This window comes from Cytobacillus sp. MT66 (genome assembly GCF_058792595.1).
On sequence record NZ_JBXAFB010000005.1, the window covers coordinates 229,670 to 287,340 of the forward strand.

Genomic DNA, 57,671 nt, shown 5'->3' on the forward strand with positions numbered 1-57,671 from the left:
AGAATCGGCAAAAGGGTGGGGAAAATCGCGGACGCTTTTGACATGAATGTCATTGCTTATGACCCGTATATCGATCCGAAAGATGTGGCGCACATGAATATGCGTCTAGTAAGCTTTGAAAAATTATTAACAGAGGCTGATATCATTTCGATTCACTGTCCAATCACAGAGGAAACTCACCATCTTATTTCAGAAGAAGAATTCCAGCTGATGAAGGATGGCGCCATTCTACTTAACATGGGACGCGGCGGCATTGTTTCTGAAAAAGCTGCCATAGAAGCTCTTAAATCGAAAAAACTAAAAGCCTACGCAATGGATGTTGTGGAAAATGAACCATATACAGGAGGCACCTATCAATCGGAGCTATTAAACTTCGATAATGTGGTTATCACTCCGCATATTGGAGCGGGAACCGAAGAGGCTCAGGAATACATCGCAAAAACCGTAACAAAAAAAGTTGCGAGTTATTTACTTGGAGAAGGCGTATTTAACTAAACAAAATAGCATTTACATTGAACGTTACCTCAATGACTCAAAAGGAATCAGTCATTGGGGTATGTTTTTATTTTTGAATGCTACAAAGTCACCTGCTCATGTATTACCCAAATTCTAAAAAGGAGATGAGCTCATGAATGTTTTGATCGTCTATGCCCATCCAGAACCAAAATCCTTCAATGGGGCTTTAAAGGATCTAGCTGTTTCAGAATTGACTGCGCTTGGACATCTGGTTAAGGTTTCAGATTTATATGCAATGAATTTTAAAGTCGTTGCTGATCGCGGCGATTTCGAAACCGTTCTTGACGAGAATTTTTTAAAATACCAGATGGAACAAAGAAATGCAGCAAAAGAAAATGGCTTCTCCGAGGATATTAGGGCGGAACAAGAGAAATTGCTATGGGCTGATTTTGTCATTTTCCAATTTCCTTTGTGGTGGTATTCGGTTCCAGCTATTTTAAAAGGCTGGTTTGACCGGGTGTTTGCTTCTGGTTTTGTCTATGGCAGAGGCATTGGGAGATATGATTCGGGAGGTTTAAAAGGCAGAAAAGCCATGCTTTCTACGACAACGGGTTCACCAAAGCATGCCTATACTCCATATGGCATGGATGGCGATATTCATGAGAAAATTCTTTATCACATTAATCATGGTATGCTTTATTTTGCCGGTTTGGAGCCGGTCGAGCCGTTCATTGCCTGGACTCCGGCACATGATGCCAACGACCGAGAGCAATATTTAGAGGAATTCAAGCATCGGCTGCATAATTTGTCAGATATCCCCTCCATCCCTTATCATCCATCTTCACACTATGACGAAAACCACCAATTAAAGGAAGAATATCGACAGAATCATCAATAGCATTTTGCAGAAATCCCATTCTATGTCAATGGGATTTTTTTCGTTGAGTGAAAATAACTATAAAGAATATTAGAAATATTCATATTTTTGTACAAATTAACCATACCTTATCAAAAAGCGAAAAGCTATACTAATAACCACAACAACTCCTTGTCTATTCCTGCAAACGTTTACAAACACTGCCACACGTCGCTTCTATGTTTATACTTTCCATTTTTAAACCAAAAGATTAAAGGAGGAATGAGTTTGAATTCAGGTGTACTTGTTTCAATTGGGATTTACGTTGTTGGTATGCTGGTCCTAGGTTATATTGCCTACAGAAGGACGTCCAATCTTTCTGACTACATTTTAGGGGGCAGAACGATTGGCCCGGCTGTAACGGCACTCAGTGCTGGGGCATCGGACATGAGCGGCTGGCTGCTGATGGGGCTGCCTGGTGCGCTGTATGTTTCGGGGCTGAATGCCTCCTGGATTGCTGTAAGTTTAGTTATTGGTGCTTATTTGAATTGGCTATATGTAGCCCCGCGGCTAAGGGTCTATACAGAAGTGGCCGACAATTCGATGACAATCCCGGCTTTCCTGGAAAACCGATTTGGCGACAAAACAAATATTCTCCGCCTTACCTCAGGAATAGTTATTATCGTATTTTTTACCTTTTATGTTTCCGCTGGAATGGTATCAGGCGGGGTCCTTTTTGAGACTACCTTTAATATGAGTTACCATACAGGCTTATGGCTTGTTGCAGCTGTTGTGGTTGCTTATACGTTATTTGGCGGATTTTTAGCCGTAAGCTGGACCGATTTTGTTCAAGGACTGATCATGTTCATTGCTCTTATTCTTGTTCCAGTTGTCACCATTATGACGGTAGGCGGCATTGGGCCATCGATTGATCAAGTGAAAAGCACAGGTCCTGGCATGTTTGATATGATCACCGGAAATACCTTTTTAGGGATGGTTTCTTTAATGGCATGGGGATTAGGCTATTTTGGCCAGCCGCATATCATTGTCCGTTTTATGGCGATTTCATCAGTGAAAGAAATTAAGAAGGCCCGCCGAATTGGAATGGGCTGGATGATATTTTCTTTGCTGGGTGCGATCATGACCGGATTATTCGGCTTAGCTTATTACACAAAAAATGGCATGGAAATTTCCGACCCTGAAACGATTTTTATTAAATTGAGCGAAATTCTTTTCCATCCGATTATTACCGGATTTCTGCTAGCGGCGTTATTAGCGGCCATTATGAGTACGATTTCTTCCCAGCTTCTTGTCACCGCCAGCTCTTTAACTGACGATATGTATAAAACGTTCTTCCGCCGCTCGGCCACAAATAAAGAGCTTTTGATTGTCGGAAGACTTGCGGTTCTTATCGTATCAATTGTTGCCCTTGCGCTTTCTTATACGAAAAATGGAACGATTCTTTCGTTAGTTGGCTATGCATGGGCAGGTTTTGGCTCCGCCTTTGGTCCTGTGATTATCCTTGGACTATTCTGGAAACGGATGAACCGCTGGGGGGCTCTCGCTGGTATTCTAGCCGGGGCGATTACGATTATTGTTTGGGTCAAAATGGGGCTTTCAAGCGATATGTATGAGATGGTTCCAGGCTTCATTGCCGGTCTCATTGGTGTATGGGCGGTCAGTCTGTTAACGTCACCGCCAAATAAAGAGGTAACAGACGTGTTTGAGCAATTTAAACAGCATCATCGCAATAGCGATTCTATTGAAATGGAGGATACTGGAGAGAAAATTACGTAAATGCAAAAGCAAATCGAAAGGGGCTGATTACTTGAAAAAATACGATATTATCATTGTTGGCGGCGGGATCATGGCTTCCAGCCTGGCTTACCATCTGCGAAATGATGGATTTACTGGGAGCATCGCCATTTTTGAAAAGGATCCTATATATGAATATTCCTCAACCCCGCGAAGTGAAGGCGGAATTCGCCTCTCCTTTACAACAGAAGTAAATATTCAATTATCCCGTTACAGTCTAGAATTCTACAAATCTTTTGAAAGGGATATGGAGGTTAATGGTGAAAAGCCGCAAATTCATTTTAATCAGCATGGATACTTGTATCTTGGAACAAGTGAAAACATGCAGAAATATAGAGAAAATGCCGAGTTTCAAAATCAATTAGGCGCAAATATGGAACTGCTTTCGGTTGAGGATGTAAAAAGGCTTGTACCGGAATTAAATGTTGGGGACTTAACCGGTGCCGTCATGGACACCGATGCAGGGACCATGGATCCTTATACTGTCCTGCAATTCTTTGTGAAAAAAGCCAAAAGCCTGGGAGTCGAATATATTTACGAACCGGTTCAATCTATCCTTGAAGAAAATAGGAAAATTACCGGCATAAGAACAGAATCAGGCGAGGTCTATCAGTCACCTATTGTCGTGAATGCCAGTGGAGCTTGGTCAGGCTTAATGGGAAAAACAATTGGCATAGAAATACCAGTCCGGCCGTTTCGCTATCAGGTATACTGTCTAGATCTTACCCGCAAATTTGCTAAGAAGGTTCCGCTAACGATAGATCCAACGGGCATTTATTTTCGAAATGAAGGAACGAAGATTATTACGGGTCTGCCGCATAGTCAGCCGGATAGCTTTGAATTTGCATTGGAAAAAGGTTCGTTTGAAACGAATATTTGGCCGATACTGGCTGAAAGAAGTCCAAACTTCGAACAGTTAAAGCTTGAGCGCGGGTGGGTAGGGCTCTATGATTTTAATTATATTGATCATAATGCGATTATCGGCGGTCATCCCGAGATGGAAGGGTTTTACACGATTACCGGTTTCAGTGGACATGGCTTCCAGCAGGCGCCGGCAGCCGGCAAGTGCTTAGCGGAACTTATCACCTTAGGAAAATATCAATCAATTGATGTATCTTCACTTTCAATTGAACGGTTTGCCAAGAATGAGTTAATACTGGAACAGGCAGTGTTATAAGGAAAATATAGGAGGTATTTTACATGAGACTAAAAGACAAAGTAGCTATTGTAACAGGAGCCAGCCAGGGAATTGGCGAAGGGATTGCCCGCACATTTGGCCGGAATGGGGCCAAAATTGTCCTCGCAGATGTCAATGAAGAATTAGGCACAAAAGTCGTTGATCAGCTAGCACAGGAGGATATTGAGGCCATTTTTGTCAAAACAGATGTGAGCCAAGAGGACCAGGTAATCGCGATGATTCAAGCTGGTGCTGACAAATTTGGCGGCATTGATCTATTGGTGAATAATGCTGCCGTCAATGTACGAAAATCAGCAAAGGACACAAGCCTGGAAGAGTGGCAGAGAGTGATCGGCGTCAATTTAACTGGTGCGTTCTTATGCTCAAAATATTCTATTCCTGAAATGGAAAAGCGCGGCGGTGGAGCCATTGTCAACATTGCTTCCTGGCACGCGGAAAAAACGATTACCCGCTTAGCTGCCTATGCAGCTTCAAAAGGCGGAATAACGGCCTTAACAAGACAAATGTCATTGGATTGCGGTCCGCTTAATATTCGCGTAAATGCAGTCTGCCCGAGTACGGTGGATACTCCGCTTCTGAAACAAACATTTGCCAGCTTAGAAGATCCGGAAGAGGGTTTCAGACAAACCCTGGATTTCCAGCCATTAGGACGGATTGGAACCGTAGATGATATTGCCAATGCAGCCCTGTTCATGTGTTCAGATGAAGCCTCCTACATTAGCGGCCATTCGCTGATGGTGGATGGAGCGGCTATTAATAAAATTGCTCGTCCGTTAATGTTCGATTAAAATATTTGTAGATCCCTCCTAGTTGATATGGAGGGATTTTTCTTTTTCTAAAAGGTGTTTCTCAGCACAAATATACCCTACACAACACTACCTGCAAAATTTCCTCACAATCAGAATCCGCTCTGCTTAAATCCCAAAACCCCTTTGCACTAGCTGTCCTTGCCGGATTGTATCTTAATAAAAAGCAAAAAGAATGTTAATAGTAAATATGAATACAAGCGTAAATTGATGAGATTGCTTTTACAGGATAAAATAATAGGTATAAAGAAAAAACGAGAATATATCCAAAATCTATTCATATTTATTGACAATATCATTACGCTGTCAGATGAAGACGACAACAAGTTAATACAAGAATTTATGCCAATTATTGAAAAGGAGGAATCAAATATGGGGCTTTCTTTGGAGGATACTTCTTTTGCGAGATATTATCGTAAAGAAGGATTTGAAAAAGGCAAATTGGAAGGTAAATTGGAAATTGCAAAAAACTTATTGAACATTAATATGGACATAGAGGAAATCTGTAGGTTAACAGGATTATCCGCAGAGGAGATTAAAAAGTTAAAGGATAAAAATTAATATCTGTTAATGCAAAAATTAACAAAAGGCATCAGAATGAGTGTTTCATTCTGATGCCTTTTTGTGTACAACTTGAATACCCCAAGTGGTGTTAGGTCACATATTAAATATTAATTACTGATTCGGAAACAGAAGACGGCTCTATTTCTCCCTAAGTTTTTAAAAAATCTCATCTAATTCTTTATAGTCGTTAAAGCCATTTTCAATACTTTTGATGGAATGCTTGAAATGATTTTCTAGGGCTATTTCTAGTTCAGTTACCTTCTTTTGTTCCATTAAGCTTATAATGTGGCTATGTTCATCCGGACTATAAGGTTCTTGTTCCTTATTATTAAAAAACTCATCATAAAGAATTAGATAAATATTCGTTTGTATAATGAGCCTTTCAATGAATTCGTTTAAAAATTTATTGTTGCACTTTTTAGTGATGGCCATATGAAAATCTTTATTTACATTTACAAAGATCTCCGAATTTTTATCGGCTAAAGCTAGTTTTTCATTCTCGATGATTTCCTTAATAGTCGAATAGTCTTCTTCAGTCAAATACTTTATAGATTCCTTTGCTGCAATAAACTCTAATTTTCCCCGAAGTTCATAAGCTTGGATGATCTCACTGAATGTTGGACTCGTCACAAAAGCCCCCTTATTCGGAACCATATCTACTAATCCTTCCAAAGCTAAATTTTTCAGTGCATTACGAATAGGTGTTCGACTCACTTTTAGTGAATTAGAAATTCTATTTTCAATAAGTTGTTTCCCAGGTGCTAATTTTCGGGCTAAAATAGCTGTTTTAATATGTGTGTAGACTTGATGCTCTACTGAATCCTTTTTCATAAACTCTCCACCTTCGTTGTATTGTGCCATCGAAAGCCATAATTTGAACATACATTCTAAATTTTCTAAATATATTGACAGAATATTTTCTCTTAGTATACACTATGAATAATTGTAGTACAATTTTGAACAACAATGAATACTCTTCAGAGCCTTTTTAAAATAAAATGGGAGGAGCTTAACGATTAAACGATTGTAAACGTTACCAAAGAATCTTTTAAAGGGGTTGTAATCATGAGGAAAAAGTTGTTTTTGTCTATTATTATCATTCTATTGATCAGTATGATTGCAGGATGTGTCGGCAGTTCTGAAACAAGTGGAAGTAAAAGTCAATCAGTCTTGGAGAGAGTTGAAGAATCAAAAGTTTTAAAGGTTGGATTTGAAGGAACCTATCCGCCATTTAACTTTGTAGACGATAAAAAGAATTATATAGGGTTTGATGTAGACATTTCAAATGAACTTGCGAAACGCTTAGGAGTAGAAGCTGAGTTTATCGCAACAAAGTGGGATAGCCTTATCGGAGGTGTAAAGGCAGATAAATTTGATATTATTATCGGCCAAATGACGGTAACGGAAGAAAGGAAAAAAAGTGTTGATTTTACAGACCCATATGTTGTAACTGGATCTGTCTTGGTCACTAGAGAGGACACAAATGATATAACAAAGCTTGAGGATATTAAAGGGAAAAATGTTGGTGTAGGTGGAGGAACAACATTTGAAGAAGTTGCCAGAAGTGTGGAAGGAGCAAATGTTAAATTATATAAAGCCGTAAGTGATTATATCCAGGATCTGCAGAATAATAGATTAGATGTTATTATCAATGATCAATTATTAATGGGCTACAACATTAAGGAGAATAATCTTCCTATCAAAATTACAAGCGACATATTAAATAAAGATGAAATTGGGATGGCTGTCAAAAAGGGAAATGAAGACTTTGTGAAAAAAGTAAATGAAGCATTAGCTGCAATGAAAGAAGACGGTACCTATGATGAGATCTATAAAAAATGGTTCGGAGAGAACAAGTTGTAAATCCACAATCTATAAAATATCGATTTAAATAAAGAAGATAAGAGTCTTCAAGTTTCTTCTAATCTAAGAAAACAGGGGGAGTCCAGTATGCGCGCAGTTGTTTTAGGAACGGGAATGATAGGAACAACCGTAGTAAGCGAGTTAGCGAAGTTTCCAAATATTACGTCCGTAACAGCAGTCGATGGTGTTGAGGCTAGTATTCAAAGATGCTTAGAAATTGCTGATAATCCAAAGGTTATTGGCCAAGTAGCATCACTCCAAACCGAGGAAGATATTGCAAAGGTGTTAAAAGAAGCTGACGTTGCGGTGGCATGTTTGCCGCACTCGTTAAGTTTACCAGCTATTAAAGCAGCGATTTCCGCCAAATGCCATCTTGTCGATTTAGTAGGATCCAAGTTTGAAGAGAAAATGGAACTGGATGAGGCAGCAAAAGAAGCCGGCGTAATTATTATGCCAGGTTGTGGGGTAGCGCCGGGAATAACCAATTTTTTAGCGGCTCAAGGAATTGAATTATTAGATGAGGCTGATGAAGCTGTCATGATTTGTGGCGGGATTCCTAGATTTCCAGCCCCTCCACTATGGTACCAGGTTGTTTTTCGATTAGAAAGTGTATTAGGTCTATATACAAGACCAGCACTAGCGGCCGAGAATGGAGAGCTTATTAAATTACCTCCCCTTTCTGGCCTGGAAAAATTAACATTCCCTGAGCCTGTCGGAAAGTGTGAAGCTGTCGTAACAGACGCTCACAGTACAGCCTACACACTCAAAGATAAAGTGAAAAAGCTCTATGAGAAAACTGTTCGTTACGAAGGTCATTGGGATAAGATGGCGGTTTTAGCTGAATTAGGATTCCTAAATGATGAGCCCCTAGAAATAGATGGACATTACATAACTCCAAGAGCTTTTGCAGAGAAAGTTTTATCACCAAAGCTGCAAGGAAGTTCCAAAGAAGATATTACGGTAGTGCGGGTTGAAGTAAGCGGTAAGAAAAATGGTAATCCGACCAAGTACACATGGGAGATGGTTGATTTATATGATCATAAAAGAAATATTACATCCATGGCTAAGACTACGGCATTGCCAGCTATGCTATTGGCCAATTGGATTGCAGAAGGAAAGATCAATGCTGTTGGCATTGTACCAATTGAAAATGTAATTATTAATGAACATTTCAATCCGTTTGTAGAAGAGCTAAAATCACTAGGTGTTGAAATCGCTTTTAGAGAAGAAGTACTTGTTTAAGGATCTTTTTGATATTTAGGCTTTGTTAAATCTTTCAACAAAGCCTAAATATTAGTTCATAATACTGCAAGCTTGTTAGATTGGAGGAAACGTAATGAATCTATCAATTATTATTGATTCCTTACCAACTTTATTAAATGCAACCTTAATGACTATCTTCTTAGCAGTCATTTCAATTATTATTGCACTTTTTCTAGGATTTTTTACGGCATTAGCACGAATATCTAAGATTAAACCTTTAGAGGTCATTGCTAGAACGTATGTATCTATTATTCGTGGAACTCCTTTATTGGTGCAAGTCTTTGTTATTTATTACGGATTGCCGCAAATCAATATCGAGCTAGATCCAATTCCATCTGGAATTCTCGCTTTAAGCTTGAACGCAGGTGCCTATTTATCAGAGTCCTTTCGTGCAGCGATTTTATCCATTGATAAGGGGCAGATGGAAGCTGCAGTATCACTCGGTATGACTTACGTGCAAGCATTGCGTAGGATTATTCTGCCGCAAAGTCTTCGTGTTGCTATTCCGACACTGTCAAATTCCTTTATTATCCTTATTAAAGATACCTCACTTATATCGGTTATTACGGTAACAGAACTATTGCAAATGTCCTCCTTACTCATTGCAAAGACATTTGAGCCATTAACGATTTATTTATTAGCTGCTGCCATTTATTGGGTTCTCATTACTGGACTAACGGTTGTGTTGGACAAGATGGAAAAGCGCGCCTCTCAACATATTTCAATTTAATAATGACTTGAATTTGGAAAAAAGGGAGATGGATATGAGCATCATTCAGATAAAGAATCTTAAAAAGAAATTTGGCGATAATGAAGTCCTTCGAGGAATTGATCTTTCTGTTAATAAAAGTGAAGTGGTCGTACTAATGGGTCCAAGTGGGTCTGGAAAGTCAACATTATTACGTTGCTTGACATTTTTAGAAGAACCAACTGATGGGGTCATTCAAATTGGAAATCATGAGGTAGCTGCAGGAGAAATAAATCGCGCCAGAAAAAATGAGATAAGAGAGCTAAGAAAAACAACAGGCTTCGTTTTTCAGAGTTTCAATTTATTCAATCATAAAACGGCCATTGAAAATGTGATGGAAGGCCCGATTGTTGTTCAAGGGAAAAGCAAGGAGGAGGCCATGAAAATAGCGAAACCCTTGCTTGAAAAAGTTGGTCTTAGGGAGCGCTGTGATCATTATCCATCTCAGCTTTCAGGCGGACAGCAGCAAAGAGTAGCCATTGCCCGGGCACTTTCGATGAATCCATTAGTTATGCTATATGATGAACCTACCTCTGCATTGGATCCAGAACTAGTTCGAGAGGTTTTACAAGTAATGAAGGATTTGGCTCAAGAAGGAATGACCATGGTTGTTGTAACACACGAAATGGGTTTTGCCAGGGAAGTGGCGGATCGAGTCATTTTTATGGACGGCGGAGTAATTGTCGAACAGGGAACATCTGAAGAAATATTTGGTCAGCCTAAGGAAGAAAGAACAAAGAGGTTCCTTTCGATGGTAAGTGGGGAATAACGGGAAGAACTGAAAGAATAGAAAATTAGGAGGGAAATATACATGAGACTAAAAGACAAAGTAGCTATTGTAACAGGAGCCAGCCAGGGAATTGGCGAAGGGATTGCCCGCACATTTGGCCGGAATGGGGCCAAAATTGTCCTCGCAGATGTCAATGAAGAATTAGGCACAAAAGTCGTTGATCAGCTAGCACAGGAGGATATTGAGGCCATTTTTGTCAAAACAGATGTGAGCCAAGAGGACCAAGTAATCGCGATGATTCAAGCTGGCGCTGACAAATTTGGCGGCATTGATCTATTGGTGAATAATGCTGCCGTCAATGTACGAAAATCAGCAAAGGACACAAGCCTGGAAGAGTGGCAGAGAGTGATCGGCGTCAATTTAACTGGTGCGTTCTTATGCTCAAAATATTCTATTCCTGAAATGGAAAAGCGCGGCGGTGGAGCCATTGTCAACATTGCTTCCTGGCACGCGGAAAAAACGATTACCCGCTTAGCTGCCTATGCGGCTTCAAAAGGTGGAATGACAGCCTTAACAAGACAAATGTCATTGGATTGCGGCCCGCTCAACATTCGTGTAAACGCCGTGTGTCCGAGTACGGTGGATACACCACTTTTGAAACAGACATTTGCGAGTTTAGAAGATCCAGAAGATGGATTCAGACAAACGCTTGATTTCCAGCCATTAGGCCGGATTGGAACAGTAGATGATATTGCCAATGCAGCCCTGTTCATGTGTTCAGACGAAGCCTCTTATATTAGCGGCCATACCCTAATGGTCGACGGAGCAGCGATTAATAAAATTGCCCGTCCGTTAATGTTCGATTAAATTATTCGCAGATCCCTCCCTGTTAATAAGGAGGGATTTTTTAATATTATGAATATTGAAATAAATAATTCCTCCTATTATAATAATAAAGGAAATCTAGTGAATGGAGGATACTATGTTCCTTGAAAAAATTGCCCAGACGGTTGCTGATGAAACCAGTAAAATAATTGGTTATCAGGTGAGCATTGCTGATGAAAAGGGATATTTAATTGGTGTCAATGATCCTGCTCGCTTTGGGTTATTTGACAAATTATCGCTAGAAGTCATTAAACAAAAGAAAATGCTCCATTGGACACCAAGGGATGTCGTTGATCTGCCTGGTATTTTTCCAGGATCAAGCGCGCCGATCATTGTAAATAACAAAGCCATTGGGGCTATCGGAGTGATTGGGAAAGCAGAGGAAACGGAGAAATATATCCAATTGGTAAAGAATCATATTGAAATGCTCTGTTTTCAATATTTGAAATCGGAAATGAATGATTTAGAAAAGAAAACACTGGATACCTTAATTCAATACATATATGATTTCGACGGTCAAACTGAAAATGAAGAGCGAATCATGAATTACGGGAAAATGCTTGGATATGATTTATCTAAAGATCGGGTTTGTATCATGATTGAGATTGAAGGACTATCATCGAATATTCCTGCTAGCGACTCTTCTATCCTATCTTTACATCAGTTTCAGCAGGAACTACTGGAACTATTAAACCATCACTTTATCTGGAATAAAGAAAGCTTCTTGGGACAATCGAACCTAGAACAGTATGGCCTATTTGTGGCCATAGATGCAAAGGGAATTGATCAAGCTTTTATTAAAAAAATCGATGAGCAAATGAGCAAGCTCAATCAATTCCTCGAAAGAAAATACAAATCCGCAGCCATAGCATCTATCGGAAACCTGGGAAGAGGCGTACAGGGGATAAAAGAGTCCTATGATAATTCCTTAAGGGCCTTGAGGGCGGGAAAAAGGACAAACATCACTCCAAAAGTTTACTATTACAATGACTGGGCAATCTCATTAGAAATCGTAACAAATGAGCTGCCCCCGAACATGCTGAATGAACTGCATAAAAAAATTCAACCCTTCCTGAATCACACCAACTTCCAGACCCTTGCCTCGGCGTTTATCGTCTATTGCCAATGCAGTATGAATCTAAGTGAAACCGCCCGGACCTTATACATCCATCGAAACTCACTGATCCATCGTTTAGAAAAAATCAAACAATTGACCACACTAGATCCCGCCAACTTCGAACACTGTTTGTTGCTCTATTTGGCTATTAAAGGGAAGGTTTGATAGAGGGAAAGAAAAAAGTTTTATCAGCCGGAATAGAGATGGTGGTGGGAGTAACTTTTCTTGCTTCCCAACAAAAAAAGCGCAATCAGCATTGGTTGTGCTTTTTTTTTATGAAAAACTTCCGATTGTCAGTTTAAAAACTCCCCCAAGGTTTTTATGAAAAATGACCAGATTGAACATCAAAAATAACCATATTTTTATGAATTTTTTCCATACCGGATTAATAAGTGAAAAGTTATACTTGAAACCATAATAACTCCTTTGCCTACCACTTATGTAAACGTTATCAATCTCTTCTTTGTGTATATTTTTCGAATTTTAAATAGCATTTCAAACGAAATAAAAGATTCTGGTGAAAAAATTAGCAGTTATATGGCAGAAGGGGGATGTATCAAATTGAAAAAATACGATTGTATCATTGTAGGCGGGGGGATCATGGCTTCGAGCCTTGCTTTTCACATGAGAAAGGATGGTTTTACAGGCAGTATCGCTATTTTTGAAAGGGACCCAATGTATGAATACGCCTCAACCCCGCGAAGTGAGGGTGGTATTCGTTTGTCTTTTTCAACAGAAGTCAATATTCAATTGTCCCGTGATAGCCTAGAATTCTATAAAAACTTTGAAAGAGATATGGCGATAGACGGGGAGCAGCCGCAAATCCATTTTACCCAGCATGGATATTTGTATTTAGGTACGAAGGACAACATGTCTAACTACATAGAAAATGCCAAAATGCAAAATCGGTTAGGGGCCCATATGGAGGAGCTTTCGGTTGAAGACGTTCAAAAGTTAGTCCCTGAACTAAGGGTTGAAGACTTAACTGGTGCCGTGTTCGACACCGATGCAGGAACAATGGACCCGTATACCGTTCTCCAATTCTTTGTGAAAAATGCTAAGAGTTTAGACGTAGAGTATATTTATGAAGCCGTTCAGTCGATTCAGGCGGAAAACGGGAAAATTACTGGTATAAAGCTGGAATCTGGTAAGGAAATTCAATCATCGATTGTGGTCAATGCATGCGGTGCCTGGTCTGGCTTAATGAGCCAAACAATTGGAATCGAGATTCCGGTACGGCCGTTCCGTTATCAGGTATATTGTCTGGATCTTACGAAGAAATTTACGAAAAGGGTTCCGCTTACCTTTGATCCAACGGGGATTTATTTTCGAAGTGAAGGGGAGAAAATCATCACGGGATTGCCCCACAAGGATCCAGACAGCTTCGAATTTGTGCTGGAGAAGGCTTCCTTCGAAGAGAGCATCTGGCCAATCCTAGCTGAAAGAAGTCCAAACTTTGAGCAGATGAAGCTAGAACGCGGGTGGGTTGGCCTATATGATTATAATACGATTGATCAAAATGCCATCATCGGCGGTCACCCTGATATGAAGGGCTATTATATTATTACTGGTTTTAGCGGACACGGATTCCAGCAGGCACCGGCCGCAGGCAAAGGCTTAGCTGAATTAATCTGCCGTGGAAACTATGAAACCATTGATCTATCACAGCTTTCGATTGAACGTTTTGCGAAAAATGAGTTAATCCTTGAGACAGCGATTTTGTAAGAGGAAAGAAAAAGGAAAAAGCGAATGTATTTATAGATATTGAAGCATTTATTTTAATAGAAATCGGAGGAGAATATCATGAGATTAAAAGACAAAGTAGCGATTGTAACGGGAGCTAGCCAAGGAATTGGCGAAGGGATTGCCCGCACGTTCGGCAGAAATGGAGCAAAAATCATTCTCGCGGATGTTAACGAAGAATTAGGCGCAAAAGTCGTAGATCAGCTGGCGCAGGAGGATATAGAAGCTATTTTTGTTAAAACAGATGTGAGCCAAGAGGACCAGGTAATCGCGATGATTCAAGCTGGAGCTGACAAATTTGGCGGCATTGACCTATTGGTGAATAACGCTGCCGTCAATGTACGTAAATCAGCAAAGGACACAAGCCTGGAAGAGTGGCAAAAGGTCATCGGTGTGAATTTAACCGGTGCTTTCCTATGCTCTAAGTATAGTATTCCTGAAATGGAAAAGCGCGGCGGGGGTGCGATTGTCAACATTGCTTCCTGGCATGCAGAAAAAACGATCACCCGCTTGGCTGCCTATGCGGCTTCCAAGGGCGGAATGACGGCCTTAACAAGACAAATGTCATTGGATTGCGGTCCGCTCAATATCCGTGTAAACGCCGTGTGTCCAAGTACGGTCGATACTCCCCTTCTGAAACAAACATTTGCCAGCTTAGAAGATCCAGAAGAGGGTTTCAAACAAACACTTGATTTCCAGCCATTAGGCCGGATTGGAACAGTAGATGATATTGCAAACGCAGCCTTGTTCATGTGTTCTGATGAAGCTTCATATATTAGCGGACATACGCTGATGGTGGATGGAGCGGCTATTAATAAAATTGCTCGTCCGATTATGTTTGATTAAGGATATTGGTGATCCCTCCTGGAAATTTTGGGAGGGATTTTTCTTATTTTTAAGGAGCTGTTATTATACATTGTTGATTTTCGCGTAGGTATGAGAATTCATAGGCGGAGGATTTCCTGCTAATGTATTTAGTTGGACCTTAAAAAGCAGAAATAAAGGGAGATATTCCGATTAACTGCTCTAAATAAGACAAAACCAAGGATTAGGATAACATAACCGGAAAAACCTCCTTTATTTTTAAGGAAATAGGAGCATTTCCAAATTTAAACGGATTTTTCTCTGTTATTTTTCGAACACAGTAAAATCAATATTTAGTTATTACAGTGGCATTTTAAAAAGAGCGTAATTTATTCAAACTAGTGGCTGAAAAAGCGAAGCTCCTGTCCGAAAAGTTACAAGATGCCCCAACTGGTGCCGGAAGCCCCTGTGAAAAGAGTAACTAGTTGAGTCAAGTCCTTGGTTTTGTGTAAAATCATAGGCAAGTGTTTTAAACCCAAACCGGTCAATGCTCCATTTGGAAGATATTTAAGGGACGCCAAGGCCTATGAAATTGCTGGGGGAAGTAATGAAATCTTAAAAAACACCATTGGCAAAGAAATTAAAAAAGGCTTTGCACTAATTAATTAAGAGGTGGTTATTATGGAATTTAATCCTTTGCTAGAAGGAGCATATGAACTGCATGTTCATAGCTATCCAAGTATTTTCAAACGGAAACAAACCGATTGGGAGCTTTTAGAAGATGCGAAAAAGGCAAAGATGGGCGGCTTTGTGATCAAGAGTCATGAAACACCGACAGCGGAGCGGGCGTTTCTTTTAAAGGAAAAAGAGCCTGCAATGAATGTGTTCGGAGGGATTGTCTTGAATGAGCATGTCGGCGGGCTGAATCCCCATGCAGTCGAGACGTCTTTAAAAATGGGCGGGAAGATTGTCTGGTTTCCTACGCTTTCATCCAGCCAGCATAAGAAATACTTTGCTGGCAGCAAGACGAATCTCTTTAGCGGAAACCCGCTGCTATCAGAATCGACGATTTCGATTGAAAGAGATGGCGTGTTAAAAGAAGAAGTTCATGCCATCTTTGAATTGATCAAGCAATACGATGCTATCCTGGCAACAGGCCACCTGTCATTAAAGGATCAGCACACGGTCATTCGCGCTGCAAAGGAAGCGGGAGTAGAAAAAATCCTGGTTCAGCATGCCGATATGGGGATTGCCAAAACCCCGCTAGAAGATCAGCAGTACTTTGCCTCACTCGGCTGCATGATTGAAAAATGTTTTCTAGCCTGCGGTCCAGATTTTAATGACTTAACGATCGAAGAAATGGCAAGAACCATCGATGTGATCGGCCATGAGCAATGCGTATTGGTGACCGATTACGGCCAGTCCCACAACGAACCGCCCGTACATGCTTTGAATCGGTTTGTTGAAGAGCTGTTGGGCGCTGGAGTAGCCGAAGACCAGATTGTCAGGATGGTGCAAGAGAATCCTAGGTGGCTGTTGGGAATCGAATAAGCAAACTCTTATTTTGCACTCTTTTTAGGGTGCTTTTTTTGTCTCTGAAAAACTGATGTAGGGGCAACTAATTCTAGAAAAATGTAAGACTTCGAGAAAAAGTAACTAGTTATAGTAACTGGTGCTGGAAAAATAGAATGAACTTTTAAAAGAGAAACTAGTAGCATCATTTAGTGCCTGAAAAATGGAAAGATCCCTCCAAAAGGTAACTAGTTACCCCAACTAGTGACGGAAATTACGAATCCTAAATGAAAAAGGTAACTAGATGCCCCAACTAGTGACGGAAATCGCGAAGCCCCCTCGAAAAAGGTAACTAGATGCCTCAACTAGTGACGAAAAAGTCGAAGATCCCAAGAAAAAGGTAACTAGTTACCCCAACTAGTGACGGAAATTACGAATCCTTAACGAAATAGGTAACTAGATGCCTCAACTAGTGACGAAAATCGCGAAGCTCCCGTGAAAAAGGTAACTAGATGCCCCAACTAGTGACGAAAATCGTGAAGCCCTCGAGAAAAAGGTAACTAGTTACCCCAACTAGTGACGGAAATTACGAATCCTCAATGAAAAAGGTAACTAGTTACCCCAACTAGTGACGGAAAAATCAAAGCTCCCAAGAAAAAGGTACCTAGTCACCCCAACCAGTCTCAGAAAAACCAAAAAATCTAAATTGGTATCCCTGCAATCTACCAATAATACCAAATACTGTAACATCCTCCTAAAAAACTAATATAAGTTGATATCCCCATAGAAATTTTCAATAAGAGACTTATCACTTTTCAGTTGTATTATTGTTCATACAACCATATACATAGTAAAAAAAGAGGGGAGGAATCTCTTGGGCAATTTACCTATACCTCGTTATTTTTTAATAGCCAATATGCTTAGAAACAGGATTATTAGCGGTACTTATCCAAAAGGTAAATTAATGTCAACGGAAGAACAGTTGAGCAGTGAATTAAACGTCAGCCGGGTAACGATCAGACAATCTTTGAAGCTGCTAGAGGAGCAGGGATTGATTGTTCGCAAACAGGGCGTGGGGACGTTTGTCAGTGACTCGGTGAAACTGCAGCCCATTACTTTTAATGGCCATATTGAAGATATAATGTATCAGCAAATGAGTACAAAGGTTTGCGATATTAAAATCAAGAAAATGTCACCATCGAAAGAAAAACAGGAAAAATTAAAACTAGCCTATGGAAAGAAAATCACAAAAGTGGAAAGAACCCGGCTTTTAAACGGCGAGATCATGAGTTACGTGGAGAATTTCTTCCCGGAAAAGGTGGCTAAATTTGTTAAGAGAGAAGATGTAAAAGACCATTCGTTTGTTGAGCTGTTTGAAAACTATGGCTTTATTCAACACAATGCAACACAGAAAATCTTTGCCGTACCCGCCACAGCCTATGTAGCAAAAAAGCTTCAAATTCCAAAAGGTGCCCCTGTATTATTTTCGGAAGTCATTATCTATGAACCCGATGGAACCCCTATTAACCTAGTTAATGTTTACAACCATTCTGAAAGATACAATTACACGGTTAATCTATATCCTTATTAAATCTAAAAATATGAAAGCAAGAGGTGTTTTAGTTGGCTGAATATCCTTCCCTATTTTCGCCTTATAAACTACGAAATAAAACAGTGAAAAACCGCATGGCGATGCTTGAACTGGTCAATAACTACTCTGATAATCATGTGCCGAGTGAAAGAGCGGCAAGATTTTATGCCGAGCGTGCAAAAGGAGGGGTGGGCCTCATCATAACTGAAGGTCTTTCCGTTCATCCCACTTCCTTACCGCAGCCTCATGTTCCTGCAGCTTATGAAAAGGAGAATATCCCTCAATTTCGGATGATTGCTGACATTGTGCATGAAAATGATACGATTTTATTAGGTCAGCTCTGGCATGTCGGCCGACAGCAGCTATGGAGCCCAACGATGTCGCCATGGGGAGTTTCCGCCCTTCCTTGTCCATTAAGCAATGCCGTTCCGCATGAAATGACAGTAGAGGAAATACAGGAAGTGATCGATGGATTTGTGAATTCGGCAGAGAATCTTCAGAAAGCTGGTTTTGATGGCATCTCCTTACACGGTGCGCACGGTTACCTTATTACGCAATTTTTATCGCCATGGACGAATAAAAGACAGGATGAATATGGCGGGTCCTTGGAAAATCGGGCAAGATTCGTAGTAGAGATCGTTAATAGCATCAGGGAACGATGCGGCGAGGATTTTATTATTGGGATCAAGCTTACTGTTCATGAATATGTGGACGAGGGTCTCAATCTGGAAGATACCAAACAAATTGTTAAGCATTTCCGGGAATCCTGCTCCTTAGATTATTTTGCCGTCAGCCAGGGGAATTTCAGCTTTAGTCTTGAATATCATGTCCCAGATATGCACTTTCCTGAAACCCCGTTTATTCATCTTGCACAAGGGATCAAAGAAGCTGCCGGTGATATTCCGGTCATGGGAATGGGCAAAATTACAAATCCTGAAACGGCCGAAAGACTGCTGTCTGAAGGCATTATCGATATTGTTGGCATGGGCCGAGCGCTGATTAGTGATCCAGAGCTGCCAAATAAAATATTAGCAGGCAGGAATGATGAAATACGTGAATGTAATTCCTGTAATCTTTGCTGGGGAGAAATCCATGCAAGCAAGCCTCTAATGTGTATTCATAATCCGGCAGCGGGTAACGAAGAGAAGCTAGGTATTGGGACATTAGAAAAAGCCGCCCAAATAAAAAGAGTAATGGTCATAGGAGGCGGGCCAGCTGGACTAGAAGCTGCACGGATTGCCGCCGAACGAGGCCATAAAGTCGATCTTTATGAAAAGGAATCTTATTTAGGCGGACAGCTTGTTGCCGCTGCCAAGCTACCTGGAAGAGGCGATTTACAAAAGACTTTGGACTACTTAATTAAACAAGTAACTTTACATGGTGTGGATGTCCATTTAAATCACTTAATTGATAAGCCATTCATTGATGAGGTAAAACCTGATGTGGTTCTTATCTCTGCTGGTTCAGAACCGAACCTTCCTGAAAAAGCAGACTCAAGGTATCAAATTATCTCTTTCGAGGATGCAGCAAATAAGCAAGAATGGAACGGGAATGTCGTCATTTTTGATGATGACGGAGATATTCCTCCTTACGCCCTAGCAGAAAGAGCTGCCCAAGAAGCGGATCAAGTCACAATCGTAACAAAGAAAACCCATATGGCTAAGGATGTCAATTATGTAAGCTGGATTGGTGTTAATCGAAGAATAAGGAAGTTTAACAATATAACCTTTATTCCTGGGCATAAAATTAGCCAACTTGATGAAGAAAATATCGTGATTGAAGATGTATTTGGCGGTTCAGGCAAGGAGATTCCATGTGATCATCTCGTTATGGTAAATAAAAATAAGCCAAGGGAAGAATTGTATAAAGAAATATCTGAAAATTACGAATGTTATAACGTTGGCGATAGCTATGCACCGAGAAAGCTTTTGGCAAGCATATATGAGGCACATCTAACAGCGAGAAACATTTAATATTTTTTTAGGGAGGTAACAGGATGAAAAAGTTCAGTTTAAGTTTTTTAGTCTTAATGATGGTGATTTTCCTTGCAGCATGTGGCTCAGCGTCAAATACTGCCCAAGAAAAAACGGAGACAAAGACAAATGAAAACACAAATCAGCAAGAGAAACCCGCGCAAGAAACGGCCAAAAACGACGGGTTTCCTGAAAAGCCAGTACGGCTAATTGTTCAGTATCCAGCGGGCGGCGGCGTTGATGTAACGGCTCGGCTGTTTGCCAAACATGCAGAAAAATACTTAGGCCAAAAAATTATTGTTGAAAATAAAACAGGCGGGTCTGGAGCAATCGGTGTTACTTCCGTTGCCACATCAAAACCAGACGGCTACACACTTGGAGTCGTCATTCCAAACACAATTACCGATGAAATGTTATTAAACGACATCAAGTATAATGCTGATTCCTTTGCCCCAATTGTGCAAATTAATGCAGACCCAAGTATTCTTGCTGTAAAAAATGATAGCCCTATCAAGTCACTTGAGGATTTTGTCAATAAAGCAAAAAGCGGAAAAACGACGATCGGAATCGGAGCGGTATGGACAACAAACGATTTTGTTAAATTGCAATTAGAAAAAGAAGCAGGGATTGAACTAACTCGGATTCCTTATCAGGGCGGGGCACCTGTAACCCAGTCTTTGCTAGCCGGGGATATCGATTCCGGGACGCAATATCCAGGTGAAATCATTGACTATTATAAATCCGGGGAGTTAAGAGGCCTGGCTATTTCTACTCCTGAAAAGGTTGATACTTTTTCTGAAATCCCTACCTTTAAGGAACAAGGCTACGATATCGAATTTAATATTTGGCGAATGATCGCTGCTCCAGCGGGCACCCCTCAAGAACATATCGATGTATTAGAAGAGGCTTTCATGAAGGCATTGGAAGATCCTGAAACAGCGAAAGACTTTAATAATGCAGGTTTAGAAATTTCTGCTTTAAACAGTGCGCAGTCTCAGGAAAAACTAAAGTCGGAGGCTGAGAAATACAAAGCAATCATCAGTGATTTAGGATTAGAACCTGGAGCAAACCCATAAAAATAAGGCCTCTTTTTGAGGCCTTCTAACCTATAAAAGATTCACAAAGGGGGGTCAGCTTTGAAAGGGATATTAACCAAACACGACTTTTGGCTAGCGGTGTTATTTATTATTTTCTGTGTTTTTTACTTCGTTGTTTCTTCCTCAATGGATGAGCAGATTGTTGCCTACCCAAAAATCATTCTTACATTTTTGCTTTTACTTTCGATCTTGCTTTTATTCAGAAGCCATAAATCAATGAACAACCAGGAAGAAATTTCAAAGGAAAAAGCGAAAAAGACAATTTCTATTTTACTTATCATCATTGGCTATCTTTTCATCATGAACTTTTTGGGGTTCATTGTCTCATCAGGGATTTTTATCTTTACCTTAATGACATTTGTTAAGAGCCGTTGGCATTGGGGCTGGAGATTGGTAGCGAGTTTTGCAACAGTCGGCATTGTCTACTTACTATTCGCTAAAGTTTTCTATGTTCCTCTTCCATAATTAAAGGAGGAATTATATGGAGTTATCGTTGCTTACAAATGCTGTTGTCAGTTTTTTTGACCCGCAAATTTTATTCTTTGCCATCGCTGGAATGGTGATTGGTATTGTTATTGGAGCCCTTCCTGGTGCCTCAGCTACCATGGGTATTACATTAATGCTGCCAATTTCTTTTAATCTTGGAAGTGAAGCAGCCATTGTCTTATTAACTGCTGTGTATTGTGGCGGAATTTTTGGAGGCAGTATTCCTGCTATTTTATTAAAAATTCCCGGAACCCCTGCATCTGCAGCAACGATGTTTGATGGCTATCCCATGGCTCAGAAGGGAGAAGCGAGTAAGGCCCTGTTATTAACTGTGTATGCCTCCACGTTTGGCGGATTATTGAGTGGAATCATCCTCATGATTGGTGCACCATTGCTAGCGATGATTGCTTTGAAATTTGGACCGCCAGAAATGTTAGCACTAAGCTTATTTGGCATAAGTATTGTTGCTTCTCTAGCTTCTGGCAATCTATTAAAAGGACTCATCATGGGGACTTTAGGATTGTTTATTGCCACGATCGGGGCAGATCCCCAGTTTGGATCACCAAGATATACATTCGGAAATTTGAACCTTTTTGAAGGAGTTCCATTAATCCCCGTTTTAATTGGGGTTTTCTCCATCCCTGAGGCATTAACGATGATGTTAAACAGCCAAGAACCTATGGGGAAAATGCATAAAATTAAGAAACGATTCTATTTAAAATGGAAGGAATTTTCTTCATTACTTCCAACCATGTTCCGGTCCGGAATTGTTGGAAGTATTTTAGGGATCACACCTGCTGTCGGCCCGGAAGTTGCGACTTTCATTGGATACAATGAGGCGAAGCGTGCTGCCAAAGGGAAAGAAGAGTTTGGTAATGGGAATCCAAAAGGTGTGGTTGCATCAGAAAGTGCAAACAATGCCGTAACAGGGGCCTCGTTAGTTCCTACGCTAACACTTGGAATACCTGGATCGGCTGCGGCTGCTGCTGTTATGGGCGGTCTCGTTATCCAGGGAATCCGGCCAGGCCCTGCGTTATTTAATAATGATCCGCAATTTGTCTGGTTCATTTTTGTTTCTTTTCTTCTTTTACAAATCGTGATGTTTATTGCTGGTTCACTTATCGTCAATGTCAGTCAGTATGTTTTAAAAGTGCCAAGCTTCTTTCTTGGTCCATGTATCATCGTTTTAAGTGTCGTAGGTGCTTTTGCTATCAATAATAACTTTTTTAGCATTCTAGTCATGTTTATTTCAGGTCTGTTGGCATTCATTTTAAATAGGTACGGGTTTTCGCCGATTCCCTTTATCCTCGCCCTCATTTTAGGACCGCAAATTGAAGGGGAATTGAATCGGACACTCCTTATTAGCGGAGAAGGATTTATGAATTTGGCATCGTATTTAATTACAAGACCGATATCTTTAATTTTCTTTGCACTAGCCTTTATCACTTTCTTTGTGCCAATTATTCAAGAAAGACGAAAAACAAAGAAGTAACGATTTTAATTAAAAGGGAAGAAGGTAAACAAATGAGCATAATAGAATTAACCAATGATCAGCAGCAAATCCTCAACATGGTACGCAACTTTTGCGAAAAAGAGATTGACCCGATCTCAAGAGAGATGGAGAAAAACGACGAATACCCGCACGAGCTTGTTGAAAAAATGAAGGATCTTGGTTTCTTTGGGTTTACGATTCCTGAGCATTATGGCGGGAGCGGGTTAGATTATGTGACGTATGCATTGATCATCGAAGAGATTACTAGACATTGGATGAGTGTCGCCGGGATCCTGAATAGTCATTTAATTATGGCTTATATTATCGAAAAATTTGGAACAGTGGAGCAGAAGGAAACCTTCCTTCCACAACTTGCAAGGGGCGAGGCCCGCGGCGGATTAGCTTTATCCGAAGCAGATGCAGGAACCGATGTGCAAAACATGTCAACCAAGGCCGTTCGTCAAGGAGATTCCTATATCATTAACGGAAGCAAGATGTGGATTACCAATGCCCGCCATGGCAATACCTTTATTCTAGCTGCCAAAACGGATACGGCGATCCAGCCAAGATATAAGGGAATCAGCTTATTCATCGTTCAAAAGGGACAGCCTGGTTTCCGAGTGGAAAGAGACATCGAAAAATTAGGATACAAAGGCATCAAAACCTGTGAGATTGTGTTTGAGGACTTTGAAGTTCCGGCTAATCAGCTGATTGGATTAGAAGAGGGGAAAGGATTTAAGCAGGTGTTGGGCGGACTTGAGCTTGGTAGGATTAATGTAGCTGCCCGCGGGGTTGGATTAGCCAGAGCAGCCTTTGAAGATTCCATCCGTTATGCCCAGGAAAGAAAAACGTTTGGCAAGCCAATTTGTGAACATCAAGCGATCCAGCTGAAATTGGGGGAAATGGGGACAAGGCTGGAGGCAGCCAGATTGCTAACCATCAATGCGGCCATGAAATTGAACAAAGGTGAAAGAAGTGATCTAGAAGCGGGGATGGCGAAGTTTTTCGCGACAGACGCTGCGTTCGATTTCGCTTCTGAAGCCATGCGAATCCATGGAGGGGCCGGATACACAACAGATTTTAACATCGAACGCTACTATCGTGACGCACCATTGCTCGTGATTGGCGAAGGAACAAATGAAATGCAAAGAATCATTATCAGCAAAGGGTTAGTTGAAAAATATAAAATTTAAGGGAGAGATACGATGAGCATCATTCATACACCATACGGAAGAGTTTACGAGGATTTTCATGTCGGAGATACGATTATGCATTGGCCAGGGCGAACCATCAATGAGGCTGATGACACGATGTTTAGTTTAGTAACCATGAATCAGCATCCATTGCATATTGATAAACATTACGCGGAACAAAGCCAATTTGGACAAAATTTGGTCAACGGCACCCTCGTTTTTTCCGTAGCCGTAGGCATGACGGTCAATGATATTAGCGGCGCCTGCATCGCCATGCTTGAATATGAAAATATTAAACACTTAGGCCCGACATTTCACGGGGATACACTGTATGCAAGAACAAATGTGTTAGATAAATGGGAGTCCAAAAGCAAGAACGACCGCGGCATTGTCTATGTGGAAACGATTGTCAGTAATCAAAGAGAAGAAGATGTCTTGACACTTAAAAGAAAAATTTTAGTGCCAAAACGGGAATACGCAGCACGACCTTATACCCATAAATAGATCTAGGGAGGAGGTATCATGACAAAACCACTTGAGGGGTTAACCATTCTCGCTATTACCCAATATGGGGCCGGCCCCTTTGCCATGCTCCATCTAGCAGATCTTGGGGCCAATGTGATAAAAATTGAGGATCGGCACTCACAGGGGGATATGGCAAGGCGTGTTATTCCCTATTCGGAAAATAACGATAGTTTATTTTTTCAAACCTTTAATCGCAATCATAAGAGCATTACCCTGGACCTGAAATCTGCCAAAGGGAAAGAGATTTTTCACAGGCTTGTGGAGAAAGCGGATGCGGTCTTTAATAACCTGCGCGGAGATGTGCCTGAAAAGCTGGGCATTACCTATAAGGAACTTGGAAAAATAAATCCAGGCATTGTCTGCTGCTCCTTATCCGGATTCGGGACCAATAGTTCAATGAAGCACCACCCAGCCTATGACTACTTATTCCAAGCCATGTTAGGCCATATGTCATTAACAGGAGAACCAGGAGGACCGCCAACGAAATATGGCATCTCGATGATGGATTTCTCCACAGGCGTAATGGCAGCACTTGGCTTAATGGTTGGGATATTTCAGGCAAAAATAAAAGGGATCGGGAGCGATGTCGATGTCAGCTTGTTTGATACCTCGGCGTCTTTCCTAAATTATTTAGCGACCTGGCACTTGAATAAAGGGTATGAACCGGAACGGACGACGCAATCGGCCCACCCAACTCTAGTCCCTTCCCAATTATTTGCAACCAAGGATGGGAACCTGGTCATCATGTGTAATAAGGAAAAGTTCTTCCCGATCCTGTGCGAGAAACTAGGCGTCCCAGAACTGGCAGAGGATAGGGACTTTCAAGATTTTCAGGGGAGATATACCAATAAGAATCGCTTAATTCCTATATTAATCGAGATATTTAAAAAGAAAACGACGGATGAATGGATGAACCTCTTAAGCGGATATGTCCCAGCTGCTCCTGTGAATACGGTAAAAGAAGCGATGGAACATCCGCTTATGACCGAAAGAGAAATGATCGTTCATGTCGAGCATGAAAATTTTGGCGATATGAAAATGCTGGGAACGCCGATTAAAGTATCCAGCCATCGTCCGGAATATAAGCAGGGACCTAAGCTTGGGGAAAATAATGAAGAGGTATATAAAGAGGTTCTTGGGATGACAGAGGATGAGTTTGAGGAATTGCAGGGACGCGGGGTTATTTAAGAAAAAAGTGAGAATTAATTTAAAAAGTAATTTAAGCAGTCCATCTCAGGATGGTAAGAGAATCCTAAAAGGCTGTTGAGAATAAAATAAGCCCCCAAGCGGGAGCTATTCACAGAGCAAACACGTAAAATGTGTTTGCTTATTTTTTGATTAAAAAATCCTCGACAAATTTGGCCCAGATTTCATGGCCTTGTTCATTTGGTGCACTTTGATCTTCGAGCAGGTAGTCTTTGATTTCTTCCGTTTTTGCGTCAGGCCATGCGCTCCAGTGGTCCAGGTAGGTTAGTTGATGATCTTCCGCGAATTTCTTCAGCTGGTTGACCTGGATCGGATAGAACCGTGCGTCGTATAAAGGATGCGGCGGCTGGATGACAAATTCGGTATTTGGATGGGCAGCCGTTACATCATTGATGATGGTTTCAAGATTGGAGATGGAATCTTCCATTCGGACGACACCGTTATCCTTTAAGGTAAATGGTTCGAGAATGATCATGTCTCCGGCTAATTCCTGCTGTTTGCCCTCCTGAACGAATTGGGTTGAATTCATGTCATATTCCAGGACATCGACTGTTACAGCCCCACCGTAAGTTTCCTCCAAACCTGCTTTGACCATGTTCGGCCAGCCTTTGTTTTCTGCTGCTAAGCTTTCTGATCCTGCAATAATAATATGAAAAGGCTGGTTTTCTTCAAGCATTTGTTTGAATTGCTCCTGGCTCTTTTCTGGCCAGTTGGATGCATAGGATAGCAGATCCTGTGTCTGATGATCTGCTGCTGATGCTTTATGTTCACTAGCTGCCTGTGTGACCTGTTCTGGCTCAACGGCCACAGTGGTTTTCTTGTCCCAATGGATATTGCCAAGGACGAGGACCGCTGCACAGGCGATGGCTAATACACTAATAATCGTCGCTTTCATAAATTTCAGAACCCCCGTTTGTCTATCCTTCTATTCTATCAAAAGTTATTCTCTCATTTGATTAGTAATTTTAGATGCTTCAAACAGATTATGGAAATTACAAAAAATGTCTACCAAAATACAAATTTCAGTATAAAATAAGAGACAACAGTAGACGAAATCTGCTAGTTTTATGGAAATTCCGACAAAAACAACAGAATATTCCAATACACCTATGTTATAATATTATCTAGTTTTAATAAAGGTTTTTTCAGGAGGAAACAATGGAAGAGACGATCAGCTTAAAGGAATTATTTCAAACATTGAGGAAGCGCATGTGGCTAATCGCAGTCATTACAATCATTGCTGTCATGGTGAGCGGAATTGTCAGCTTTTTTGTCCTGACGCCAATCTATCAATCTTCGACACAGCTTCTTGTCAATCAGGCGAAAAATGAGCAATCCATGGTGAATTATAGTGAATTGCAAACAAACATTCAATTGATCAATACATATAACGTGATTATCAAGAGCCCAGCCATATTGGATCTTGTTGTCAAAGAGTTAGATATGGATATGACTGGTCAGCAGCTTAAGGAAAAAATTACTGTAGGAAGCGAAAAAGATTCCCAGGTCGTAAACATCTCAGTCCAGGATGCCGACCCGGCTTTGGCTGCTGATATTGCCAATACAATCGCGTCAGTGTTCCAAGAGGAAATTGTGAAAATCATGAATGTAGACAACGTCAGTGTGTTAGCTAAGGCTACAATCAGTCCATCTCCAGTAAAGCCGCAGCCGGTATTGAATATTGCCATTGCTTTGGTTGCTGGTTTGATGGCGGGAGTAGGTTTGGCGTTTCTGCTAGAATACTTGGATAATACGATCAAAACAGAACAGGATATTGAAAAACTGCTTGAGCTTCCGGTACTTGGTGTGATTGCTACGATCGATGATCAGCCAGATTCAAGCTCAAGAGCGGACAGAAAGAGCAGATTGCGAGGGGAAACCGTTGGGTCTTAAGGGAAAGAAAAAGCTAACAGGAGAAAGACGAAAATTAATCACCAAACTTAGTCCAAAGTCACCAATTGCTGAGCAATACCGGACGATTCGGACGAATATTCAATTCTCTACCATTGATGAAGAAGTCCAGACGTTAATGATTACCTCTCCAGGACCTGGTGAGGGGAAATCAACGACGATTGCCAACCTAGCCGTTGTATTTGCCCAGCAGGGAAAAAAGACACTGCTGGTTGATACGGATTTAAGAAAGCCGACGGTTCATTATACTTTTAACATGACAAATACATTCGGATTGACGAATGTGATTACCAAGCAAATGGGATTAATGGAAGCAGCTGTGTCAGCAGAGGACAATTTGTACATTCTTCCAAGCGGACCGATTCCGCCAAATCCGGCCGAGCTGCTAGGTTCAAAAGCAATGAATGAATTTTTGTCAGCAGCTAAGGAGCAATTCGATATCATTCTCTTCGACACACCGCCTGTTGTTGCGGTAACAGACGCTCAGATTTTAGCTAACAAATGTGATGGCACGATTCTTGTCGTTTCAAGTGGAAAAACAGGGATTGAAGAAAGTAATAAGGCGAAGGAACTGTTAGTGGCAGCGAAAGCGAAGCTGATGGGTGTTGTATTGAACAATAGAAAAATGAAGGAATCACAGTATTACTACTATTATGGTGCAAAATAACTAGTTTCGACGCAATTCGACAGCATTCGCTATTTACGAATATTGGAAACAGGTATACCATGAAAATAGTACTAGATAATTGACAGGAAATAGGGGGTCCTTGCGATGATTGATATACATTGTCATATTTTGCCTGGCATTGATGATGGGGCGGTAAACATGGAAGAAAGCCTTGAAATGGCTAAGCTAGCTGTAAAGGAAGGCATACGGACAATCATCGCGACTCCTCATCATAAAAATGGTGTGTATGATAATAACAAAACATCTATTGTAGACAAAGTAAATGAACTAAATGAGGCATTACAAAAGGAATCCATTCCTGTCAAAATTCTGCCTGGCCAGGAGACAAGAATTTATGGAGAGATGGTAGAGGACTATCAAAATGATGAAATTCTCCCATTGAATGGAGGCAACTATCTTTTTGTGGAGCTTCCCTCTAGTCATGTTCCTCGATATACAGAGCAGCTGTTATTTGATTTGCAAATGAAGGGGCTCTCTCCAATTATTGTTCATCCGGAACGAAACCGGGAAATCATCGAACGCCCTGAAAAGCTTTATCAGCTCGTGAAAAAGGGTGCCTTAACTCAAGTAACAGCTTCAAGTGTAGCAGGTTATTTCGGGAAAAATATTAAAAAATTCTCTCTGCAATTAATAGACGCCAATCTCACTCATTTTGTTTCATCTGATGCCCACAATTTAACGAGAAGATCTTTTAAAATGGCCGAAGCATTAGATGTGATCGAGAAAAAATTTGGTATGGAGATGGTCTATCAGTTGACAGAAAATTGCGAACTGCTTGTTGGTGGTCTGTCTGTTAATCGCGATATGCCAGAGCGAATCAAGAGGAAAAGATTCTTAGGAATCTTTTAACCTTCTTTTTTTGCAGTTTTCAATGTTATTTTGAAATAACATCGGTGATGTCTCTTTGCCGCTATCAATGGAGGCACTCGGCTGTGCCGTGGGCATAAGTTGTGTCTTTGCCTTAGACGTGAATCGTCAGTGGTGTGGTGTGAGGGCGGGTTCGATGCCCGATTAAATAAACTTCAATTGGGGAGAAAGCAAATCTTGAATATGCAGTTTAATAGATATCTAATGAAAGAGCAGGAGAGATTCCTGTTTTCCCATTAGATATTTATTTTGTCTTTTTATCAGGGGGTAGCAGGAAAAGTTACATAAGGGGGATGTATGTTGACATATCAGAAACGGCTGACTTTTTTAGTACTATTGGATTCATTAATTGTTATATCGGCGATATACGTAAGTATTTTAACACTTCATCCGACATTAGAGATTTTAAAGTCGAAAACGTTGTTGCTAAGCTCGATTACTTTGCTTTGCAGCCATCATTTTTTTGCTTCTTTCTATCGTTTGTATAACAAAGCGTGGGAGTACGCAAGTATTGGCGAGCTCATGGCGATTGCTAAAGCGGTTACGTTTTCGATTATTACCACAGGAGTTATTCAGCAGATTGTCGTTCATGATGTGTATTTCAGAGCTTTGTTTCTTGCCTGGATGATGCATATTCTATTAATTGGCGGATCGCGATTTTCATGGCGAGTATACAGGGACCGATACATAAAAGCTCAAGAAGATACAAGAAGAGCCTTAATTATTGGCGCCGGAGCAGCAGGAACCATGCTTGCCCGACAATTATTGCATAATCAGGACGCAGGGATTCAGCCGGTGGCCTTTATTGATGATGATCCGCGCAAGTACCGTTTGCAGATTCATGGGCTTCCTGTTGTAGGAGATTCTACTAGAATTGCAAAAACAGTGGAAACACAGCAAATAGATAAGATTATTATTGCGATTCCTTCTTTGAAAAAAGAAGAGATGCAGCGAATCTATGAAGAATGCGCAGGCACTAAGGTAAAAACGGTGATAATGCCGGTGATTGAGGATGTTTTACTGGGGAAAGTATCGGTGAATCAGTTCCGCGATGTACAGGTAGAGGATTTGCTCGGAAGAGAGCCTGTTGAGCTAGATGTGGAAAGCATTTCGAAGAAGCTCAAAGGGAAAACGATTCTTGTCACAGGGGCTGGCGGTTCGATAGGTTCGGAGATTTGCCGTCAGATTTGTAAGTTTGGACCGAAGAAGATTGTACTTTTAGGTCATGGAGAGAATTCGATTTATCAGATTGATATGGAATTAAAGAATCTTTATAAGAATGGGCTTGAGATTGTTCCTTTGATAGGCGATGTACAGGATCGGTCGCGGATTTTTGATGTAATGAGTGAGCATCGTCCAGATGTGGTTTATCATGCGGCAGCACATAAGCATGTGCCTTTGATGGAGTATAACTCTAGGGAAGCTGTTAAAAATAATGTGTTTGGAACGAAGAATGTGGCTGAGGCAGCGGATGCTTTCAGGGTGAAGAACTTCGTTCTTGTTTCGACGGATAAGGCTGTGAATCCGACGAATGTCATGGGATCTACGAAGAGATTTGCTGAGCTGATTATTCAGCAACTGGACAAGCAGAGTGAGACGAAGTATGTTGCGGTGCGATTTGGGAATGTGCTTGGCAGCCGGGGCAGTGTGATTCCGTTGTTTAAGAGGCAGATTCAGGCTGGGGGGCCGGTGACGGTGACACATCCTGAGATGACAAGGTATTTTATGACGATACCGGAAGCCTCACGGCTTGTTTTGCAGGCTGGGGCTTTGGCTCGCGGTGGAGAGATTTTTGTATTGGATATGGGGGAACCTGTTAGGATTGTGGATTTGGCTCGGAATCTTATTACCCTTTCGGGTTTGAGTGTTGAGGAGATTGGGATACGGTTTACAGGACTTCGTCCTGGGGAGAAGATGTATGAGGAATTAATGAATGAGAATGAAATTCATCCGGAGCAGGTGTTTCCGAAGATTCATGTTGGGAAGGCTAGTGGGATTGGGGATGAGGTGTTGAACGGATTGGTTAGTGGGTTGCTGGATATGAGTGAGAAGGAAATGCATGATACGTTGATTGCTGTGGCTAATAATCGGTTTGAGGGTGTGAAGGTTGTGGTTGGGGTGGATTAGTCTCTTTGGCCCTTTGGCTTTTTTGGAGATATGCCCCTTTCGGGGCTTTTAACTTTTTAAGAAGGTTATTGCTATTTAACGTACGTATGACTAATAAAACGCTGACGATTGGGGATAAGCTTATGGTAAGTGGATCTGGCGGTTGAATAAGCAGCTAGTAATAACTTCATAAAAACATTCCTGTACCACCTAATTTACATTTTATCAAAGTGGACGGTGGGATTTGTGTTTAAGATTACTAGGGCAATATTGAGCAGGGGCATTAATAATAAAGGGACTCACACTTGTGGAGGTACTTACTGTAATAGTTATATTAGGAGTAATTGCTGCTAATGCCATTCCCAGTGTTATTCACTTAATCGAAAAGTCAAGGGAAGATGTTTGTTTAGCTAATCAAACAGAGTTGAAAAGGCAATATGAACTGAAACTAGAACTTGAATCTATTGAACATACAGAGCAGGTTTTCAAAAAATATCTTTTAGAAAAAAATGATTATATTTGTCCTAGTGAAGGAGAAATTAGTTATAAAGATGGAGTTGTGAATTGTAGTATTCATTCCCATTCTGATGAGGATCGAGAAGATAAGACTGAGGAAATGCCGTATTTATAAATGAGTATATTTTGGCTGGTTGATTCTATCAGATAAGCAATATTTGACCAGCCTTTATTTTTTTGGGGTTGAATGACGGTTGGGAAGTAAGAATGGTCAATAGATAACTACAACATATTGTGTTAAAATCAGCAAAAAATCATGAAATTATACAATATACGGGATTTATCTATATAACATAGTACCATTTTGTTAGTATATAAAGATAAAATGGCTAAAATCGGGTATTTTGGTTTTGGAAAACGTTGATTTGGCGCGGTTTTTGGCAACCTAAAATATGGAAAAATATTGAATGGAGTTAAGGAAGTAAGAATGGTTAAGAGATAACCACAACATATTGTGTTTAAAACAGTGGAAAATCGCAAAAATATACAATATATGGATTCCGTCTATATAACATATTACTATTTTGTTAATATATAAAGATAAAATGGTTAAAATCGGGGTTTTTGACTCTGGAAAACGTTGATTTGACGGGCTTTTTGGTAACCTAAAATATGGAAAAGTATTGAATGGAGTTAAGGAACTGACTATCGTAATCAGATAAGATGCTGAAAATCTTGCGGGATAAGGGTTTGAGGCGTTTTTAGTGAGATTTATAGACTGATTGAATGGTATATATAATAGGAAGAAACTCGGTTTAGAGTGATTATGAAGTGAATATCTATTTCGTATTTGGTTGTTAGATTGAATAGATATTACGAGGTGAGAATTAGAAATCGATAACAAAACACAATATGTAGTATCGAAATTAAGTTTTCGGTAATAAAAGATACTATATGTTGATATTTTTATCTATTTCTCATATTGAATATTATTTACGAGGTGGGTATTGATAATAGATGAGTTTAGTAGGTTAGTAGTTGGTTGGAATTATAGATTTATTGTTTCCAATTAAGTCCTAGCAAACTAAATAATAAGCTTTGATAAAAATTTGAATAAAGCGAGGCTATTTAAAATGATTGATACCGAATTAAGAAATATACCTTTTTCTCCACCAGATATTACTGATGCGGAGATTGAAGAAGTAATAAAAGCAATGAAGTCAGGTTGGATTACGACTGGACCAAGAACTAAAGAACTTGAAAAAAGAATAGCTGAATTCGTTGGTACAAACAAGTCTGTTTGTCTAAATTCTGCGACTGCTGCTATGGAGCTTACACTTCGTATTTTAGGTGTCGGACCTGGTGATGAAGTAATCACTTCAGCATACACATATACTGCATCTGCATCAGTTATAGAGCATGTTGGGGCTAAAATTGTATTAGTTGATACTGCACCAGACTCTTTTGAAATGGATTACTCTAAACTAGCAGAAGCAATAACAGATAAGACTAAAGTGATAATTCCAGTAGATATAGCAGGGAAGATGTGTGACTACGATACTATCTTTGAAATAGTAGAAAGTAAGAAAGATCTATTCAAGCCTAACAATGAACTGCAATGGTTGTTTAATAGGGTAATTGTTATGACGGATGCTGCACACGCTTTTGGAGCAGAGAGAAAAGGTTTGAAATGTGGGCAAGTTGCAGATTTTACTTGCTTCTCTTTTCATGCCGTGAAGAATTTTACAACTGCTGAAGGTGGAGCTGTTGTATGGAGTAATAATCGTGGTTTAGATGATGAATGGCTTTATAAACAGTTCATGTTGTATAGCCTTCATGGTCAATCAAAAGATGCGCTTGCTAAAACTCAAAAAGGTGCATGGGAGTATGATATTGTTTATCCTGCCTATAAATGTAATATGACTGATATTATGGCTAGTATTGGTTTAGTACAGTTAGATAGATATGAAAGATTGTTGGAAAGGCGTAGAGAGATTATTGAGATGTATGATAGAGCACTTTTACCATTTGGTATTCAAAGTTTGCAGCATTACGGTGAAAGTTTTACTTCTTCAGGTCATCTGTATTTAGTAAGATTACCTGAAGTCAGTGAAACAAAGAGAAATGAAGTTATTATTAAAATGGCTGAAGCGGGCGTTGCGTGTAATGTCCACTATAAGCCATTGCCTATGTTTACGGCTTATCAGAATTTAGGGTTTGATATTAACGATTATCCAAATGCTTATAAACAGTATGTTAATGAAATTACACTTCCTCTTCATACTTTATTGAGTGATGATGATGTAAAATATGTGGTTAAGAATTTTAAAAAAGTACTAAGTGATGTTTAAGGTGGGTTATAAGATGTATAAGAATTTCTTTAAAAGAGTATTTGATTTTACCTTAGCTTTAGTAGCCCTACCATTTTGGTTTATTATTCTATTGATTATAGGGCCAATTATTTACTTTCAAGATAAAGGGTCAATTTTTTATAATGCGCCCCGGCTCGGTAAGGATGGAAAAGTATTTAAAATGTATAAATTCCGTTCCATGAAAATAAATGCTCCTGACCTAAGAAATGATGATGGATCAACTTTTAATGCAGAAGATGATCCTAGATTAACTAAAGTCGGAAAGTTTATCCGTAAAACGAGCCTTGATGAAACACCACAGTTGTTAAACATTATTAAGGGTGATATGAGTATTATTGGTCCTAGACCTGACTTACCAGAACATCGTGAATTATATGAGGGTAACGAGGAAAGAAAGCTTGAAATTAGGCCAGGTGTTACGGGATATAATCAGGCCTACTTTAGAAACACTGTGCCTTGGAAAGAAAGAATTCAAAATGATATTTACTATATTGATCACCTTTCTTGGTGGCTCGATATTAAGATATTTTTCAAAACAGTTATATCAGTTCTGAAACGTGAAGATGTTTTTGTTACTGAAAAGAATACTAATACAAACAAAAATACAGGTGTTGGAATGTAGGGGGATTTCTATGAACAACATAGAAGATGTAGCGACATTTAATGAATTGAAGTGGGATACAGACTTTTTTGGTGTTGCTAGTGCGAAATCTACTCTGCATAAACCTCTTTCATTAAATGAATGGTTTGAATTGAAGATCAGGTTTAAAGATTATCAGTTTATTTCAATCGTGAATATGAATTCTGAACCCATTAATGCACAGTTAATTGGGACAGATACCACAGCGTTTTTGGCAGATATAAATATACAATTTGGGAAAAAACTATTAGGTTTAGATGAAAAACCAAAGAACGTAACAATACACCAAGGGCTAGAAAAGAATGATCAAGTCATTGGAATAGCAGATTTCCAGTTTTCGAAATTTACAGAGGACCCTGAATTAGCCAAACGAGGTGGGGATAAGGTCTATCAACAATGGCTTATTAATTCTTTTGGAAAGACTGACAAGTTTTATGCATTATCTAAGGATGAATTGGGCAATATAAATGGTTTTTTATTATTTTCATATGCAGATAGTTCATGTGTAATTGAGCTTATTGCTGTGTCCCAAATAGATACTAAAGGTGGCATTGGCACTTGCCTATTTAAGGCTGTAGAATATGAAGCACATCAACAAGGTATTAAAGAGATTAAGGTTGGTACCCAAGCACGAAACTTGGGTGCAATTAACTTTTACCATAAAGTTGGTTGTAAACAAGTAGGGTGTCATCAGGTTTATCATTTGTGGAATTTATAAAATTCAATGGTGTAGTTAGTTCGGGGGATTTATATGAAGAAGATTCTTATAGTTTCAACAGTGAGCAGACAGTTTTATTTGTTCGAAGAAGGTAATATAGAAGTTTTGAAATCATTAGGATATGAGATACATGCAGCCGCTAACTTTAGTGATGCAAATGAAAGGTTAGATGCTTTAGATATTATTAGGCATCCATTTGATATTCAACGATCACCTTTATCATTAAAAAATTTAATAGCCTATAAGCAACTGAAAAAAATAATGGAATCAGAGAATTTTGATGCTGTACATTGTCACTCACCTATGGGCGGAGTATTGGCACGGTTAGCTGCTAGATCTGTAGGGATTTCACCGGTGATATATACTGCACATGGATTTCATTTTTACAAAGGCGCCCCCTTTATTAATTGGTTAGTTTATTACCCAGTTGAAAAGTATTTATCAAAATACACTGATGTATTAATAACAATAAACAATGAGGACTATAACGAAGCACGGAAGTTAAAAGCAAAGAGAGTTATATATGTTCCAGGCATAGGTGTTGATACAAATAAAATTAGTAAGGTTTCAATAGATAGAGATGGAAAGCGGGAAGAATTAGGAATAACTAGTGATACAGTAGTGTTACTTTCAATTGGTGAGATGATAAAAAGAAAGAATCACGAGACTGTATTAAAAGCTATTGCAAATTTAAAGGATCAAAACTTTGTATATCTGATTTGCGGTAAAGGAGAATTAGAAAGTTATTTAAAAGGCCTTGCAAAAACACTTGGAATTGAAGAAAAAGTAAGATTTTTAGGATACAGAAATGATATACCAGAAATATGTATAGCTTCAGATTTATTTCTATTTCCATCTTATCAGGAAGGGTTACCTGTTTCTGTAATGGAAGCCATGTCAGCTGGGTTACCTGTAATTTGTTCTTCGATAAGAGGAAACACTGATTTAATAAAGAATGATATCGGAGGTTACCTACTGGAACCAGATGATGTTAAGGGATTTGCTAAAAAGATTAAAAAATTAATCAATAATCAAGAGTTACTGAATAACATGGGCAAAAATAATAAAGAATCGGTAAAGCGATTTGATAAAAAAGAAGTTAAAAACAAAATGGAAGAAATATATAAATATATTTAAATTGATGGAGTGATAATAGTTATGAATATAGCATTAATTATAGCTGGTGGCAGTGGGCAGAGAATGCATCAGGATATCCCTAAACAATTTCTAAATGTACAGGATAAACCGGTAATAATATATACTTTAGAGGCATTTCAAAAACATCCTGATATTGATGCTATTCAGGTAGTTCTTTTGGATGGATGGCATGAGATATTGAAAGCATATGCTAAACAATTTAACATAACTAAATTAGTCGGTGTGGTATCAGGTGGAGAAAATGGTCAAGCTTCAATATTAAACGGTATTTTAGCAATTAAAGAAAAGTATAGTGATGAAGATATTGTTTTAGTTCATGATGCAATCCGTCCGATGGTTTCGGAAGAGATAATATCCGATAATATAGCAAAATGTAAGTTATATGGTTCAGCAATAGCGGCCATTCCATGCGCCGAGGCAATGCTCGAGACAGAAAATAGAAATTTATCAAACTCTGTATATGATCGAGAAAAGTTAATGAGAACTCAGACTCCACAGGCTTTTCCTCTTGGAAAGCTTGTTTGGGCACATGAAAGAGCAAAAGAGGTTGGTATAACCAATTCAGTAGCATCATGTACTTTAATGATTGAATTAGGGCAAAAAGTTCAATTTTCAGCTGGTTCAGAAAAGAATATTAAACTGACAACAACAGATGACCTTGAGATATTTAAAGCACTTCTATCCACTAAAAACGCTGATTGGTTAAAGTAGGTGATAACTTGTATTATAACAATGAAATTTATAAAGAAGATTTGAAGTCAGTATTAATGAATCAAATACCATTGGAAAAAATGAAAGGTTGTAATATCTTAATTACTGGCGCATCAGGATTAATAGGATCCTTCTTGGTAGATACGTTCATGCTGATTAATGAGGTTTATGGTTATGATATTAATGTTTTTGCAATGAGTAGAAATAGAGTAGGATTAGAAAAAAGATTTGAAACACACATTAATAACCGTCATCTAAATATTATTCAACATGATGTGAATTTTCCGTTAGAAAGTAATTATGAATTCGAGTATATTATCCATGCTGCAAGTAATGCATATCCAAATGCTTTTTCTACAGACCCTGTCGGTACAATAATGGGAAACGTATGGGGTGTTTACAATTTATTGGAATACGGAAGAGCCAAAGGATTAAAAAGGTTTTTATTTATTTCTTCCGGTGAAGTCTATGGTGAAGGTAAAGATGAAATAGATTCATTTGAAGAGTCATATAGCGGTTACGTAGACAGTACAAATCCTAGATCTTGTTATCCTAATGGGAAAAGAACAGCTGAAACTCTATGTGTTTCATATGCTCAACAATATGGAATAGATTCTATTATTGCTAGACCTTGTCATATCTATGGACCAACTGCTAATTCAAAAGATAATAGAGCGTCGTCGCAGTTTGTAAATAATGTGATTCAAAATAAAGATATTATATTAAAAAGTAAAGGTCTACAATTACGATCGTACTGTTACGTTGCAGATTGTGTTTCTGGAATATTAACTATACTACTTAAAGGTCAAACCTGTAGTGCATATAATATTGCGAATTCGAATTCTATTGTGACTATACGTGAAATGGCTGATGTTATTGCAGGCATTTCTGGTAGAAAGGTATTATTTGAAATTCCAAATAGCACTAAAGAGTTGGGATATAATCCTGTGTCGAAATCGATACTTAACACTAAAAAACTAGAGAGTTTAGGATGGAAACCTATTTTTGATATAAATAGAGGCTTAAAGAGAACAGTCAAGATTTTGGATGATTTACAAAAAAAATATAGTTAGGTGAGGAATAATGCTAGAAGATTTAAAACTTAAGGTTTACGAAGCAAATATGGAATTACCTAAAAAAGACCTTGTAACATATACTTGGGGAAATGTGAGTGGAATTGATAGGGATACCGGGTTACTTGTTATAAAGCCAAGTGGAATAGAATATGACAAATTACAATCAGAAGATATGGTTGTTGTAGATTTGAATGGTGGACAGGTCGAAGGCCGATATCGTCCATCATCTGATACAGCAACACATATAGAATTATATAAAGCATTCCCAGAAATAGGAGGTATTGTACATACACATTCTCCTTGGGCGACCATCTGGGCACAGGTACGAAGAGGCATTCCTTGTTACGGTACTACTCATGCAGATTATTTCTATGGGGAGATACCGTGTACAAGAGATTTAAGTAAAGAGGAAGTTATAAATGAATATGAAAAAAATACCGGGCTTGTTATTGCCGAAACTTTTGTAGGAAAAAACCCTCTAAGTTTACCAGGGGTTCTTTGTGCGAGTCATGGTCCTTTTACATGGGGAAACGATCCTTCTGAGGCAGTCTATAATGCAGTTGTATTGGAAGAATGTGCAAAAATGGCTTACCACACAGAAATGTTAAATCCAAATGTTACACTTATATCTCAGTCATTATTAGACAAGCATTTTCTTAGAAAGCACGGGATTAACTCTTACTATGGGCAGTATTAAGGTCCTATATTTAATATCATTAATAAATATTATGGGTGATAGAACCGATTTGATAGAAAGTGGGGGAAGTTTAATTCAGATTTTACAAGTTGAAAAGGAATCGGTAGGTGTATATCATGAAAAATAGTAGAGAATATATGGCTGATTTAGCAAATTCCTCGGATATTCTATATGAATTAAGTGAATTTGAACAACAGACTTTGAAACAAATTTTGTTGGAGATGTATTTAGATATTGCGAAGTTTTGTGAAGAGAATAATATTACTGTAATGCTTGGTGGTGGGTCTGCGCTAGGAGCTATCAGGCATAAGGGGTTTATTCCTTGGGACGATGATTTGGATCTTTTGATGTCTAGAACAGATTATAACAAATTTATTAAAATCTTTGAAAAGGAATTGGGTGATAAATACTATTTATGTGCACCCAATGCACAACACCAAAGTAGGACTTGTTTTGCAAAAGTTATAAAAAAAGATACTAAATTTCTTGAAATATTTGATGTTAATTCTCCTCATCATACTGGGGTGTTTATTGATATATTTCCTATCGAATATGTTCCTGATTCCAAAACATTACAAAAAATAAAGGGTTTCTTCATGAACTCTATATCATATATTTCTTTCTCTGTTTATTTATTTAAATATAAAAACGAAGTTATTTATAAGTATATGAGCCAATCTAAGGAAAGTAGTAAAAATTACCAATTCAGACTACTTATCGGCTGTTTATTTTCGTTTCTATCTCATACACAATGGTGTAAATTATTTGACAAGTTGGTAACATCAACGAATACCAAAAAATATTGTGGTATTCCCACGGGGAGAAAACATTATAATGGAGAAATTCTAGAGAAAGAAGTTTATTTTCCAGCCTCCAAGGCTGAATTTGAAGGAATGAAGGTAAATGTTCCAAATGATGTTGATACCTATCTGAAAAATCTATATGGTGATTATTTAAAGATACCCCCGGTTGAGAAAAGAGAGCGACATTATGTCGTTAATTTCAACTTAAATGATGGTGGGGGAGAAAAAAAGAATAATTAAGATAAGATTTTACAATAGATATGTTATCCACATCCTGTAAAAATGTATCCAAAAAAGCGTACCCATTGTTGAATTTCATGTAGCAGATCCCACGATTACTAGTCATTCAGGTGTTTTAATTAAATTGCGCGAAAATAAGGTTAAGGTTTTTAAAGAAAATAATATTAGCTAGGTGAATTAAGTGAAAAAAGTAATTATTTTAATGTCAACATATAACGGAGAAAAATATCTAAGAGAACAAATAGATAGTATCCTTAATCAAACCTATGAGAATCTTGAATTATTTATAAGGGATGATGGCTCTTCTGATTCTACTATAAAAATATTGCAAGAATATGAGGAAAAAACAACTAGGTTAAAATGGTATCAAGGAAAAAACAAAAAACCTGCCCATAGTTTTCTTGAATTGTTAAGTAAAGCAGAAGTTGCCCCTTACTATGCATTTGCTGATCAGGATGATGTTTGGGATGAAAATAAGATAGAGGTAGCTGTAAGTAAACTTGAAAAGTTATCAAGTGCAGAACCATCATTATACTGTTCCACCACAAGACTCGTAGATTCTGACCTAAATATAATATCAGAGGTTGCAAACTGCCAGGATTTTAAGCTTACCTTTGGAGAATCACTTGTTCAAGCAGTTGCACCAGGATGTACATTTGTTTTTAATTATGAAACAAAAAGAATTGTTGATATGTTCGAGTCTGACTATATTAGTATGCATGATTCTTTAATGCATAAAATTGTTTGTGCATTTGGGAGCGTCGTGTATGATAAGGTTCCACATATTAGTTATAGACAGCACGGAGGTAATGTAATAGGGAGTGAAATATCTAAATACAAAGTATTCACAAAAAGAGTTAAAAGGTTTTTATTTCCTAAGGTTCCTAATAGTAGATATAAAATGGCTTGTGCAATTGAAAAGAATTATAAAACATCAATAAGTGAAGAAAATTTAATGGTTTTAAGAACCATTACTAATTATAGGGAATCAATTTCATCGAGACTAAAATTAGCCCTAAATAAGGATGTAAAAATGGTGAAAAAACAAGACAATTTTTTTCTTTTTATTATAGTCTTATTAGGTAGACTGTAAACAAAGATTGTTTAGGAGATTAATTAATGAAGAGCAATTTTGCTACTAAAACAATGAGCATAATTAACCTAAGAAATTATTTTTTGATATTTATATATATAGGGTCTTTACTTATATATCTATATAACCCTAATAAAATTATTATTACTATAGGTATTATAAGTTGTATTTTGATTGCATGGCTAAATCCAAACAAAGGGGAATTTACAATATCTTCTTATGTTGGTGTATTCAATATTAGTCTAATATCAGGAACTAATTATTTATTTGCATATATTCTTTTGAATTTCATTTTCCTTATTATTGTATATCGTAAAAGAATAGTTAGCACAATTAAATTTCCAACCGTAATGCTATTTCTAGTAGTTTGTTTTGTGGGAGTTTCTATAATAAATGCAATTAATATAAGCAAGGCTATAGAAGCATTGTATGTATATTTAGTGGGAGTAGTACTATTCTACAGTATCTCTTTAATAAAAAAAGCAAAAATAAATCTTGAGAACTTATATTGGTATATTACTCTCTTTGTTCTCAGCTTATTAATGGTTTTCTTTATTAGCAACCCTCTGGATCAACTTGTGAATACTCCCAGAGCTTTAATATATCTAGTTGAAGGTGGTGGAACTCGTTCTAATACACTTGCGGGATTTTTTGCAATGTTTTTATTTCTATGTATAGGGAGCTTCAAAAGTAACAAAACAATTTTTAGAAAATGGCTTTCTTCCATTTGCATATTAGGTATTGTGGTGATTTTATATTTTACAATTTCACGTGGTGCCTACCTAGCAATTACTTTTGCGATTCTACCTTTGTTACTATATAAAGTTCAAAAAAAGACCTTTATAGGAGTTTCTTTTATCACTGTGATTCTTATGGTCTTTATTTATTTTAATATAGATGATTTATTTAATAGTAGAATGTTTAATATTAATAGTGCTAATTACTCGAGTGGTAGATTAGAATTCTATACTATAGCAGTAGAACAACTTAAATTAAATCCTTTAATAGGAAACGGAATGTATCAGTTTGGATATCTCGCAGGCATGAATCAAATGGAAGATCCCCATAACTGGATACTTACTTATTTAACTGGCATAGGAATAATTGGTACATTATTCTTTCTGCTGTTTTTGTTTTCTATCATCAACAAGATACTTCGGACCTATAAAAATAAACATACTTTAAATAAAACTGTTCCTATTGGACAAGCTACGATGGTCCCGATTATACATGGTTTAGTAGAACCAACATTAACGACTACATTTCCACTTATCTTGTTTTTACTTTTTGCTGCTGTAATTTATAACTTGAATATTATCGACACTGACAATTAATCTATATCAAAGGTTTTGTATCACCTCTAAAATAACCTATCCATTATTTAAGAGGAAAAAGTTTTATTGTTAAAATACTATTTGAATTATTAAGGGAAATTTATATAAAACCGTTTCTTTTCATGTTAGGAGCGTCTAAAACTTTATGCAGTTTAAGAAAGATCTATTTAGGGTACTCAGTTCAAACGTAATTAATTTACTAATAGGATTAATTAACGGCTTTTTAATACCTGCTTTTTTATCATTAGACCAATATGCTTCTTTAAAAACATTTACCCTCTATATAAGTTATGTAGGTATTTTACATTTTGGATTTATTGATGGAATCTATATTAAGTATGGTGGTAAACATAAAGAAGAAATAGAAAAAGGAAAATTAAAAGGTGAACATAAGTTTTTGGTTTTATTTCAATTAACCGTAACTGTTGTTAGTGGTGGATTAGGACTGTTATTAGATGATCTAATTCTAATTGCATTCTCAATCGCAATATTACCAATAAATTTACAAACACTATTTAAATTTTTATATCAAGCTTTGGGAGATTTCAATATTTACTCAAAGATAATGGTTCTTACCCCAAATATTCTATTAATTTTCAATTTGTTTATTATCTTTATTTTTAAAATTAATAACTTTTGGCCTTTTGTTATCGGGAATATTATTGCTTATTTTATTGTTTTCGTTGGGTTGGAAGTGTATTTTCTAAAGAAGTACAAAGGTATTGCTCCTATAATAGAATTTAAAGAAATATGGGGTCATTTTAAAATAGGTATTTTTGTTATGGTTGGAAATTTGTCATCAATGCTTTTCTATACTTCCGACCAATGGTTTGTTAAATTCACCTTATCTAAAACAGATTTTGCTTATTATTCATTTGCTATTTCGATGATAACAGTTATAAATATACTAATAAATTCTGTAACTATGACATTCTACCCGTATTTAGCACGTGGTAAAAATGATGAACAACTTAAACTGATAAAATTATATTTATTATTTATTGGAACATTATCAAGTGGAGGTTACTTTGTCTTTGAATTTATTGTCTATTCGTTTATGGATAAGTTCATTCCTTCATTAGATGTTATTACAATCTTATTTGCTAGTTATCCTGCGATGATTATCATTCAAGCTTTATATGTAAACTTATATAAGGCAAAAAAACTAGAAAAGGTATACTTGTATACAGTAGTGAAAATGCTTTTAATTTCTATCGTATTAAATACTATAGCAATATTAATCAGTAAGAATAATTCTTCAATCGCTTTAGCAACTATGATTTCTTTTTATATATGGTATTTATATTCTGCGAAGGATTTTTCAATGTTAAATCATAGAAAAAAAGAAGTAGCGTATTTGGGAATATTTTTAACTTTATATTTCACTTGTACTTTTTATTTAAACGGCTTATTGGGAATGTTTATATACTTTTTCATGATTTTAATACTTACGAATACTTTTTATTTTAAAGAGGTCAAAATGTTTATTAAAGCAATTGTGAAGAGGGATTCAGTAATAAAATAGAATAACGCTCTAGTATTGTTATCAAATAGATGTACTGATAAATATATAATTTCAAAAATTATTAAATAGGGGGCTTATATACAGTGAAAGGTATTATTTTAGCAGGGGGGAGCGGAACACGCTTATATCCCTTAACAATGGTGACTAGCAAACAATTATTGCCAATTTATGATAAACCAATGATTTTTTACCCACTATCAACTTTAATGCTTGCGGGCATAAAAGATATATTAATCATTTCAACACCAGAGGATACCCCACGTTTTGAGGCACTGTTGGGTGATGGATCACAGTTCGGAATACATTTACAATATAATGTTCAGCCAAGCCCTGATGGATTAGCTCAGGCTTTTTTAATTGGTGAAGAGTTTATTGGAGACGACTCTGTTGCCATGATCCTGGGAGATAACATCTATTATGGGAGTGGTATGAGAAAAATACTTAAACATGCAGCAAATAAAGAAAATGGTGCTACTGTATTTGGATATCATGTACAAGATCCTCAACGCTTTGGGGTTGTAGAGTTTAATGAGAGTGGAAAAGTTGTTAGTGTTGTAGAAAAGCCAGAAGTGCCAAAATCTAATTATGCTATTACTGGATTATATTTTTATGATAATCGTGTTGTTGATATTGCCAAAAATGTTCAACCTTCTACCCGTGGCGAACTTGAAATTACCTCAATTAATGAAGCTTATTTAAAACTAGGTGAGTTAGAAGTGGAACTATTGGGTCGAGGGTTTACTTGGTTGGATACAGGAACACATCAAAGCTTAGTAGAAGCGACAAATTTTGTTAAGACAGTAGAAGAACATCAAGGGGTTAAAATTGCTGCTCCTGAGGAAGTCGCCTTTATTAATGGTTGGATAACTAAGGAGCAATTATGGAAATGTGGAGAAAAACTCAGTAAAACCGGTTATGGTCAATATTTAATGAAGGTTGCAAATGGAGAAATTCAATATTAAGCATTGAAAGAAGTGAGAAAAATGAAGTTTACTAAAACAAATTTAGATGGTGTTGTCATTGTTGAACCAGCTGTATTTGGTGATCACCGTGGCTGGTTTATGGAAACATACAATGAAGCAGAGTTTTTAGAAGCTGGAATAAACTTGAAATTTGTTCAAGATAATCAATCATTTTCAGCAGTGAAAGGTACATTAAGAGGACTACATTATCAATTGAATCCTAAAGCACAGACAAAGTTGGTTCGTTGTACTAAGGGAGCAATTTATGATGTTGCAGTTGATATACGAAAAGGTAGTTCAACATTTGGAAAATGGTTTGGATTAGAATTGACTGAGGAAAATAAAAAGCAATTACTAATTCCAAAAGGGTTCGCCCATGGTTTTATGACTTTAACTGAAGATGTAGAAGTCCAATATAAAGTGGACGAGCTCTATGCTCCTGATTGTGACAGAGGTATCATTTGGAATGATCCTGAAATTGGAATCGAATGGCCCATGGATGTTAAGCCTATCTTATCAGCAAAAGATGATAAGGCTCCATTACTTAAGGATGCTGAAAATAATTTCAGCTGAGGAGAATGATATTATGAAGATTTTAGTATCAGGTTATACCGGTCAGCTTGGTCATGACGTTGTTCGCCATGGTTTGAAATTTGGGTTTAATATGGTTGGGATAGGCTCTAGGGATTTAGATATCACAAATAAGGGAGAAGTTTCACGATATATTAAGAAATTGAATCCCGATGCCATTATTCATTGTGCTGCATATACAGCAGTTGACAAAGCCGAAGATGATAAGGATACATGCTGGGATGTAAATGTAGAAGGAACAAATTACTTAGCAATGGCTGCTAGGAACATTCAGGCGAAGTTTATGTACATTAGCACAGATTATGTGTTTAATGGAGATGGAGAAACTCCATTCAAGGAAACGGATGAAACTAGTCCAATCGGGCACTATGGGAAAACAAAGTTAAAAGGTGAAGAAATAGTAACACAATTATTGGATAAATGGTTTATTGTTCGTATATCGTGGGTTTTTGGTATCAATGGTAACAACTTTGTTAAGACAATGCTAAGATTAGCAGAAACTCGAAATGAATTAAACGTTGTTGGAGATCAGTTTGGTTCACCAACTTATACTTCTGATTTGGCTAAATTATTAATTGATATGATCAAAACTGATAAATATGGAATATATCATGCATCGAATGAAGGTTTTTGCAGCTGGGCTGACTTTGCTCAAGAAATATTTAGACAAGCTAATATTAAAGTAAAAGTTAATTCTATTTCAACAGAGGACTATCCTACACGAGCTATACGGCCAAAGAATTCACGAATGTCAAAACAAAAACTGATCGATAATGGCTTTAATCCATTACCTAGATGGCAGGATGCAGTAGAAAGATATCTAAAAGAATTAACACAAGAGGTGAAATAGATGACAAAGAAGAAAGTGCTTGTAACTGGTGGCGCAGGTTTCATTGGTGGAAACTTTGTCCAATACTTGGTTAATAAATATCCTAATTATGATATATTTAATTTGGATTTATTAACATATGCTGGAGACTTAACAAAACATCGCTATATTGAAACTAAGGAAAACTATCATTTTATAAAAGCAGATATTGCAGAGCGTGACATAATTATCCCCCTTTTTGAAAAAGAGAAATTTGATTTTGTAGTTCATTTTGCTGCAGAAAGTCACGTTGACCGTTCAATCACAGACCCAGGAGTATTCGTTCAGACTAATGTACTTGGAACTCAAGTATTATTAGATGCTTCCAAGCAAGTTGGAGTTGCAAAATTTGTTCATATATCAACTGATGAAGTTTATGGGGAACTAGACTTTGACCCGACAACATTTTTCACTGAAGACACTCCGTTACAGCCGAACAGTCCGTATAGTGCAAGTAAAGCATCTTCTGATTTATTAGTCCGTGCTTATCATGAAACGTATGACTTGCCAATTAATATAACTCGCTGTTCAAATAACTATGGTCCTTATCACTTTCCTGAAAAGTTAATCCCCTTAACAATATCTCGTGTTTTAAATGATCAAAAAGTTCCGGTATATGGTAATGGGGAGAACATTCGTGATTGGTTACATGTTATTGATCATTGTGCTGCAATTGATCTCGTGTTGCATGAGGGCCTAAACGGTGAGGTTTATAATGTGGGTGGCCATAACGAACGGACAAATCTTGAAGTAGTAAAGACAATTATTAGTACATTAGGCAAATCAGAGGATTTAATAGAGTTTGTAAAGGACCGTCTTGGTCATGATAAACGGTATGCTATTGATCCAACTAAATTAGAACAATTAGGTTGGAAACCAACATATACTTTTGAAACAGGTATTGCACAAACTATTCAATGGTATCTTGACAATAAAGAATGGTGGGAGCAAATAATTAGCGGTGAATATCAAAATTATTTCGAAAAACAGTATTCAATTTAATTTGTATTAATTGCGACAAGTTAAGGAAGGATTGACAAAGGTGGCAATATTAATAACCGGGGGAGCAGGCTATATCGGTTCTCATACAGTTAAGCATTTATTAGATCAGAACGAAGATGTTGTGGTTGTTGATAATTTACAGAGTGGACACAAAGAGTCAGTCGAAGTTGAGCATTTCTATCAAATTGATCTTAGAGACAAAGAGGCTCTTGATAAAGTTTTTAAGGCTCATAATATAGTGGCTGTGATTCACTTTGCTGCTAACTCTTTAGTTGGAGAGAGTATGGAAAGGCCCTATGAGTACTATCATAACAATGTTTATGGCATGATGTGTCTATTGTATGTAATGAAGGATAATGATGTTAACAGAATAGTATTCTCATCAACTGCGGCTACTTATGGTGAACCTAAGAACATCCCTATTCTTGAAGAAGATGAAACCAATCCAACTAACACTTATGGTGAAACAAAATTAGCCATGGAAAAAATGATGAAGTGGTTCGATCAAGGCTACGGTATTAAATATGTTTCTTTGAGATACTTTAATGCTGCAGGTGCTCATGAGAGTGGAAATATCGGAGAAGATCATGACCCAGAAACGCATTTGATTCCACTGATTTTACAGGTCCCACTTGGGCAAAGAGATAAGATTTATATGTTTGGTGATGATTATCCTACAGAAGATGGGACTTGCGTTAGGGATTATATTCATGTAATGGACTTAGCATCAGCCCATTTCCTATCTTTAGAATACTTAAGAAAAGATAATCCAAGTGAAATCTTTAACTTAGGTAATGGAAATGGTTACTCGGTTAAAGAAGTTATTGACACAGCAAGAAAGGTAACGAAACATCCAATTCCTGCCGAAGTGAAAGCAAGAAGAGCTGGGGACCCAGCTATCTTAATTGCTTCTTCAGAGAAAGCTAAAAGTATCTTAGGCTGGAAACCACAGTTTGATTCATTAGAAAAAATAATTACTGATGCATGGAACTGGCATAATAATAATCCTAATGGATATTCTTCCTAATGCCCTAAAATTTAGTAAAGTAATGATTACCCGCTAGGCCTAATTATTGGCTTGGCGGGCTTATTTGTTATGGTTTTTTATTTAATAAATGACCACCACCAAAAGGACTATGTAATTTTTAACATAATCCTCCATATTTAATCCTTCCTATATTTACACAGCATTTCCTCTTTTAAAATTTTACCCCATTCGAGATCAATGAGCATTACATATAAATTTACTCGTAGCGATAAAGGGGGTCTCTTCATGATCATATTAAAATCTTTTTCATCATTAACAACAATAGTTAGTTTATCTGTTTCTAACAATTCTTGCATTGCAATTCGACCATAAAGATGGAATGGATGGAAAGATGGGTGACGGCGTCCGGGAATATGAGGTTTGAAATCTAAATACCATCTATTATATCCATCATGGTCTATGTTAAGAATCATATCGGGAAATCGGTACTTTTCCTCAGTCTTTTCCACACTCCATTTATATGGACTTTCATATAAGTCGGCAAGTATGACTTGAATAAATTTCTTTTCTAATTCATCCATTTGCCTCCTGAAGTTCATTGGAGAATCTCTTTCTATTCCATTGTCTCTATTTTCATCCGCATCATCTCTTCGTGCCAAATGCCCTGCGGCAACCATAAGATCTTGATACGTAACCTCATTGTGTGCTTTTGCCGCAAATTTTGATATCGTTTCTGGAGTGGGAGGTGAAGCAATCATTTGTCTAAGAAACCTGGAGATGTGAGCAGCACTTACACTTGTTTCATTAGCGAAATTATTTATGGATCTATCACCTTTCGCTCGGTCCAAAAGCGCAGCAAACTCCTCTTTATTGAATTGTTCCTCACTATTCATTATAATCCACCTCATCCTATCTTATATCTTTATTATATTTCAATTATTGTTTATAGTCAATGATAAACAAAAGTCAGTTCAATGTATTTGTTGTTTTAATTATACCTCCGTGCTATAATAAATTCGAAAGTAGCAAATGGTAAATTAATAATGTATTGTTTAAACGCTTTTTTATATTTTTTTACACCAACCATTGACTATAAACAATACATAAAATGAAAATTAATCAATGATTTTAAAGTTTAAAGTAAACACAACATAAGGAGATGAATGACATGGCTAATTAAATAGTGCCAAACTGTTACTATTTGGCAACAGTTTACTATTCTCACTATACAGAACGTATGTTCTCGTATAAAATATAATGGAGGAGTTACTTTTCATTTAAAAAGCTTCAACACAGTTGGGAGGAAAACGAATGATTAAAGAAGCTAATATGATGAGAGTCGAGTGTCCAGCATGTGGTCACAGACTAATGGATAAAAAAGAGGATGCAACTGGTAAAATTCAGGTAAAGTGCAATAAAAGTAAGCATGTATGGGAAGTTGATTTAGGCACGAATGATTTTGAATTAATAAGTGGAAGACCTATACCGAGACAACAAGGAGTCAGAAAGTTAGAGGTTTAACATGTTTCTAGAGCTACCTTAAGGGCCGGATAGATCAGTAAATGTTTACTGATGTATCTGGGCCCTTTTTTAATTTGAAGAAAAAAGTTCATACCACGATGATACCGAGCGAGGAATCGACTGCATTACCCAGGCCGGATGATCGATATTTTGAGAAAAAATGATCATCTAGCAAGTGAATGCACATTGAATCAAAAATAATCGGTACCGAGCAATGGAGTCGTGGTGTGAACTACCTATAAGCCGGACATGGATCGCCCTGCAAATAATGCAGTTGGGCGTTCTGTGTCCGGCTTATTTTTTTTGTCTCTTTTTTCCCTACGGCTCCTTGCCGGGCCATAGGAGGAAAAGAGAATGAGCGAGTTTTTTATCAAAGTCGGCAAGGAGCAGGTCTGTGTTAGCGAAGAGATTTACAAAGAGTATTACAAAATGAAAAGAAGAGAGCGGTACCTGGAAGAGGATATTAAAGTTGGACGAATTGCTGTTGATCCTGAGGAGGAAAAGGTTGATTTTATCCCAAGCAAGGAGGATTCAATCAATCGTTTGATGGAACTAGGCGGTGATTTTGAAGATGACCAAATGATAGAAGATATTCTATGTGATAAAGCAACTCTATTAATTTTGCAGGAAGCGATGGCTGAACTGAATGAAAAAGAACAAGAACTCATACAGGCTCTTTACTATAAAGATCTAACAGTAAGAGAGGTAGCAAAGGAAGAAAACATCTCTCATGTAGCTGTGGTTAAGCGGCATAAAAAGGTGTTGGACAAGCTTAAAAAATATTTTTTGTAATTTTGGTTACCAAACCACCCTTCCCGTTGGCTAATAAGTGAAGGGCCATATCTAAAGACAAGGAGGTGACCTGTGATGACAACACAAGTAAAGCAAAAGGGTGTCAATAAAGATATGCAGGAAGAGATGGTTGGCGTCCTTACGGCTATCAGTATTGTTTCAAAAAGACTAGCCAATCGACTGAGTCAGCTTGATGAACAAAATGAAAAGAAAGGAGAAAAGGTAAATGAGCAAAATTAAACTCGCTCTAAATGTGGTGACAGATTTACGAAATCTAGCAGGAAGTATTGAAACATTGGTGTTTGCATTAGAAACCAATCAAACGGGCTCTGCAACTCCCTTTGAGAAGAAACAAACGAAAGAAAATAAGGAACCTAAGAAACCGGCACAACCCCCGAAAGCTAAGTTGCCAACATTGGAAGATGTCAGGGCAAAACTTGCAGCACTTTCACAAGATGGCAAACAGGTGCAGGTGAAAGAGTTGATTACGGGATTTGGAGTAAAGAAACTGAGTGATATTCCAGCGGAAAAATATCCTGAACTATTAGAAGAAGCGGGGAAACTTGGATGAGGAATTTGGGAGTTGGAACTGTGAATCATTCAGAACGAGCCCATGCCAGTTTAGGTGCCTCAAAAGCAAGTCAGTGGTTGGCTTGTACACCAAGCATTCGACTTGGTGAACAGTACGAAGAAACAACAAGTGTTTTTGCAAAAGAGGGTACATTCATGCACGAGCTATCGGAGCTTTATTTGTCTTATGAATTAAAACAAATGACAAAAGCTCAGTTGAACAAAAAGCTGAAGCAGATGAAACAAAATGAATTTTATAACCCAGAGATCGAACAAGCTGTACAAATCTATGTGGATGTTGTTACAGAAAAAATGAATGAGGCTAGGGCAACCAGCAAGGATCCGCTCATTCTTATTGAGGAAAGAGTGGACTTTAGCCCTTGGGTTCCAGAGGGCTTTGGAACTGGGGACGTAATTTTGATCTCCGGCGATCGATTGGAAATTGTTGACCTAAAGGGTGGGAAAGGGGTCAAGGTTTCCGCAGTTGAGAACCCACAAATGCGGTTGTATGCATTAGGCGCAATCAATAATTTTGGTGTACTTTACGATATCGAATCCGTTTTGATGACCATTGTACAGCCGAGATTAGATAACATCTCAACTGACGAAATGCAGGTCGAGGAACTATTGGAATGGGCAGAGAATGAGGTCAAGCCCAAAGCGGAGTTAGCATTCAAGGGTGAAGGTGACTTTGTTGCTGGTGAGCATTGCCGTTTTTGTAGGGTGAAGGCTACCTGCAGAGCAAGGGCGGAGGAAAATCTAAAACTAGCCTGCATGGATTTTCAGAAACCTCCGTTACTGACAGATGATGAAATTGTGGAAGTATTAACTACCGTTGATCAGCTGATGAGCTGGGCAAAGGATGTCCAAGAATTTGCTTTAACCAAGGCGATGAATGAAAACAAGCAGTGGCCAGGGATGAAACTGGTCGAGGGCAGAGGAAGCCGTAAATATAGTGATGAAAATGCTGTGGTTGAAGCACTTTCAGCTGCTGGATATGACGGAGATGTAATTTATAAAAAAACAATCAATACGATTACGACACTTGAAAAGGAACTTGGTAAAAAGACATTTCAAGAATTGCTCGGTTCTCTCGTCACAAAAGCACCGGGCAAGGTAAAACTTGTGCCAGAAGAGGACAAGCGACAAGAAATAAAATCTTCACCTGAAGCAGATTTTCAATAATGAGGAGGAAATAAATTATGATAAAAATCACAATTGGTACGAAGGAAAACCCTGTACGGTTCAGTTATGCAAATGTACATCAAGCAGTCAGCGTTAATGGGAGTGACTTGAAATATTCAGTAAGTATTATTATCCCGAAGTCGGATAAGAAGACCATCAAAAAGGTAAAAGATGCGATTCAAAAAGCGACTCAAGAGAACAAGGATAAATTCGGTGGCAAGGTGCCATCCAACTTGAAAACGCCATTGCGTGACGGTGATGTTGATCGTGAAGATGATGAGGCGTATGCAGATTCTTATTTCATTAATGCCAACAGCAAGATTAAGCCAGGAATTGTCGATGGGGATTTGAACCCAATCATGGACCAAAGCGAATTTTACTCCGGCTGCTATGGTCGGGTTAGTTTGACCTTTTACGGATTTAACGTCAATGGAAATCGCGGGATTGCTGCTGGGCTTCAAAACATTATGAAGACGGATGATGGAGATCCACTTGGTGGCCGTAGTAGTGCAGAGGCTGATTTCGGCGATGATAGTGACGATGAAGAAGATGACATCTTAGGTTGATTTCTATGAAACTCTTATCCATTGATATAGAAACTTACAGTAGTGTAGACCTCATTAAATCTGGGGTCTATGCCTACTGTGAATCACATGATTTTGAAATTCTTCTCTTTGCTTATGCCGTTGATGATGAAGAGGTACAGATCGTTGATTTAGCATCTGGCGAAGAGATACCAGATGACATTTTAAAAGCAATGACGGATCCAGCTGTGATAAAGACAGCTTACAATGCCAATTTTGAAAGAACATGTTTAGCCAAACACTTTCACCAGCCGATGCCGCCAGAACAATGGCGGTGTTCATCGGTTCATGCTTTAATGCTTGGCTTGCCTGGTTACCTTGATGGGGTGGCGAAATGCCTTAGGTTGAAGGATCAGAAAATGAAGGAAGGGAAAGCCTTAATCCGATACTTTTCTGTTCCTTGTAAACCTACTAAAGTAAATGAGGGAAGGACTCGTAATCTTCCAGATCATGACTTGGATAAGTGGGAAACCTTTAAGGATTATTGCAAACAGGACGTTGAGGTCGAAAGGCAAATCCGGAAGAAGCTAGATTCATTTCCTATCCCGAAAATTGAACAGAAGCTCTGGGAGTTGGACCAGAAGATCAATGATGAAGGTGTTCTGATTGATAATTGCTTAGTCACTAACGCAATTCAGGCAGATAAAGAGTTTCAGGATGAGCTTTTTGATGAAGCTGTTCATTTAACGGGACTAGAGAATCCGAATAGTCCAGCGCAATTAAAAGGTTGGTTGCTGAAGCAAGGAATAGAAGTGGATAGCCTTGCAAAGAAAAACGTGGAAGCGCTTATGAATGAAGTAGAAAATCCTGAAGTGAAGCGGCTGTTGGAATTAAGACGGGCCATGTCTAAAACATCAGTAAAGAAATATGAAGCAATGAAGCGTTCCATCTGTCCTGACCAAAGGATTAGAGGGTTGCTCCAATTCTACGGGGCAAACCGTACAGGCCGCTGGGCTGGTAGACTTGTTCAAATTCATAACTTGCCAAGAAACAGTTTAAAAGATTTACAGGTTGCTAGAGACCTATTGAAAACAGGAAGCTACGAAGCCATGGAACTTCTTTTTGAGAGTGTGTCGGACGTGTTATCACAATTAATTCGATCGGCATTTATTCCATCGAAGGGCCATCGTTTTGTTGTTGCTGACTTTTCAGCGATTGAAGCAAGGGTGATTGCATGGTTAGCGGGGGAGCGTTGGCGGATGGATGTATTCCAATCCCATGGGAAGATTTATGAGGCTTCTGCTGCTCAGATGTTCAAAGTTCCGATAGAGACCATTGATAAGGGTAGCCCACTTCGACAGAAAGGTAAGATTGCGGAACTCGCCCTTGGTTATGGCGGCTCTAAAGGGGCTTTGACGCAGATGGGAGCTCTCGAGATGGGCCTCTCCGAAGATGAACTTCCAGAGTTAGTTTCTGCTTGGCGGGAGGCCAATCCAAATATCGTGAAAATGTGGTGGGGCATAGAAGCGGCAGCCATCAAAGCGGTGAAAGAAAAAGTAGTGGTGAAAACGCAATATGGTCTCACCTTCCATTATACAAAGGGCATCTTATTTATCACGTTGCCATCAGGGCGTTCTCTTGCTTATGTAAGGCCCAGAATTGGGGTGGACGAGCGTTTTGGAAAAGAACAGCTTACGTATGAAGGAACTGAACAAGGCTCGAAGCAGTGGGGCAGGATTCCCACATATGGTGGGAAACTTACGGAGAATATTATCCAAGCTATTGCTAGAGATTGTCTAGCTGTATCAATGCTTCGATTGGACGAAGCGGGATACCGCATTAATTTCCATGTTCATGATGAAGTCGTCCTTGATGTTCCTATCGCTACTGGGTCAATGGAAGAAGTCGAAAACATAATGGGTCAATCGATTGATTGGGCACCTGGTCTTCCTCTTGGGGCGGATAGCTTTGAAACCTTCTATTACAAGAAAGATTGACATTCGAATAGGAGTGATGGCGAGTGGCTGACATGGATACAGTGAAATTTTTAATGGACCTAAAACAATACAAAGACGTACTACCAAAACAAACGATGAAAACATTGAAAGGCCAGGCTCTTTCCGGTGATTTGGAAGGAGCCAAAAAAGGCCTAGGTACTGTGTTACGAAGGAGGGCTGGTAGATGTGAAAGGGCTCAGTGAAAGAAGTAGCCATAGTTTAAAACATGATGCAAATCTTACGATTTCAACCGGAAGAAACAGAAAAGAACTGAACTGGAAAAATCGTGAAATGCTTTGGTCCGAAGTAGTTCAGAAGTTAAGTAGCACAATTCGAACTCATGAAACGTATGAGGAATATAAAAAGCTTTCTAAATCAAAACAGGATGAGATTAAAGATGTGGGTGGATTTGTAGGTGGTACCTTAAAGGGTGGCAGAAGAAAACATGACGGTGTAGTTTGGCGGCAGATTATTTCTCTTGATGCTGACTTTGTGAAAGGGGACTTATGGGCATCTGTTGAGACCATGTTTGGCTACGGGTGCGCCATGTATTCTACTCATAAACACCATCCGAAGAATCCAAGGTTAAGACTAGTCATTCCTTTATCCAGACCTGTTACTGCCGATGAATATGTACCGATTGCCAGAAGGATTGCTGCTGACCTAGGAATTGACTTTTTTGATGATACCACCTATCAAGTGCACCGGCTGATGTATTGGCCATCGACATCATCTGATGGGGAATTTGTCTTTAAAGTACTAGACGAGCCATGGATTGATCCAGATGCTGTTTTGGCTAGATATCCAGATTGGAGAGATTCTTCTTACTGGCCCGAAAGCTCGAGAACTGTTCACGAGCGAAAGAAGCTCGCTGATAAGCAAGGTGATCCTAAATCCAAAGAAGGTGTGGTTGGTGCTTTTTGCCGGACTTACACTGTCACCGATGTGATTGAGAAGTATTTAAGTGATATTTACGTTCCTTGCGGGGATCCAAACCGATATACGTATTCAGCTGGTTCCACTGCTGGTGGATTGGTGATATACGAAGATGGTGACTTTGCCTACTCTCATCATTCTACTGACCCTATTGGTGGAAGGCTTTGTAACGCATTTGATTTAGTTCGCATGCATTTATTTGGTGAGCTTGATGAAACGGTGAAAGAAGGAACTCCTATTAATCGCTTGCCTTCCTATAAAGCGATGGTGGAAGAAGCGTTAAAGGACAAGCAGGTCAAACTGACACTTGGGAAAGAACAGTTAAACCTTGCTGCAGACGATTTTGAAGACGGAGAGATGGAGTGGCTAACAGAGTTAACAAGGGATCAAAAAGGGAACATCGTCTCCAGTGCACCGAATGTCATCCTTGTTCTGGAGAATGATCCAGCGTTAAAGAATCGAATCGCATTGAATGACTTCGTCCACCGGGTGGTCATAAAAGATGATTTGCCTTGGCGGGGTGTCGAACGGGGTGAATATTGGTCCGATAGCGATGATGCCAGTTTACGAAATTACCTTTACTCTATTTACGGCATTAAAGGAGCGGGTGTTATTGCGGACGCTTGGAGTGAAGTGGCGGTGAAGTATGCCTTTCATCCTATTAAGGACTATTTAGACGGACTCGTTTGGGATGGAAAGGAGCGGATTGAAACCTTACTGGTAGATTATCTTGGTGCTGATGATAATGAGTGCGTCCGAACATTTACTCGAAAAATTATGCTTGCAGCAGTGACAAGGATTTATAGACCGGGTGCCAAGTTTGATTACTGTGTGGTACTTGTTGGCCCTCAAGGTGTGGGGAAAAGTTACATTATTAAGCTTATAGGTAAGGAATGGCACTCGGATTCCTTGATTACTGTGAAGGGCAAAGAAGCCTATGAACAGCTTCAGGGTGCATGGATTTTAGAAATGGCCGAGCTGACGGCAACAAAGAAAGCAGATACGGAAGCAGTAAAGCATTTTATTTCTAAGTCCGAGGATACCTTTAGAGTTGCTTATGGCAGACATAATGAAACGTTTAAACGGCAGTGCGTGTTTTTTGGGACAACCAATGATTATGATTTTTTAAATGATCCTACCGGGAACCGCCGCTTTTTACCCATAACAGTTAATGGTGGCGGTAGGAAAAACATGTGGGATAATTTGACGGAAGAGGAAGTTGACCAGATTTGGGCGGAGGCAAAGGTGCTGTATGAAAAGGGAGAGAGCCTGGCTTTGAGTAAGGATATTGAAGAAAAGGCTTATGAACTTCAGGCTGCTCATACTCAGGAAAATCCGATTGCGGAAAGCATTAGAAAGTATTTAGAAACCGCGGTTCCGTTGAATTGGTATGAACTAGATATTGGTACTAGGAGAA

57 protein-coding genes (2 of these 57 running past the window's edge) are annotated in these 57,671 nt (G+C 38.5%); 54 read left to right on the plus strand and 3 right to left on the minus strand.

Going from position 1 to position 57,671, the window contains the following annotated elements; translation table 11 throughout:
• From AC1Q59_RS11460 to AC1Q59_RS11485, 6 genes are all read left to right on the plus strand, one after another.
• Positions 1 to 495 carry the 3' portion of a hydroxyacid dehydrogenase gene (locus AC1Q59_RS11460; protein ID WP_492365953.1) on the plus strand. It extends 441 nt beyond the left edge of the window, so the window shows 495 of its 936 coding nt (coding positions 442–936); its start codon lies off the left edge, out of view; it ends in the stop codon at positions 493 to 495.
• Between the two features lie 133 nt (positions 496 to 628).
• Positions 629 to 1,354 carry an NAD(P)H-dependent oxidoreductase gene (locus AC1Q59_RS11465; RefSeq protein WP_492365954.1) on the plus strand — a complete coding sequence of 242 codons (726 nt, stop codon included), beginning with the start codon at positions 629 to 631 and terminating at the stop codon, positions 1,352 to 1,354.
• 291 nt (positions 1,355 to 1,645) lie between these two features.
• Positions 1,646 to 3,109, plus strand: a complete 1,464-nt coding sequence (putP, locus tag AC1Q59_RS11470; RefSeq protein WP_492366091.1) for a sodium/proline symporter PutP — start codon at positions 1,646 to 1,648, stop codon at positions 3,107 to 3,109.
• Positions 3,110 to 3,140: 31 nt separating this feature from the next.
• Positions 3,141 to 4,304 carry an NAD(P)/FAD-dependent oxidoreductase gene (locus AC1Q59_RS11475; RefSeq protein ID WP_492365955.1) on the plus strand — a complete coding sequence of 388 codons (1,164 nt, stop codon included), beginning with the start codon at positions 3,141 to 3,143 and terminating at the stop codon, positions 4,302 to 4,304.
• A gap of 23 nt (positions 4,305 to 4,327) precedes the next feature.
• The gene (locus AC1Q59_RS11480; RefSeq protein WP_492365956.1) at positions 4,328 to 5,113 is read left to right on the plus strand and encodes an SDR family NAD(P)-dependent oxidoreductase; all 786 of its coding nucleotides are present in this window, start codon (positions 4,328 to 4,330) and stop codon (positions 5,111 to 5,113) included.
• Positions 5,114 to 5,341: 228 nt separating this feature from the next.
• Positions 5,342 to 5,692 carry an Rpn/YhgA-type helix-turn-helix domain-containing protein gene (locus AC1Q59_RS11485; protein WP_492365957.1) on the plus strand — a complete coding sequence of 117 codons (351 nt, stop codon included), beginning with the start codon at positions 5,342 to 5,344 and terminating at the stop codon, positions 5,690 to 5,692.
• A 159-nt stretch (positions 5,693 to 5,851) separates the two neighbouring features.
• Here AC1Q59_RS11485 and AC1Q59_RS11490 read toward each other — a convergent pair whose 3' ends face one another.
• On the minus strand, positions 5,852 to 6,526 hold the full coding sequence (locus tag AC1Q59_RS11490; RefSeq protein WP_492365958.1) for a GntR family transcriptional regulator: 675 nt from the start codon (positions 6,524 to 6,526) through the stop codon (positions 5,852 to 5,854).
• 234 nt (positions 6,527 to 6,760) lie between these two features.
• Between AC1Q59_RS11490 and AC1Q59_RS11495 the strand changes: the two genes are divergently transcribed.
• From AC1Q59_RS11495 to AC1Q59_RS11580, 18 genes are all read left to right on the plus strand, one after another.
• Positions 6,761 to 7,558, plus strand: a complete 798-nt coding sequence (locus tag AC1Q59_RS11495) for a transporter substrate-binding domain-containing protein (protein ID WP_492365959.1) — start codon at positions 6,761 to 6,763, stop codon at positions 7,556 to 7,558.
• 87 nt (positions 7,559 to 7,645) lie between these two features.
• Complete coding sequence (locus AC1Q59_RS11500) at positions 7,646 to 8,800, plus strand: saccharopine dehydrogenase family protein (protein ID WP_492365960.1); 1,155 nt, start codon at positions 7,646 to 7,648, stop codon at positions 8,798 to 8,800.
• A 94-nt stretch (positions 8,801 to 8,894) separates the two neighbouring features.
• Positions 8,895 to 9,551: an amino acid ABC transporter permease gene (locus AC1Q59_RS11505; protein WP_492365961.1), complete on the plus strand. Its 657-nt coding sequence runs from the start codon at positions 8,895 to 8,897 to the stop codon at positions 9,549 to 9,551.
• Positions 9,552 to 9,585: 34 nt separating this feature from the next.
• Positions 9,586 to 10,338: an amino acid ABC transporter ATP-binding protein gene (locus AC1Q59_RS11510; RefSeq protein WP_492365962.1), complete on the plus strand. Its 753-nt coding sequence runs from the start codon at positions 9,586 to 9,588 to the stop codon at positions 10,336 to 10,338.
• A 42-nt stretch (positions 10,339 to 10,380) separates the two neighbouring features.
• Complete coding sequence (locus tag AC1Q59_RS11515; protein WP_492365963.1) at positions 10,381 to 11,166, plus strand: SDR family NAD(P)-dependent oxidoreductase; 786 nt, start codon at positions 10,381 to 10,383, stop codon at positions 11,164 to 11,166.
• Positions 11,167 to 11,269: 103 nt separating this feature from the next.
• On the plus strand, positions 11,270 to 12,466 hold the full coding sequence (locus AC1Q59_RS11520) for a sugar diacid recognition domain-containing protein (protein WP_492365964.1): 1,197 nt from the start codon (positions 11,270 to 11,272) through the stop codon (positions 12,464 to 12,466).
• A 396-nt stretch (positions 12,467 to 12,862) separates the two neighbouring features.
• A complete protein-coding gene (locus tag AC1Q59_RS11525; protein ID WP_492365965.1) occupies positions 12,863 to 14,026 on the plus strand; it encodes an NAD(P)/FAD-dependent oxidoreductase in 1,164 nt (387 codons plus the stop codon).
• A 78-nt stretch (positions 14,027 to 14,104) separates the two neighbouring features.
• On the plus strand, positions 14,105 to 14,890 hold the full coding sequence (locus tag AC1Q59_RS11530) for an SDR family NAD(P)-dependent oxidoreductase (RefSeq protein ID WP_492365966.1): 786 nt from the start codon (positions 14,105 to 14,107) through the stop codon (positions 14,888 to 14,890).
• Between the two features lie 462 nt (positions 14,891 to 15,352).
• A complete protein-coding gene (locus tag AC1Q59_RS11535) occupies positions 15,353 to 15,517 on the plus strand; it encodes an acyl-CoA dehydrogenase family protein (RefSeq protein WP_492366092.1) in 165 nt (54 codons plus the stop codon).
• A gap of 12 nt (positions 15,518 to 15,529) precedes the next feature.
• A complete protein-coding gene (locus tag AC1Q59_RS11540) occupies positions 15,530 to 16,399 on the plus strand; it encodes a DUF6282 family protein (RefSeq protein ID WP_492365967.1) in 870 nt (289 codons plus the stop codon).
• 835 nt (positions 16,400 to 17,234) lie between these two features.
• Positions 17,235 to 17,951 (plus strand): GntR family transcriptional regulator, encoded by a 717-nt coding sequence (locus AC1Q59_RS11545; protein ID WP_492365968.1) that lies wholly within the window; start codon positions 17,235 to 17,237, stop codon positions 17,949 to 17,951.
• Between the two features lie 32 nt (positions 17,952 to 17,983).
• On the plus strand, positions 17,984 to 19,924 hold the full coding sequence (locus AC1Q59_RS11550; protein ID WP_492365969.1) for an FAD-dependent oxidoreductase: 1,941 nt from the start codon (positions 17,984 to 17,986) through the stop codon (positions 19,922 to 19,924).
• 23 nt (positions 19,925 to 19,947) lie between these two features.
• Entirely contained in the window at positions 19,948 to 21,000 is a 1,053-nt protein-coding gene (locus AC1Q59_RS11555) for a Bug family tripartite tricarboxylate transporter substrate binding protein (protein ID WP_492365970.1), read from the plus strand.
• A gap of 60 nt (positions 21,001 to 21,060) precedes the next feature.
• Positions 21,061 to 21,486: a tripartite tricarboxylate transporter TctB family protein gene (locus AC1Q59_RS11560; RefSeq protein WP_492365971.1), complete on the plus strand. Its 426-nt coding sequence runs from the start codon at positions 21,061 to 21,063 to the stop codon at positions 21,484 to 21,486.
• 16 nt (positions 21,487 to 21,502) lie between these two features.
• Positions 21,503 to 22,999 (plus strand): tripartite tricarboxylate transporter permease, encoded by a 1,497-nt coding sequence (locus AC1Q59_RS11565; RefSeq protein WP_492365972.1) that lies wholly within the window; start codon positions 21,503 to 21,505, stop codon positions 22,997 to 22,999.
• Positions 23,000 to 23,031: 32 nt separating this feature from the next.
• The gene (locus AC1Q59_RS11570) at positions 23,032 to 24,192 is read left to right on the plus strand and encodes an acyl-CoA dehydrogenase family protein (protein WP_492365973.1); all 1,161 of its coding nucleotides are present in this window, start codon (positions 23,032 to 23,034) and stop codon (positions 24,190 to 24,192) included.
• A gap of 12 nt (positions 24,193 to 24,204) precedes the next feature.
• The gene (locus AC1Q59_RS11575; RefSeq protein WP_492365974.1) at positions 24,205 to 24,696 is read left to right on the plus strand and encodes a MaoC family dehydratase; all 492 of its coding nucleotides are present in this window, start codon (positions 24,205 to 24,207) and stop codon (positions 24,694 to 24,696) included.
• Between the two features lie 18 nt (positions 24,697 to 24,714).
• Positions 24,715 to 25,905, plus strand: coding sequence for a CaiB/BaiF CoA transferase family protein (locus tag AC1Q59_RS11580; protein WP_492365975.1), 1,191 nt, complete (start codon positions 24,715 to 24,717; stop codon positions 25,903 to 25,905).
• Between the two features lie 139 nt (positions 25,906 to 26,044).
• Here the strand turns inward: AC1Q59_RS11580 and AC1Q59_RS11585 are convergent, their stop codons facing one another.
• Positions 26,045 to 26,818 (minus strand): SGNH/GDSL hydrolase family protein, encoded by a 774-nt coding sequence (locus AC1Q59_RS11585; protein ID WP_492365976.1) that lies wholly within the window; start codon positions 26,816 to 26,818, stop codon positions 26,045 to 26,047.
• Between the two features lie 263 nt (positions 26,819 to 27,081).
• On the opposite strand from AC1Q59_RS11585, the gene AC1Q59_RS11590 reads away from it, so the two are divergent.
• The 21 genes from AC1Q59_RS11590 to galE all read left to right on the plus strand — a co-directional run bounded on the left by AC1Q59_RS11590 (position 27,082) and on the right by galE (position 48,768).
• Entirely contained in the window at positions 27,082 to 27,816 is a 735-nt protein-coding gene (locus tag AC1Q59_RS11590) for a YveK family protein (RefSeq protein WP_492365977.1), read from the plus strand.
• Positions 27,806 to 28,501: a CpsD/CapB family tyrosine-protein kinase gene (locus AC1Q59_RS11595; RefSeq protein WP_492365978.1), complete on the plus strand. Its 696-nt coding sequence runs from the start codon at positions 27,806 to 27,808 to the stop codon at positions 28,499 to 28,501. Before AC1Q59_RS11590 ends, AC1Q59_RS11595 begins: the two co-directional genes overlap by 11 nt.
• A gap of 105 nt (positions 28,502 to 28,606) precedes the next feature.
• Positions 28,607 to 29,371, plus strand: a complete 765-nt coding sequence (locus AC1Q59_RS11600) for a tyrosine-protein phosphatase (RefSeq protein ID WP_492365979.1) — start codon at positions 28,607 to 28,609, stop codon at positions 29,369 to 29,371.
• Between the two features lie 318 nt (positions 29,372 to 29,689).
• On the plus strand, positions 29,690 to 31,516 hold the full coding sequence (locus AC1Q59_RS11605) for a polysaccharide biosynthesis protein (RefSeq protein ID WP_492366093.1): 1,827 nt from the start codon (positions 29,690 to 29,692) through the stop codon (positions 31,514 to 31,516).
• Between the two features lie 286 nt (positions 31,517 to 31,802).
• Positions 31,803 to 32,126 (plus strand): type II secretion system protein, encoded by a 324-nt coding sequence (locus AC1Q59_RS11610; protein WP_492365980.1) that lies wholly within the window; start codon positions 31,803 to 31,805, stop codon positions 32,124 to 32,126.
• Between the two features lie 958 nt (positions 32,127 to 33,084).
• Positions 33,085 to 34,302, plus strand: coding sequence for a DegT/DnrJ/EryC1/StrS family aminotransferase (locus AC1Q59_RS11615; RefSeq protein ID WP_492365981.1), 1,218 nt, complete (start codon positions 33,085 to 33,087; stop codon positions 34,300 to 34,302).
• 13 nt (positions 34,303 to 34,315) lie between these two features.
• Entirely contained in the window at positions 34,316 to 34,945 is a 630-nt protein-coding gene (locus AC1Q59_RS11620) for a sugar transferase (RefSeq protein ID WP_492365982.1), read from the plus strand.
• A gap of 10 nt (positions 34,946 to 34,955) precedes the next feature.
• On the plus strand, positions 34,956 to 35,681 hold the full coding sequence (locus AC1Q59_RS11625) for a GNAT family N-acetyltransferase (protein ID WP_492365983.1): 726 nt from the start codon (positions 34,956 to 34,958) through the stop codon (positions 35,679 to 35,681).
• A gap of 33 nt (positions 35,682 to 35,714) precedes the next feature.
• Positions 35,715 to 36,818: a glycosyltransferase family 4 protein gene (locus AC1Q59_RS11630; protein WP_492365984.1), complete on the plus strand. Its 1,104-nt coding sequence runs from the start codon at positions 35,715 to 35,717 to the stop codon at positions 36,816 to 36,818.
• 21 nt (positions 36,819 to 36,839) lie between these two features.
• Positions 36,840 to 37,550, plus strand: a complete 711-nt coding sequence (gene ispD, locus AC1Q59_RS11635; protein ID WP_492365985.1) for a 2-C-methyl-D-erythritol 4-phosphate cytidylyltransferase — start codon at positions 36,840 to 36,842, stop codon at positions 37,548 to 37,550.
• 8 nt (positions 37,551 to 37,558) lie between these two features.
• On the plus strand, positions 37,559 to 38,623 hold the full coding sequence (locus AC1Q59_RS11640; protein WP_492365986.1) for an NAD-dependent epimerase/dehydratase family protein: 1,065 nt from the start codon (positions 37,559 to 37,561) through the stop codon (positions 38,621 to 38,623).
• 10 nt (positions 38,624 to 38,633) lie between these two features.
• Positions 38,634 to 39,323 (plus strand): L-ribulose-5-phosphate 4-epimerase, encoded by a 690-nt coding sequence (locus AC1Q59_RS11645; protein ID WP_492365987.1) that lies wholly within the window; start codon positions 38,634 to 38,636, stop codon positions 39,321 to 39,323.
• 116 nt (positions 39,324 to 39,439) lie between these two features.
• Positions 39,440 to 40,366, plus strand: a complete 927-nt coding sequence (locus tag AC1Q59_RS11650) for a LicD family protein (protein ID WP_492365988.1) — start codon at positions 39,440 to 39,442, stop codon at positions 40,364 to 40,366.
• Between the two features lie 181 nt (positions 40,367 to 40,547).
• The gene (locus tag AC1Q59_RS11655) at positions 40,548 to 41,459 is read left to right on the plus strand and encodes a glycosyltransferase family 2 protein (protein WP_492365989.1); all 912 of its coding nucleotides are present in this window, start codon (positions 40,548 to 40,550) and stop codon (positions 41,457 to 41,459) included.
• A gap of 26 nt (positions 41,460 to 41,485) precedes the next feature.
• Positions 41,486 to 42,793, plus strand: coding sequence for an O-antigen ligase family protein (locus AC1Q59_RS11660; RefSeq protein ID WP_492365990.1), 1,308 nt, complete (start codon positions 41,486 to 41,488; stop codon positions 42,791 to 42,793).
• A gap of 145 nt (positions 42,794 to 42,938) precedes the next feature.
• Positions 42,939 to 44,318, plus strand: coding sequence for an MATE family efflux transporter (locus AC1Q59_RS11665; RefSeq protein ID WP_492365991.1), 1,380 nt, complete (start codon positions 42,939 to 42,941; stop codon positions 44,316 to 44,318).
• A gap of 83 nt (positions 44,319 to 44,401) precedes the next feature.
• Positions 44,402 to 45,280 (plus strand): glucose-1-phosphate thymidylyltransferase RfbA, encoded by an 879-nt coding sequence (gene rfbA / locus AC1Q59_RS11670; RefSeq protein WP_492365992.1) that lies wholly within the window; start codon positions 44,402 to 44,404, stop codon positions 45,278 to 45,280.
• Positions 45,281 to 45,301: 21 nt separating this feature from the next.
• On the plus strand, positions 45,302 to 45,853 hold the full coding sequence (gene rfbC, locus AC1Q59_RS11675) for a dTDP-4-dehydrorhamnose 3,5-epimerase (RefSeq protein WP_492365993.1): 552 nt from the start codon (positions 45,302 to 45,304) through the stop codon (positions 45,851 to 45,853).
• Between the two features lie 13 nt (positions 45,854 to 45,866).
• Complete coding sequence (gene rfbD, locus AC1Q59_RS11680; protein ID WP_492365994.1) at positions 45,867 to 46,721, plus strand: dTDP-4-dehydrorhamnose reductase; 855 nt, start codon at positions 45,867 to 45,869, stop codon at positions 46,719 to 46,721.
• Positions 46,722 to 47,741 (plus strand): dTDP-glucose 4,6-dehydratase, encoded by a 1,020-nt coding sequence (rfbB, locus tag AC1Q59_RS11685; RefSeq protein WP_492365995.1) that lies wholly within the window; start codon positions 46,722 to 46,724, stop codon positions 47,739 to 47,741. It begins immediately after the preceding gene.
• Positions 47,742 to 47,781: 40 nt separating this feature from the next.
• Entirely contained in the window at positions 47,782 to 48,768 is a 987-nt protein-coding gene (gene galE, locus AC1Q59_RS11690) for a UDP-glucose 4-epimerase GalE (RefSeq protein WP_492365996.1), read from the plus strand.
• A 137-nt stretch (positions 48,769 to 48,905) separates the two neighbouring features.
• On the opposite strand, the gene AC1Q59_RS11695 is transcribed toward galE, so the two are convergent.
• Positions 48,906 to 49,622 carry a hypothetical protein gene (locus tag AC1Q59_RS11695; RefSeq protein WP_492365997.1) on the minus strand — a complete coding sequence of 239 codons (717 nt, stop codon included), beginning with the start codon at positions 49,620 to 49,622 and terminating at the stop codon, positions 48,906 to 48,908.
• A 418-nt stretch (positions 49,623 to 50,040) separates the two neighbouring features.
• Here AC1Q59_RS11695 and AC1Q59_RS11700 point away from each other — a divergent pair, with 418 nt between their 5' ends.
• The 9 genes from AC1Q59_RS11700 to AC1Q59_RS11740 all read left to right on the plus strand — a co-directional run.
• The gene (locus AC1Q59_RS11700; RefSeq protein ID WP_492365998.1) at positions 50,041 to 50,250 is read left to right on the plus strand and encodes a hypothetical protein; all 210 of its coding nucleotides are present in this window, start codon (positions 50,041 to 50,043) and stop codon (positions 50,248 to 50,250) included.
• Between the two features lie 354 nt (positions 50,251 to 50,604).
• Positions 50,605 to 51,042: a sigma-70 family RNA polymerase sigma factor gene (locus AC1Q59_RS11705; protein ID WP_492365999.1), complete on the plus strand. Its 438-nt coding sequence runs from the start codon at positions 50,605 to 50,607 to the stop codon at positions 51,040 to 51,042.
• Positions 51,043 to 51,117: 75 nt separating this feature from the next.
• The gene (locus AC1Q59_RS11710; RefSeq protein WP_251397438.1) at positions 51,118 to 51,282 is read left to right on the plus strand and encodes a hypothetical protein; all 165 of its coding nucleotides are present in this window, start codon (positions 51,118 to 51,120) and stop codon (positions 51,280 to 51,282) included.
• On the plus strand, positions 51,269 to 51,613 hold the full coding sequence (locus tag AC1Q59_RS11715) for an rRNA biogenesis protein rrp5 (protein ID WP_492366000.1): 345 nt from the start codon (positions 51,269 to 51,271) through the stop codon (positions 51,611 to 51,613). The genes AC1Q59_RS11710 and AC1Q59_RS11715 overlap by 14 nt, the downstream gene beginning before the upstream one ends.
• The gene (locus tag AC1Q59_RS11720) at positions 51,610 to 52,797 is read left to right on the plus strand and encodes a DUF2800 domain-containing protein (protein ID WP_492366001.1); all 1,188 of its coding nucleotides are present in this window, start codon (positions 51,610 to 51,612) and stop codon (positions 52,795 to 52,797) included. Before AC1Q59_RS11715 ends, AC1Q59_RS11720 begins: the two co-directional genes overlap by 4 nt.
• Before the next feature lie 17 nt (positions 52,798 to 52,814).
• The gene (locus tag AC1Q59_RS11725; RefSeq protein ID WP_492366002.1) at positions 52,815 to 53,363 is read left to right on the plus strand and encodes a DUF2815 family protein; all 549 of its coding nucleotides are present in this window, start codon (positions 52,815 to 52,817) and stop codon (positions 53,361 to 53,363) included.
• A 5-nt stretch (positions 53,364 to 53,368) separates the two neighbouring features.
• Positions 53,369 to 55,318, plus strand: a complete 1,950-nt coding sequence (locus AC1Q59_RS11730) for a DNA polymerase (RefSeq protein ID WP_492366003.1) — start codon at positions 53,369 to 53,371, stop codon at positions 55,316 to 55,318.
• A 23-nt stretch (positions 55,319 to 55,341) separates the two neighbouring features.
• Positions 55,342 to 55,521, plus strand: coding sequence for a hypothetical protein (locus AC1Q59_RS11735; RefSeq protein WP_492366099.1), 180 nt, complete (start codon positions 55,342 to 55,344; stop codon positions 55,519 to 55,521).
• Positions 55,505 to 57,671, plus strand: the 5' portion of a protein-coding gene (locus tag AC1Q59_RS11740; protein WP_492366004.1) for a virulence-associated E family protein. The gene runs 239 nt beyond the window's last position; 2,167 of the gene's 2,406 nt are visible here — the first part of the coding sequence; the start codon lies at positions 55,505 to 55,507; its stop codon lies beyond the right edge, outside the window. The genes AC1Q59_RS11735 and AC1Q59_RS11740 overlap by 17 nt, the downstream gene beginning before the upstream one ends.

What these genes read in the sequence shown, in the direction of transcription:
- AC1Q59_RS11630 (WP_492365984.1), top strand. Translation starts at nt 35,715, where the DNA reads ATGAAGAAGATTCTTATAGTTTCAACAGTGAGCAGACAGTTTTATTTG.
- AC1Q59_RS11580 (WP_492365975.1), top strand. Translation starts at nt 24,715, where the DNA reads ATGACAAAACCACTTGAGGGGTTAACCATTCTCGCTATTACCCAATAT.
- AC1Q59_RS11615 (WP_492365981.1), top strand. Translation starts at nt 33,085, where the DNA reads ATGATTGATACCGAATTAAGAAATATACCTTTTTCTCCACCAGATATT.
- AC1Q59_RS11495 (WP_492365959.1), top strand. Translation starts at nt 6,761, where the DNA reads ATGAGGAAAAAGTTGTTTTTGTCTATTATTATCATTCTATTGATCAGT.
- AC1Q59_RS11505 (WP_492365961.1), top strand. Translation starts at nt 8,895, where the DNA reads ATGAATCTATCAATTATTATTGATTCCTTACCAACTTTATTAAATGCA.
- AC1Q59_RS11490 (WP_492365958.1), bottom strand. Translation starts at nt 6,526, where the DNA reads ATGAAAAAGGATTCAGTAGAGCATCAAGTCTACACACATATTAAAACA.
- AC1Q59_RS11485 (WP_492365957.1), top strand. Translation starts at nt 5,342, where the DNA reads ATGAGATTGCTTTTACAGGATAAAATAATAGGTATAAAGAAAAAACGA.
- AC1Q59_RS11710 (WP_251397438.1), top strand. Translation starts at nt 51,118, where the DNA reads ATGACAACACAAGTAAAGCAAAAGGGTGTCAATAAAGATATGCAGGAA.
- AC1Q59_RS11730 (WP_492366003.1), top strand. Translation starts at nt 53,369, where the DNA reads ATGAAACTCTTATCCATTGATATAGAAACTTACAGTAGTGTAGACCTC.
- AC1Q59_RS11480 (WP_492365956.1), top strand. Translation starts at nt 4,328, where the DNA reads ATGAGACTAAAAGACAAAGTAGCTATTGTAACAGGAGCCAGCCAGGGA.
- AC1Q59_RS11500 (WP_492365960.1), top strand. Translation starts at nt 7,646, where the DNA reads ATGCGCGCAGTTGTTTTAGGAACGGGAATGATAGGAACAACCGTAGTA.
- AC1Q59_RS11510 (WP_492365962.1), top strand. Translation starts at nt 9,586, where the DNA reads ATGAGCATCATTCAGATAAAGAATCTTAAAAAGAAATTTGGCGATAAT.
- AC1Q59_RS11700 (WP_492365998.1), top strand. Translation starts at nt 50,041, where the DNA reads ATGATTAAAGAAGCTAATATGATGAGAGTCGAGTGTCCAGCATGTGGT.
- AC1Q59_RS11590 (WP_492365977.1), top strand. Translation starts at nt 27,082, where the DNA reads ATGGAAGAGACGATCAGCTTAAAGGAATTATTTCAAACATTGAGGAAG.
- AC1Q59_RS11575 (WP_492365974.1), top strand. Translation starts at nt 24,205, where the DNA reads ATGAGCATCATTCATACACCATACGGAAGAGTTTACGAGGATTTTCAT.
- ispD (WP_492365985.1), top strand. Translation starts at nt 36,840, where the DNA reads ATGAATATAGCATTAATTATAGCTGGTGGCAGTGGGCAGAGAATGCAT.
- rfbB (WP_492365995.1), top strand. Translation starts at nt 46,722, where the DNA reads ATGACAAAGAAGAAAGTGCTTGTAACTGGTGGCGCAGGTTTCATTGGT.
- AC1Q59_RS11650 (WP_492365988.1), top strand. Translation starts at nt 39,440, where the DNA reads ATGAAAAATAGTAGAGAATATATGGCTGATTTAGCAAATTCCTCGGAT.
- putP (WP_492366091.1), top strand. Translation starts at nt 1,646, where the DNA reads ATGCTGGTCCTAGGTTATATTGCCTACAGAAGGACGTCCAATCTTTCT.
- AC1Q59_RS11600 (WP_492365979.1), top strand. Translation starts at nt 28,607, where the DNA reads ATGATTGATATACATTGTCATATTTTGCCTGGCATTGATGATGGGGCG.
- AC1Q59_RS11465 (WP_492365954.1), top strand. Translation starts at nt 629, where the DNA reads ATGAATGTTTTGATCGTCTATGCCCATCCAGAACCAAAATCCTTCAAT.
- AC1Q59_RS11720 (WP_492366001.1), top strand. Translation starts at nt 51,610, where the DNA reads ATGAGGAATTTGGGAGTTGGAACTGTGAATCATTCAGAACGAGCCCAT.
- AC1Q59_RS11645 (WP_492365987.1), top strand. Translation starts at nt 38,634, where the DNA reads ATGCTAGAAGATTTAAAACTTAAGGTTTACGAAGCAAATATGGAATTA.
- AC1Q59_RS11565 (WP_492365972.1), top strand. Translation starts at nt 21,503, where the DNA reads ATGGAGTTATCGTTGCTTACAAATGCTGTTGTCAGTTTTTTTGACCCG.
- rfbD (WP_492365994.1), top strand. Translation starts at nt 45,867, where the DNA reads ATGAAGATTTTAGTATCAGGTTATACCGGTCAGCTTGGTCATGACGTT.
- AC1Q59_RS11660 (WP_492365990.1), top strand. Translation starts at nt 41,486, where the DNA reads ATGAAGAGCAATTTTGCTACTAAAACAATGAGCATAATTAACCTAAGA.
- AC1Q59_RS11695 (WP_492365997.1), bottom strand. Translation starts at nt 49,622, where the DNA reads ATGAATAGTGAGGAACAATTCAATAAAGAGGAGTTTGCTGCGCTTTTG.
- rfbC (WP_492365993.1), top strand. Translation starts at nt 45,302, where the DNA reads ATGAAGTTTACTAAAACAAATTTAGATGGTGTTGTCATTGTTGAACCA.
- AC1Q59_RS11585 (WP_492365976.1), bottom strand. Translation starts at nt 26,818, where the DNA reads ATGAAAGCGACGATTATTAGTGTATTAGCCATCGCCTGTGCAGCGGTC.
- AC1Q59_RS11620 (WP_492365982.1), top strand. Translation starts at nt 34,316, where the DNA reads ATGTATAAGAATTTCTTTAAAAGAGTATTTGATTTTACCTTAGCTTTA.
- AC1Q59_RS11515 (WP_492365963.1), top strand. Translation starts at nt 10,381, where the DNA reads ATGAGACTAAAAGACAAAGTAGCTATTGTAACAGGAGCCAGCCAGGGA.
- AC1Q59_RS11530 (WP_492365966.1), top strand. Translation starts at nt 14,105, where the DNA reads ATGAGATTAAAAGACAAAGTAGCGATTGTAACGGGAGCTAGCCAAGGA.
- AC1Q59_RS11705 (WP_492365999.1), top strand. Translation starts at nt 50,605, where the DNA reads ATGAGCGAGTTTTTTATCAAAGTCGGCAAGGAGCAGGTCTGTGTTAGC.
- AC1Q59_RS11520 (WP_492365964.1), top strand. Translation starts at nt 11,270, where the DNA reads ATGGAGGATACTATGTTCCTTGAAAAAATTGCCCAGACGGTTGCTGAT.
- AC1Q59_RS11715 (WP_492366000.1), top strand. Translation starts at nt 51,269, where the DNA reads ATGAGCAAAATTAAACTCGCTCTAAATGTGGTGACAGATTTACGAAAT.
- AC1Q59_RS11725 (WP_492366002.1), top strand. Translation starts at nt 52,815, where the DNA reads ATGATAAAAATCACAATTGGTACGAAGGAAAACCCTGTACGGTTCAGT.
- AC1Q59_RS11540 (WP_492365967.1), top strand. Translation starts at nt 15,530, where the DNA reads ATGGAATTTAATCCTTTGCTAGAAGGAGCATATGAACTGCATGTTCAT.
- AC1Q59_RS11625 (WP_492365983.1), top strand. Translation starts at nt 34,956, where the DNA reads ATGAACAACATAGAAGATGTAGCGACATTTAATGAATTGAAGTGGGAT.
- AC1Q59_RS11555 (WP_492365970.1), top strand. Translation starts at nt 19,948, where the DNA reads ATGAAAAAGTTCAGTTTAAGTTTTTTAGTCTTAATGATGGTGATTTTC.
- AC1Q59_RS11665 (WP_492365991.1), top strand. Translation starts at nt 42,939, where the DNA reads ATGCAGTTTAAGAAAGATCTATTTAGGGTACTCAGTTCAAACGTAATT.
- AC1Q59_RS11570 (WP_492365973.1), top strand. Translation starts at nt 23,032, where the DNA reads ATGAGCATAATAGAATTAACCAATGATCAGCAGCAAATCCTCAACATG.